Origin of the sequence: Rubripirellula lacrimiformis (genome assembly GCF_007741535.1) — a bacterium.
Lineage (GTDB): Bacteria > Planctomycetota > Planctomycetia > Pirellulales > Pirellulaceae > Rubripirellula > Rubripirellula lacrimiformis.
Window position 1 is genome coordinate 4,210,013 of record NZ_CP036525.1, and the last position, 57,671, is coordinate 4,267,683.

A 57,671-nucleotide genomic window follows, 5' to 3' on the forward strand; every position below is an offset into this window, starting at 1 on the left:
CGCCACCGAGCGCCTGTGCAAGACGCCGGCAAATTGCCAAGCCTAACCCGGTACCGCCAAACGATCGGGTGGACGTATTGTCGGCCTGCTGGAAAGGTTGAAACAACAGCTGTTGGTCCTGTGGCTTGATGCCGATACCCGTATCAATCACATGAAAGACCATTCTGCCGGTGCGACGCTGGCGGCCCGGGACGCGTTTGTCGACGGTCGCCGAATCGACACCTTGAACGCGACCATGTTTCGAAGCATCGTCTGCGTAACGGCAAACGACTTTTACTTTTCCCTGGTCCGTGAATTTGATTGCGTTGCCGACTAGGTTCAGCAGGATCTGGCGTAGTCGCACCGCGTCGGTTTCGATCCATTCGGGAATCGGACCATCAAACTCGATTTGCAGAGCAATCTTTTTCTCGAACGCTCGAACGTCCATCAACGAGCGAACTTCGGCGAGAATTCCGTCGGGGCGAACACGATCCTTTTCAATTTCCATCTTCCCGGCATCGATCTTCGACAAGTCCAGGATGTCGTTGATGATATTCAACAGAAAGTCACCATTGCGTCGGATCGTTTCGACAACCTGCAAGTTGTCGGGATCACGAATGTGGTCTTTCAGAATGTCAGCGTGCCCCATGATCGCCGCCATCGGTGTGCGGATTTCGTGCGACATGTTCGCCAAAAATTCACCGCGCGATCGGTTGGCCGTCTCGGCGATATGCTTCGCTCGTTCTAACGATTGTTCGAACGCTTTCCGCTCGTCGACATCGATCACGTAGCCGGTATAGCCAAGGAACGTTCCGTCGTCCGCGAAACGGGCGCGTCCTACGTCGACGGCCCAGCGATAGTCGCCATCGGCCAGTCGCAGGCGGAATTCGGATGCAAACGGCTGGCGTGCGGTAGCGGCCGCTAGAAACTCTTCCGCGGCACGCTGTTGATCGTCAGGGTGAGTGGCGTTGGTCCAACCAAGTCCCATCCCGTCGGCTTCGGTCTGTCCAGTCGTCACATACCAGCTTTTCGACAGGAACGTGCATCGATGGTTTTCGTCGGTGACCCAGAGCATCGCTGGCGACGCATCCGCGATCTCGCGAAAGTACTTCTCGCTTTGACGCAGCATTTCGACGGACAGTTGCCGCTGAGTGTTATCGTAAAAGTGACAAACGACGCCGTATCGATCACCTGGTAACACGATCCGTTCGAGTGACCAATCATAGGCTTCGGTCACGTCTTTATCGGCACGTTGATGGACGAAGGTTGGGGACGTATACGCTTCGCCTGTTTCCATGGTGTGGTGAAATTGCCGGGTCACTTCGTCCGCGACTTCGGCGGACCAAATCACTCGCAATGATTCATTCAACGATCGGCCGATCAGCGGTTCGACGTTACAGAACGCTTCACGCGCGCCCTTGCTGGCGTATCGCATCCGCATCTCGCTGTCGACGACATACAAGCCTTGAGGGCTATCGTCGATCAATCGTCGGAACGTTTCGCTGGACTGTCGCAAACTTTGTTGAACTCTGTCCTTCTCTTGCAGCAGATCACGAACCTCGAATTGCCGCGAACGATCGCGCAGCTTCGCCAACACCGTACTGACGAAGATGGAGATTCGAAGCGGTCGGTTGATCAGCGTGACATGCCCAAGTGACAAAATTCGCTGCAGCGTGCTGGATCCGACCTCACCAGCCTGCAGCAGCACCAGCACCGGCAATTCGGACCATTTCGGTTGATGGACTAGCACTTGCTTCAGTCCAGCGATGGCGACCTCGCCCAAGTGTTCCTGTGCGATCAGTGCAATCCCAGCACCCTCGGTGATGGCGTCAGTGAACGCTGCGATCGAATCGCAACAGCAAACCGCGATGCCATTCTGTACCAGCACTTGATGGCACAGGCGGGCGTCTTGCGGCGTTGGAGTCAGCGCCACCACTCGCTGGTTCAGTGCGTCCAGCCCGGCAACGGTTGCGCCATCGCTATGATCCTGTGTCGGTAGCTTCGCCATCAATGCTGTTCCCTATCCTTGGCAATCAACGATCCCTGTTCGCCGACGAAATCCGGCACTCCGGTCAAGATGCCCCGGAACTTCGTTAGTGGCGGTCCGATTTCGACGCCCTTGTTGCTTAGTTTGAATTCGCGAATGGATCGTTCGTGCCGGCCAGTGCGTTTCTTGATCACCGAGATCGCCTGTCTGATTTCACCGGCGGCTTCGAAATATCGGAACAGAACCACCGAATCCGCCAAATAGCTGGCATCGATCGGTGTGCCCATCGATTGTCCCAGCATGCCGTGCTGGGCAACGACGACCAATGTCAAGATGCTCTCTTTGCTCAGGAACTGCAACAATTCGTGCAACTGGATGATCAAGTGCTTTTCGTGCGGCATCGAATTCAGATAGCCGTTCAGACTGTCGATCGCGACGATACTGACAGATCGGCCCTGCGGATCCGGACGCACCGAACTGCGGACCAGACATGCCAGTTCACTGGGAGTGATCTCGCCAGGTGTCAGATTGATGATTTCGATCAGCCCGTCATCGACGTGGCGTCGCAGATCGTATCCGAGACCAGCGGCGCGAGCGAACAACGACTGCTCGCTCTCTTCGAATTGAAATAGGATCGCGCGTTCACCTCGCTGTGCCGCCGTGATCGCGAACTGCAGCGCCATCGACGACTTACCGACCCCGGCTGGTCCCAGCAACAACGCGCTTGTCCCGGCATTGAGTCCGCCACCAAGCAGTTCGTCGAATTCGCGGTTGCCGCTGTCGATCAAATGCGTCGCGGTTTCGGTGGAATCTTGCGTGGCAACCGAGCGTGGGTAGATGTTCAAGCCACCGCGCACGATCTTCATGTCGTGAGCACCGCCGATGAATCCGCTGCCCCGATGCTTTAGGATCCGCAGCCGTCGTCGCTCGCCGCCATAGTCCGACAAAAGATGTTCCAACCGGATCACACCGTGTGCGATGCTTTGCAGGTGTTGATCGTCTTCGCCGGAATAGTCATCCAACAACAGCACCGTGCAACCACGACCAACGAAGAACTGTTTCAGCGCCAAGATTTGTCGCCGGTAGCGGAGTGAACCTTGTGCAAGCAATCGCATCTCGGAGAGCGAGTCGAAGACCACTCGTTTGGGTCGCAGCTGGTTGACCCGTTCCAACACGCCGTCGACCGTTGTCCCCAGTTCGATCTCGGACGGTTCGAACATCGTGTACTGCAGCCGGGGGTCTTCGATCGCCTTGGTATCGACCAATTCGTAGATCTCGATTCCATCCAGCGTCCAGCCGTGTGATTCAGCGACGCCCTGCAATTCCTGCTTGGTTTCCGACAACGTGACATACAGCCCCTTTTCGCCGTTGCGAGCTCCTTCGAGCAGGAACTGCAGCGCAAGGGTGGTCTTTCCTGTGCCCGGCATTCCCTCGACCAGGTAGAGCCGATCAGAGGTCAGTCCACCGTACAGTATGTCGTCGAGGTCGGGATTGCCTGTGCTGATCTTCGGTGGCATGGCTGATGTCATATTCTTCAAGTCTCTTTCAGTGGTTCCATTCGCCCGCGTTCGGATCGCCCGCGTTCGGAAAGTTGTCGAATCAATCAACGCACTATCGCCATCGATCCAGCACGAATGGGTCTGTTGTTTCCGCCCGACCATCGTGACCTTCCGCCGCGTCTTCGACACCAAGCCGCCACGGACCGACGTTCGCGGATGCGGCAGATCGGTCCCCCGCTCTCCGTTGACAGATCCAGGCGTTGGCAGGAAATCGACCACCTTGGTCTCTTTCGAACAACATCTTGATCCATTCTATCACGTCACTTTTTATCCCGCTGACACCCATCATACGCTGCCCGTCGCCACGGATTGCAGCAACGTTCCCAGTCGACGGTGGATGGCTGTCGGAGGTCGGTACGCACCGTGAGTTTGAAGCGGTTCCGCGTGGTGGTCAACGGCACAACGTTTGCTTCCTGACACCGTCTGCATTAACCGGCGATAGGCGAGCGGATTTCCACTCGTTCGACCGGCTTCACTGCAAAGAAAAACAGGAGTCCACAAATGGCCACAAGGCAAGAACTGCAAGGCGACTGGAACACGGTCGTCGGCAACGTCAAAGAAAAGTACGGTGAGATCACTGATGCGGAACTGCTTCAGGTGGAGGGGAATGCCGATCAGCTGATCGGATTGATCCAGAGAAAGTCTGGTCAGGCGCGAGAACAAATCGAAGCTTACGTGGACTCACTATTCCGCGGCGGCGAAACGACGATCGATCGAGTCAACGACCTCGCTCGGGACTACGCACAGTCAACTGGTCGTGCGATCAACGATGGGTACCAACAGGTCGCACAGAGGGCTCGTCAAACTTACGACCAAACTTCCATTGCGGTCGCCGATCGCCCGCTGGGTTCGGTCATGGCTGCACTAGGCGTAGGGCTGATCACTGGAATCGCGATCGGCCTATCCATTGGATCTCCGCGTCGCCGTCAACCAACCTGGCACGATCGCTGGCGGATGTAGCATCGAGCCACTTTCCAACGATCGTTCCAGATCGATCATTCTTCACCAACACCAGAAAGATTAGACGCATGACCATCAAAACAAAACAAGCCAATCCAAGTTCACCAAACTATCGTCACGTGGAACGCCGTGAACACACGGTGGAAGCCACAGAAGTTGCTGCGGAGAAGCTGCAAGCCTACGGCAGCCACTTTGTTGCGGAGCCTGCTCGCGACCTCGGCAGCCAACTTCGCGACTACGCGCGGCGCAAACCGGATGTAGCCGTGATGTGGTGTTTCGGGCTTGGGATCATCGTTGGCTGGAAGCTCCGCGGATAGATCGTCATCGGCGGTTAGGCAGCCGATCATCGTTCAGTGCGCAAGTCAAAGATGGAATAATAAGTTCTTCTTTGCGTATTCATCGACACGGCACTTCCTTCGTGTTCGCGTCCTAACCGTGTGATCGCGGCCAATGATCAAAACGTCGAAACGCACGGCATGTTCACGCGGCGGTCACGACCGCCGAGATGGTGTGTGTGTACCAGAATGGTTAGGGCTGTCGATCAGCGCCGCGGCGGTTGCGAAACTGAACGGCAATGTCGATGCACAACGCAATCACGATCAGGACAACGCAGACTTGGACATGAATGAACGGCCAGTAATCGATGGGTTTTGCCAAAGGGTCGATCAAGCCGTCGTAATCACGAAACAAGAATACAATGTACGCTAGCAGTGCACCGACAACCAAGCGAAGGAATTTGGACAGCACTATTTTTCCTAGCCGCGGTGTTGCGGGAACGGGAGAGACCTATGTCTCGTCTCAGAACGGCTTTCGTTCCTGCGTGAAATCGGCCGTCGGTGCCACGTCGTGCGAACACTTTGGTACGAATGCCATGGAACGAATACCATAGAACGAGGCCCCCCAATAATTGAAACCATACGAACGGCCTTCGCTAGAATATTGGGAGATCGAATTCAGTGCAAACTATCGACCTTGCTGAGTGTCTGAATTGCAACGATGAAACTTCCCGTCTTGCTGAAACAAATTCGTGCGTGCCGAGAATGTGACCCGCATCTTCCGGCTGGGCCAAGGCCGGTGGTTCAGGCTGCGAGCGGGGCAAAAATTCTGATCATCGGCCAGGCGCCGGGGCGTCGAGTCCATCAATCGGGAATCCCGTGGGACGATCCAAGCGGCGATCGGCTCAGAGATTGGATGGGGATCGACCGCGATGAGTTTTACGACCCCCAAATGGTGGCGATCATGCCGATGGGCTTTTGCTATCCAGGCCGGGGCCGATCGGGCGATTTGCCTCCCCGAAAGGAATGTGCCCGCTGTGGCACGAACCGTTATTGGAACGACTGACGTCGATCAAGCTGACGTTGCTGATTGGCAACTATGCCCAAGCACACTATTGGACTGATCGACGCACGGGCAACATGACCGATAGCGTCGCAAACTGGCGCTCTGTAGCTCCTGCCATGTTCCCACTGCCACATCCAAGTCCTCGAAACAACGGTTGGCTCAAACGGAATCCATGGTTCGAACACGACGTGCTTCCGGTACTTCGTCAGGCCACCGGTGAACTGGTGAAAGTCCATCGTGACGGAGCTTGATCCCAGTGGTTTTGCAATGGAAATGCATATCGAGGGGCCAGCGGCGTCATGAATTTCAGTTGGTCGATACGCGGCATCAAATCTAGCAGACGGACTTGAATTGCAGCTTTGTTGCCGATTTCGAGATCCACGATCCCCAATCACCCGACCAAGTCGTCATCGTTGGGGACGTGACGACCGATCGCTAGGTTGGCACACGGTGTGCGGTGCAGATGTTGAACTCAATCGTTTTCACCCGCAACGGATTTTCAACATGCCCTATGTGCAACCGCTCGATATCGATGACGCCCCCAAGAAGTCGCAGCCCATTCTGACGGCGATCCAGGAAAAGTTTGGTCGCTCGATGAATATCTTCAGCACGGCGGCCCACCAACCAGATCTGCTTGGTGGGATGACGCAAATCAATGACGGCATTCGAAACGACTTGCCTGACAAGTTTCGAGAGCTCGCGTATATGAAAGCCTCCCACATCAACGCTTGTGAGTATTGCTCGCACTACCACGAACAGGCCGCCAAGCAAGCTGGCATCAGCGATCAACAGATCGCGCAGATCGGTACCTTCGAATCAAGTGACGCGTTTGATGACGAGGAGAAGGCGGTCCTGTCTTACGCGGAACAGTTGACGAAGACAGCCAACATCGATGCCGCAACGGTTCATCAGTTGAAGGAGTTTTTGGACGACAAACAACTGGTCAGTCTGGCCGGTGCTGTCGCACTCGCAAACTTTACCAACCGCTTCAACCACGGACTGGACATTCAACTGCCATGATCGATCATTCATTTGACCTGATTGTGATCGGCACCGGACCAGCAGCGGGAACGGTCGCGAAGAAGACGGCGGAGTCCGGTAAGTCGGTTGCGGTCGTGGAATCGCGAGGCTTCGGTGGAACCTGCGCCCTGCGTGGGTGCAATCCCAAAAAGGTTTTCACCAATGCGGGCAAGTTGGTGGACCAAGCGATTCGTGCCAACGGCAGTTTGGCAACGTTTCACCATCCACAGATCGATTGGGGAAACTTACTGGCGTTCAAGCAGCAGTTCACTCGTCCGGTCACGCAGAAGAGCGAAGCGTCATTTCAAAAGCGTGGGATCCGCACCTTTCACGGTATCGCTCGCTTCTCGGGCCCCGACACGATTCGCGTGGATGGTGTCGAGTTACGAGGCGAACGGATCTTTATCGCAACCGGTTCCATGCCGTCGCCTCTACAGATCCAGGGGAGCGATCTGGTAACCAGAAGCGATGCGTTCTTGGAGATGGAAACGATGCCTTCGCAGGTGACCTTCATCGGTGGCGGCTACATTTCGATGGAGTTTGCCCATGTCGTGGCCCGTTTCGGCAGCCGTGTCGTCATCGTCGATTCGAACGAGCGGCCGCTGATGCGATTTGATGCCGATCTGGTGGGCCAGCTAGTCGATCGGTCGCGTCAAATCGGTATCGAGTTCACGATGCAGTCGAAGGTGACCGGCGTCACACGCACGAAAGACGGATTATCTGTTTCCATCGATGGTAGTGGCGATGATCAGACCGTCGAGTCGCAGCTTGTCGTTCACGGGGCCGGACGCGTCCCCAACATCGTTGATTTGGACCTAGCTGCTGGAAGTGTAGACTTTGGCGAGCAAGGAATCGAAGTCGACGAAACGATGCGCAGCGTTTCCAATCCCCGCGTATTCGCTGGAGGTGACTGTGTCCACAGTGGGATGCCGCGATTGACACCTGTCGCCAATGAAGAGGCACGAATCGTCGTCAAGAATCTGTTCTCGGAAACGCCCGACACGGCCCCCGACTACGGTGCGGTGCCCGCGGTCGTCTTCACCACACCCTGCTTGGCAGCAGTCGGATTGACACAGGCCCAGGCATTGGAGCAGTATCCGAATGTAGACGTTCGGTACGAGGATACTTCCACGTGGGGATCGGTCCGCAAGACGAGACTGGATTGCGCAGGCTATAAGGTGCTGGTCGACAAACAGACCGATCGGATCTTGGGGGCTCATCTGCTTGGCCCTGCCGCGGAGGAAACGATCAACCTGTTCGCTTTGGCGATGAAGTTCGGTTTAACAGCAACCGATCTGAAATCCACCTTGTTTGCGTTCCCGACGTTTGCATCGGATGTACGACGAATGGTCTAAGCCAAACACGAAGGCGGGTGACCGTCTTGATCGTGAACGAATACGAAATGGTCAACTAATTTAGGAGTGATGGGCTGGGCAGCGTATCGACGATCGCTCGATCGGTGAGGATCGTCGCCAGATTCATCCTAGGGTGCGGTTGGAGATGTCCCAGCCGAATCGAGGTCACGAAAAACGTTCTCTAGCAGCGATCGCATCTCGGTTCGGCGTGCGTTGTCTTCGCCCGAGGTGAACGGGTATTGTTCCAGTGGATCCTCGGCCATGTGGATCAGCCGTCCATTGTTGTAGAGTTTCCAATCTTGATTGCGGACCCATTTAAGGCCCGAACTTTCACCATCAGGTTCGACGCCACCCGGTTTCGGCAAAACCGCCTCCTCGCAGTACGTGAACGTTCGCGGTGACGTTCCGGTGCCACGCAGTCGATCTGCAAAACTAACACCATCTAGCTTCAGACCATCGGGGATGGGCTGCCCAGCTAGGTCCATGAACGTTGGCAGAAAGTCGCTGAAGTCCACCAAGTCGTCCACGACCTGGCCTGGACGGATCGTGCCGGGCCAATTGGCGATCATCGGAACGTTGGTTCCCGCATCGGTCAGCTGCTTCTTTCCACCCGGTACGTCCAGACCATTGCGACGCGACACCACAGGCACTCTGCTCAATTCCTGTCCATCGGCACGGATGATGATTTCTGGTGGCGTTCCATTGTCTGCTAGAAATATCACCAGTGTCTTGTCACGCAATTTCAATGCGTTCAGCGCGGCGATCAAGCGGCCGACGTTCCGATCTGTTTCAGCGACCATCTCGTCGTAGTTGTCGTAGCGATCGAAGGGGCCATGGGGGACAGGTGGCGTTAAGTCATCCGTCACTTCGTGGGCAACTGCCATCGAGTAGTAGGCCAAGAATGGCCGATCTCGATTGTCCTTCATGAAATCGATCACGCTGCGGACATAGAGATCGGGGCCGTAGAAACCCAACGTGTCGGCACGCACCTGGCCATTCTGATGGATCATTGGTTCGTAATATCGGGGACCTTCGTGCCAACCGAAGAGATCCCAATGGTCGAATCCCATCCGCCGCGGATGGAAAGGATCTTCGCCCAACAAGCACAGTTGCCACTTGCCGGCGATCGCCGTTCGATAACCGGCCGTCTTCAGTAGATTCGAAAACGTGTACGGTTCGGCCTGTTTCGGATAGTCTCCCCAACTCACTGGACCGTGACGAAACGGGTACTTCCCCGACATCAACGTGATCCGTGATGGATGACAAACCGGCATGCTGAACGCCTGATTGAACTTCATGCCTGTCCGGGCCAGTTCGTTCAGGTGAGGCGTTCGGTAAGACTGACCTCCGTAACATTCCAGCACCTCCTGTCCAATGTCGTCAGCAAAGATGAACAGAATGTTCGGTTGCCTTGGATCGCTCGCGCTGCTGACGCCGCCGCAACCCAAAGCGAACAATAGGATTGTTTTCAATGCAGTTTTCATGCGGCCCATTCTAGCCGAAAGCAAAGCCACCAGGCATTCGAATGTGATTTAGACGTAAGCGGCCGGGAATGCATTGCAGTAGGCCGGACCAAGGAGCGCAGCGACGCCGCTCCGGCAATCCCACACAACAGACAGCACAAAATCATGCCGGAGCGGCGCTTCGCTTGGTCCGGCCTACACGGTCGGCCTTCGTGAGCCGTGATCGCGTAAGCGGCCGGGATTCTATTGCAGTAGGCCGGACCCAGGAGCGCAGCGACGCCGCTCCGGCAATCCCACACAACAGACAGCACAAAAGAATGCCGGAGCGGCGCTTCGCTTGGTCCGGCCTACACGGTCGGCCTTCGTGAGCCGTGATCGCGTAAGCGGCCGGGATTCTATTGCAGTAGGCCGGACCCAGGAGCGCAGCGACGCCGCTCCGGCAATCCCACACAACGGACAGCACAAAATCATGCCGGAGCGGCGCTTCGCTTGGTCCGGCCTACACGGTCGGCCTACACGGTCGGCCTTCGTGAGCCGCGATCGCGTGAGCGGCCGGGAATGCATTGCAGTAGGCCGGACCAAGGAGCGCAGCGACGCCGCTCCGGCAATCCCACACAACAGACAGCACAAAAGAATGCCGGAGCGGCGCTTCGCTTGGTCCGGCCTACACGGTCGGCCTTCGTGAGCCGCGATCGCGTGAGCGGCCGGGATTCTATTTCAGTAGGCCGGACCAAGGAGCGCAGCGACGCTGCTCCGGCAATCCCACACAAAAGACAGCACAAAATCATGCCGGAGCGGCGCTTCGCTTGGTCCGGCCTACGCTATTGGACTGATGCGGGACTTGCGATTGGATTGCTGATGGTCGATCATTCTGTTCGGCTCTTCTTTCCCTTTTGACGCCGACCGTCACTCAATCCCCAATCCATCGACAACTCCTTATGCACCGAAATCATCCTGTGATCAGCCAACGAGTCCGCCGATCGTTTGCCCCGATGTTATTGAGTATCGCGATGCCGTTTGTTGCTGGTCTATCGGCAGCAAGGGCCCAGGACGACGTGCCGACACAGCTTTGGGATGCCGACGCACCGCTGCTATCAGCCAATCAAATTCCGCTCCTTATCAGTGTAGATTTCCAGGTCATCAAACGGTGGGACAAGGCAGCGGATGGATATACCTTTTTGCATGGGGTCAGCTTGGCGTGGCATGACGACAAACTTTACGCATCGTTCGGACACAACCAAGGTTCGGAGAACACAGTGTCCGAGGAGGCTCATTACCGGGTTAGCGAAGATGACGGACAGACGTGGGGACCGCTACAGAAAATCGACACAGGAGACGAAGAAGATCTTGCAGTCAGCCATGGCGTATTCCTGTCCAACCAAGGAACACTGTGGGCGTTTCAGGGATCGTACTACGGGAAGATGAAGGACGTTCACACTCGCGCCTATCGACTGGATCCGAAGACCAACCAGTGGCAAAAGCTTGGTGTAATCTTAGAGGGTGGTTTCTGGCCCATGAACCAACCTGTCCGGATGGACGATGGGAACTGGATCATGTCAGGCTTCGCCGCCGGTCCCTATTCGAGTGACGGTGTCTTTCCCGCTGCGATCGCCATCAGCCACGGTGACGATTTCACAAAATGGGACCTGAACCACATTCCGGTCGCCGAATCGGTCAAACGGATGTGGGGCGAATCGGCGATCTTTGTGGATGGGAAGAACGTTCACAACATCGCCAGATTCGGTGGCAGTGCCGTCGCACTGTTGTCGGTCAGCAACGACTTCGGCCGCACATGGACTCCATCAACGCCCAGCAATCTTCCGATGACAACGTCGAAACCGGCCGCCGGGGTCCTGAGCAACTCTCAGCGATACCTGGTATGCACGAACGCAAAGGACAACGGAGGCAAGCGAAACCCACTGACGATTGCCGTGTCCAAGCCCGGTGAAGATCAGTTCAGCAGGATCTATGTTATCCGCCGATCGCTCTCTTCACGGCGGATCGGGGAATCAGGTAAAAACGTCAGCCTGTCCTACCCCTGCGCTATCGAACACGAAGGGAAACTCTATGTCGGCTACTCCAACAACGGGGGTCGAGGCGGCAACCTGAACAGCGCCGAGTTGGCTGTGATCCCGATCGAGTCACTTTCGGTTCCAAGTTTCCCTGCGAAGTGATGCCCCGCAGGTGATGCCCCGCGTGGGCCATCCAACAACCAACTTCAATGCGCCCTCTTCGCCTCGATTTCCACGAACCGCTGACGATTTGGCTGGAAAATCGAAACAGCGACAAGCCTAGCGATTCGGCAAATCGACACGCACGGCGACTTCGTTAGGCCAAGATGGATTCGACGACCTCGCCGTGGACGTCGGTCAACCGGAAGCGGCGTCCTTGGTATTTGAAGTTCAGTCGTTCGTGATCGAGGCCCATTTGGTGCAGGATCGTGGCGTTGAAATCGTGAACATGAACTCCATCTTCGACAATGTTGTAGCCAAACTCATCCGTCGTTCCGTGGCTGATGCCGGGTTTGATACCGCCGCCCGCGATCCACGTGGTGAAACATCGTGGATGGTGGTCGCGACCGTAATTGTCGTTGGTTAGCACTCCCTGTGTGTAGGAGGTACGCCCGAATTCGCCGCCCCAAATCACCAGGGTGTCGTCCAGTAGGCCAAGTTGCTTTAGGTCTTTGACCAACGCCGCCGACGCTTGGTCAGTCTCCTTCGCTTGGCCTTTGATTTGTTTGGGCAGGTTCGAGTGTTGATCCCAGCCCTGGTGGTACAACTGAATGAACCGGACATCGCGTTGAGCCAAGCGTCGCGCCAGCAGGCAGTTTGCGGCATAGGTGCCCGGCGTCTTCGCATCCTGACCGTACAACTCGAACGTCGATTCCGGTTCGTCCGAAAAATCCGCGGCGTCGGGAACGGACGTTTGCATCCGATACGCCATCTCGTACTGCGAAATTCGCGATTCAATTTCCGGATCGAATTCCTTCGAAAACTGATGCTGATTCAGGCTGTTGATCGCGTCCAACTGAGCACGCCGGCGGCCCGCCGAAATGCCGTCGGGATTGGACAGATACAAGACCGGGTCGCTACCGCCGCGGAATTGGACTCCTTGATACTTGGAATCCAAGAATCCGTTGCCCCACAGTCGGGCGTAGAGTGGCTGACCGCCCTGACCAGCCGAAACCAGCACGATGAACGCGGGCAGGTCGTCGTTTTCGCTGCCTAACCCGTACGACAACCATGAACCGAGGGATGGTCTGCCAGCGATCTGCGACCCGGTTTGGAACATCGTGATCGCTGGGTCATGGTTGATCGCGTCGGTGTGCATCGACTTGATAAAACAGACGTCATCGACGATATCGCGATGGTAGGGCAACAAATCGCTAAGCCAAGCGCCAGATTCGCCATGTTGAGAAAACTTGAACGCCGATCCGGCAAGCGGAAGCGACGACTGGTTGACCGACATCCCCGTTAGACGCTGCTGACCGCGAACCTGGTCTGGGATCTGTTCGCCGTTCATCTTGTTCAACAACGGTTTGTGGTCAAACAAATCTTGTTGGGCGGGACCACCGGATTGGAACAGGTAGATGATCCGTTTTGCTTTCGGGGCAAAATGGGTACGCGGTGCCGCGGACGAAGGCACGGTGTCAGCGGAGGTGGCCGAGTCGTTTGCCAGCAGGCTAGCCAGCGCTGCGGCGCCAACACCGGTCGAACCGTTCTGAAGAAAGGTTCGGCGGTTGATTGCGAAATGGTTCATGGTTTGGCTCTTTGTTTCAGATCAAGTCGATCGGTTGGTGCGGGATGGTGTTGACGTTGGTCAGGATCAACGTTTCCAGATCGTGGCATCCAGGTTCAGGATCGCTTGACACACGGTGGTGAAGGCGGCAATTTCAATCGAATGAACCGCATCCCCAGTTTCCGTTTCACCAAGGGACAACAGCTTTGCTGCAGCCTCGGGATGTTGGGAATAGTAGGCGGTTTCCCCGGCCAGCAAGTCGTTCAGGGTTTTGTATTCGATCGCGTCTGGCTTGCGACCGGTCAAACTGACAAAGGCGGTTTCGATTCGATTTTCGGCTGGCTCGTTGACCAGTTCCTGAGCGAGCACACGAGCCGCTTCGACGAACTGGATGTCGTTGAGCAACACAAGTGCTTGCAGCGGTGTATTGGTTCGCGAACGCTTGACGCTGCAAGCCTCTCGCGTCGTGGTGTCAAAGGCCATCATGTTTGGTAGCGGCGCGGTACGCTTCCATACCGAGTACAGCGACCTGCGGTACAGCGATTTCCCAACCGACTGTTGGTACGGTGGCGACATGCCATTGGATTCCGTCCACAAGTCTTCGCCCGGTTGGTACGGCGACACCGGTGGACCACCGAACGTCGGGTTTAGCAGTCCCGAGGCGGCAAGAGCGAGGTCGCGAATCTGTTCCGCGGCTAAACGATGGGCCGGCCCACGCGTCAGCCATTGGTTGGTTGGATCGCTTTCTAGTTGTTTGGCGTTGGCGGCCGAGTCTTGCCGATAGGTAGCCGACAACGCGATCATTCTGCATAGCCGTTTGACGTCCCATCCGTTGTCGATGAAATCGCGTGATAGCCAATCCAATAACCCTGGGTGCGTGGGCAGATCGCCTTGCGATCCGAAGTTTTCGGGCGTTCGAACCAGAGGCGAACTGAAGAAGTTTCCCCAAAATCGATTGACCGCGACGCGTGCGGTCAATGGATGCTGTGGATCGGTGACCCAACGAGCCAGTCCAAGCCGGTTGTTGGGAGCACCCTCGGGCAGCCCCACAGGTAAACCCGAAAGTGTGGCACGACGGACTAGTGTTTCGTCGTTCTTGGGCGCATCGTATTCGCCCCGCGCCAACTGGTGAGCCGGACGTGGCGTTTCCGTTTCTCGCATCACAGGGATCTCGTTGATCACTTCTTCGGCCATCACGAACGACTTACGAGCCGCCGTCAACGCCGCCTGCGATGATCGAACTTCAGCGTCGACCGCAGATGCGTAGTAGTCAAAACTTGGTTTATCCCCCGTCAAGGATGTCGGTCCGTGCGACAGAATTTTCAACTCGATCGGTGTCAATGCGCGGTAGTAGACGCGGACATCGTCGATCAGTCCGCCCGCCAACCCGCGAGCACGGAAGCGTTGGCCGATCACGAACTCACCGCCATGATCCACTTTGACGTTGCAGCTCTTTTTCAGTTCGTCACGGATCGTTTCTGTTTCAAGCAGATCACCGTTCAGATACAGCTTCAGACCGGCCGCCCGCGATGAACCGTCGTAGGTCGCGGTGACTTGCTGCCAGCGATCCACCGGAATCGGCTCGGTCGTGCGAACGCTGATCGCATTGCCAGGCCAGACCCTAGCCATTCGGGATTCTAGAAAGCCGTCTTGGATCGTCAGGTCCCAACCGTTGTAGCCGCAGTCGGTTCCGCGGGTGTGGTGAGCAATGATGCTGCGCAGCGGCGACCGCTTGGTTTCTCGCATGCTGACCACCACTGACATCGGCAGCCATCGGTCAAACGGTTCAACCCCATGAGTCGTGACACCACTTTCGCCGTCCAGCGAGATTGCACGCCGCGTGGGTGGAAGTTCCGAATCGCGTTGATCGCTGGCCAGTGCTGCGTCTAGAGGTTCGATCGTGGATTCTTGGACTTCGACAAGCTTTGGCATCTGAGTCCAAGAGCGATCCGATTGAGACGGATGATAGATGTCCTTGATCGAACTATCGAAGTCTTGGTCGAAGGCCAGCGCAAGATGCAGGTCCGGAATCTCCGGCGACTGTTTAGCGTTAGGCATCCATGCAGAGTAGCGAGTTCGTGCCGCTGCTAAGCTGTTCTGGTAGGCCTGCAGTGCGGCGACTAGGTTTTGTTTTGCGGCATCCAGTGTCGATTGCTGTTCCGCGGTGGGCAACAAGATCGACGGGCATGGAACCTTTTCTGTGCGATCGTAAACTCCACTTTCGTCGATCGAATTGAAATAGGCTGACAGCGAGTAGTAGTCTCGCATCGGGATCGGATCGTATTTGTGATCGTGACAACGACAGCATTCCATCGTCAGTCCAAGCACAGCCGTTCCAAAGGTGTGCACTCGGTCCGCAACACTTTCCAAACGCCACTCTTCAAAGACCGCGCCGCCTTCGTTGTTCAGACGATGGATGCGGTTGAACGCGGTGGCGACGATCTGCTGTTGAGTTGGATCGTCCAGCAGGTCACCGGCAATCTGCCAGGTCAAAAACTGGTCGTACGAAAGGTTTTGGTTGAACGCGTCGACCACCCAATCGCGATAGGGCCATTGGGTGTTGAGCTTGTCGGACTGGTAGCCGTAGGAATCCGCATAGCGAGCCGCATCGAGCCAAGCGACGGCCATGTGTTGACCAAAGGCGGGTGAATCGAGTAACCGATCGACCGTCTGGCCGTAGGCTTCTTCACCCTGGCTTTGGACTGCCGATTCAAAGTCCGCGATCGCACCGACGGTTGGCGGCAGCCCCGTCAAATCCAGCGTGATTCGGCGAAGCCAACGCACGGGATCCGCTTCGTCGCTATGTGTCAGCCCCATTTCAGATGACTTTGCCAGAACAAAATTGTCCAACGTTTGACGGGGCCAGTTCGATTCACCGACCGCAGGCACATCGACAACCAACGGCAGTGTGCCGAACGACCAAATGCCATCGTAGACGGCGCCCTGTTCAATCCACCTTTCCAATTTCAGCTTCTCTGCCTCGGTCAGCGACAGCTTGGATTTCGGCGGCGGCATCACTTGGTCCGGATCTTCGTGGTTGATCCGTTCAACCAACTCTCCCGCTTCGATGATGTCGATCGCGTCTTCGCGGATGTCCAACCGAAGCCCGGCTTCCTGGTTGTCTTCGTCGGGCCCGTGACAGAAGTAGCACTTGTCCGACAGGATTGGTCGAATGTCGCGGTTGAAATCCAATTGGCCGGTGGTGGCGTCGGCGGCGGCTGCATGGTCGACCAGCATGCAGGCAACGATGAATGCACAGACTGCGATCTTCTGCTGCGAAAGGTTCATAAAACGAAATGGGCTGGTGGTTCAGTTGGGGTTGGGGCCAAGAAAGACGGGCATCCCGCCACCCTGGCCTGCGACCATTGTGCGTGCGCCGGCGACCGATGTCTTGCACAGCAAAACCTTTTTCGTGTAAATTACGTGCATGGAAAATACCGGCCTGCGAACAGAGTTCTTCCGCCGACTGGGGCCCAGCGATCAGACTTTCGCATTGTTCGACTACTTGCCGGGCCTGTCGTTCTTTGTCAAGGACCGTGACGGACGGTTCATCGCACTCAATCGCCGCGGCTGTGAATACTGTGGTGTGCCGAACGAAGAAGCTGCGATTGGGAAGACCGACCACGACTTCTTTCCCAAATCCAGGGCCGATGAGTACCGTGCCGACGATTTCGCGGTGATGGAATCCGGCGACGCGATCATCGATCGAGTGGAAAGTGCCCCGGAAGACGCCGGTTCGCCGCGGCTGGTCATGACCAGCAAGGTACCGCTTCGCGACAAGCGGGGAACCGTCATCGGGGTCGCCGGTTTTTCGCGTCAGATCGAGCGGATTCAGACTCCCTCGGGCAGCGTCGACGCCTTTGCCAACGTGATGTCCCACCTGCACGAGAATTACGCGGATCGATTGTCGTCGGAAGATCTAGCCGAAATGGCGGGCTTGTCGGTCAGCCATTTTGAACGTCGTTTCCGTCGCGCGTTCGGATCATCACCGCGCCAATACCTTGTGCGGGTGCGAGTCGAACATGCCGCCAGGATGCTTCAGGAGACGACCAAAACGGTTTCGGAAATCGCGCACGCATGCGGCTTTTACGACCACGCACATTTCAGTCGCAGTTTCCGAAAGATCATGCAGCAGTCGCCTAGTGAATACCGGTCGCGTTAGCAGAGAGCGATCATCGCATCAACCGTCAAGCAGTTCACGCGTCTTGTTCAACAATCCGTGGACGGTAAACGGCTTTTGCAAGAATGGATACTTCCGTCGAAGCGATGCGTCGCTGTATCCGCTGACACAAAGTACTTTCACGTTGGGAAATCGTTTACAGATCTTATCGGCCAGTTCCAGGCCACCCATATGCGGCATGACGATATCGGAAACTAGGATCGCAAAGTCTCCGTTATGCTCTTCGGCCAACTCCATCGCTTCGACGCCCGAACTGGCTTCCACAACTTCGTATCCATGCAGCCGGAAGGCTGAACTAGCCGCAAGGCGTACCGCCGGATCGTCTTCGACCAACAACACGCGTTCGGTTCCGCCGGACGGTTTCTGAACGGTTTCTCGGCGCGTCGCTTTGGGGACTTGTTCCGAAACGGGCAACAGGATCCGGAATTCTGCACCTTTCCGCGGTGCGCTTTCCACTAGGATCGCGCCGCCGGCTTCGCGGATGACGCCGTAGACAACCGACAGGCCCAGTCCGGAACCCTGGCCAACCGGTTTGGTCGAAAAGAATGGCTCGAACACCATCGGGCGAACATCGTCTGCGATGCCACATCCGGTATCCGTCACTCGCAGTTCGACATAATCGCCAACGACCAGATCGTCGAAAACCAGCACGCCTTCGTCGACCGTTGTGACGTCCGTTTCAAGATGCAGCGATCCACCATGCGGCATGGCATCGCGAGCGTTCACGGCAAGATTGACAATCACTTGGTCCAAGTGACTGGGGACCGCAAGCACGTTGGGCAACTTCGCATGCAGATTGGTGGTCAGCCGAATGTCTTCGCCGATCAGTCGCTTCAACAGACGTTCGGAACTCTCGACAACGGAATTCAGATTCAGCGGAACCTGAAGGTTGACCGAGTTGCGTCCAAACATCAACAACTGGTTGGTCAGGCCCTGGGCGCGTAACACGGCGTCCTGGATCGCCTTCAGCGATTCAACATTTTCAGGATCGCTTTGACCGCGGATCAACAGGATTTCGGCATAGGTATTGATCACGGTCAACAGGTTGTTGAAGTCGTGCGCGACACCACCAGCGAGTCGTCCGATGGCTTCCATCTTCTGCGTGTGACGAAGTTTGTCCTCCATCGATTTGCGAAAATTGATATTCGAAAGCACACCACGCAGCAGCGTGATCTGATCGCATTCGACCACGGCCTCGACGATCGCTTCGATCCAGATGTATTCGCCGTTTTGGTGCATCATCCGAAAATCGATGCGTTGGACGTCGTGTTTGGACAGCTTGATGCGTTCGGAAACGGCATCCACGTCATTGGGATGGATGCGTGCCGCCCAGAACCCCGGTTGTAGCCAGTCCGGATTGGGGAAGCCCAGCAGTTCGACGCAGGACCCACTCAGAAATTGAAAATGAAGCGTCGTTGGGTCCGCTTCCCAAGTGACCATTTTGGCGTGTTCCAAAACCAATCGGCTGGTGTCTTCGGCACGACGTCGTTGACTTTCATACTCAAGCCGCTCGGTCGTATCGCGAATCGCTGCCAGATACGACTTCACCCCGCGGTAGTCGATCGCATTGATCCGGATTTCCACGCTGAACGTCGTACCATCTTTTCGTCGATGGCGGCCACTGACCAAACGAGGCGTTTTGCCAACCAGCGAATCGAAGCCATCTGCGAACGGTGCCGGCAATTCATCCACAACGTCGTGAAAGTGCAGCTGCATCAGCTCGCTGGCCGTATACCCCAGGCTACGGCAGGCTTCACGGTTCACATCCAGGATGCCCCCATTATGGTCCAGCGAAATCAGCGCGTCGGCGGTGCTGTCGAAGATCGCTCGAAAGTAGTTCTCATTTTCCTTAATCTGTTCGGCCAGAACTTTTTGACCGATCGCAGACGCAACCAGCTGTCCGACGGTTTGAACGAAGTCCAATTGAGAATCGTTCAGCCGGGTCAGACGTCTGGAGACAAACGACATGACCCCCAGCAGACGATCGTCAACAATCAACGGGACTCCCACAAACATGCGGAATCCCGATTCCCACAGGCAGCTCGCTTCGGGAATCGACTTCAGTTGATCGCTGGGGGCGTAAAGCAATCGCTGGGTCGATGCACAGAGACCGAACATCTGTTGGCCAAGCTTCAAATGTTGCATCTGGTCCAACGCCACGTTGGAAAAACCTTCGGCCACCAGCAACGACAATTGATCGTCGCTGAATTCGAAACTTGCAAATCCATCACAGCCGAGATGGTTGGCGATGTCTCGAAACAGAGAAACCCATTCTTCCTGAGGCCGGCTGACCAGAGTTGTGCCGGCCGACAACGCCAACAGTTTCAGGCCGTCGATCTGCCACGCTTGAGCTTTTTGACCTTCGACGCGGTTGGTCACGTCGCGGCAGACCCCCACCAGTTTGGCTGGGTTCCCATCGCCATCGGCCAGCACTTGCCCGCGGCTCTCGATGACGCGGATCTGGCCCGATGAGTGAAGGACACGTTCGATGTTTTCGAACACGCCGCAGGTTTGGATCGCATGATGGATCGACAACTGAACTCGCTCGCGATCCTCGGGGACCACGCGTTCAACAAACGATTCTAGCGTCGCTTCGAAATCGTTCGGATCGAGTCCGTAGATGCGGTAGAGTCCGTCAGACCAACGCACGTGGTTCGACCGAATGTCCCACTCGAAACACCCCAGTGCCGTCAGTTCTTCGGCCTGAGCCAAGAAGATCGAATTCGATACATCATTGGTGATGGATGAATCGCTGGACTCTTTCCCATCAACCATCAATTGCTCTTGCTTGTCGTGAATCGTGCTGCTGAATCATTCACCGACAGCGAGACAGAGTGCCTGACGAAACACCGCATCGTCAACGGATCTGGGTGTCCCACAGGCCTGTGATCGAATGAACCGGTGGATTGTATAGCGTATGGATGTCCAGCACGATGCTGACGCGGCGCCGTCATTGCACATTCCACTCGATTCAATCACACCGGCGAATCCGAATCGCCCCTCGCTTGGTGATCGATCGCAGTCATCATGCAGCGATAAAGGTGCGGTTCCTAGTGTCCGAGCCGATGCCGAGCGTGGGGATGTATCTGCGACGAAGAGTCTGAGGATACGGCAAGCCGCGTCCGGTTTTGGATGGGATGGGGAGTTGGTGGTGGTGGGGGAAATTGTGGCGAATCTCACGACGGGTTGGGGGGATCTGGTAGCGGGGGGATTCTGAACGCGCAACAAAAAACCCCGTGATCTGGCGTTTGAATGCCAGGACCACGGGGTTTCGTGAATCAGTGCCCCCACTAGGACTCGAACCTAGGACCCAGTGATTAAGAGTCACTTGCTCTACCAACTGAGCTATAGGGGCTGGTCGCAACCGACGCTTGCCGTTGGTTGCGAGAGGGGATTTTAGCAACTTCCGCGATCGCGGCAACGTGGGTTACGGACTTTATTCTTCAGCTCGCAAAGTGAAGGATCCCAGATGGATTCCGGAGGGTTCGTCGTAGCCGAATGAGCCGCTGGGGGCGAAGTATTTTTCGAACTGCTTGAACGGCGGAAGTTGGTTCTTTCGCAGCAATTCCGCCATTTTCGCGGCGAAGGGATTGTTCTGTCCCTGCTTTTCCAAAAAACGTCCAGCGTCGGGGGACTGGGCAAGTTCATAGAACTGACGCACGTATTCCGAGCTGCGTAGGAACGAAACCATGAACGGTTTTTCTCCATCCAATTTTCCGCCCAGCTCGCTGGACACCAGTTCGTATTGGGGGACGGTGACCAAACGCGGCAACGAATCCGCACCGGCCATCATGGCTCGCTCTAGAAACTGTTTCGAATCGCTAAACAACAGCCATTTCCCGTAAACGGCAAAACAGGGTTCGGGTTTCCGCAGCGTATCGGGCATCTTTCCTCGCCCATCGGTCTTGATCAGATAGATGACGTTCCCGGCGGCGGTCGCAACTTCGAATCGGTCATTTGCACGCTCACGAATCTTTGCGATGACCGCTTTCGCCTTGACGGAGTCTTTGATCCCAAAGGCGTGCAACTGAACTTGGCTGTTCAGTTTGATCGGCGGTTGGACCCAACGACAGGAAACGTATCGGCCGCTCAGCTGTTCCAAGACGTCTTCGTAAACATCGACGCCTAGCCGCTTCTGCATCGGCTCTTGGACCAAACGCTTCATGGGCTCCGGACCCTGCCACATTTCCAACACTTTGCCCATGTTGTCGAAGGCGGTTGGAAAGTCCCATTGAACCGTCGTGTAGCTGGTCACATCGGAAGGCACCCAATTGGGCGGCGCCGAATCGACCACTTCTGGTCGCAGAACACCGAAGAACCCATCGCGGGGAGCGTCGATTAAAACATGTGCGTGGCTGATCTCTTCGAAAAACTCGCCACCACGGAACGAACTGCCGCCGAAACCGCGGATCTTCCCCAGTCCCAAGTCTTCGATGATCGGCCATACGAAAGCGGCTGCACCGCCACGTTTGACGATTCGTTCAACGATGTGATAAGGATCGAAAAAGAAGGTCATTTGCGGTCGAGTGTCCTCGGCCCCAATCGATCGCGACATCACAGAAGTAAAGTCTGCGCGGTCGGCCAAAGTCGGTTCTTCGCTCTTCCCGGTCCATTGATCAAGGGCCTTTGCAGCCGTGTCATGCCCGATCCCAAGCACAAGGGTTCCGTCGCGAAAGAAGTACTCGATCTCTGGACGTCCTGGACGCGGAGGCAACATTTTGACCAACGTGGTTTGATCGATCTTGCTGACACGGCGAACGTAGCCAGTCGTCTGCGCCAAATCTTCGATTTTCTGAATCACGGATTCCAGTTTATCCAGATTCGAGCCAGCTTCGACGACGAACAAACCGCCAAACGAGTTCTGTTCTCGGCGTTTGCGTGCGATCCGCCGACGAATCGCGTCAGGCGACTCGTCATCCTGTTCGGCCTGATCGGCCACTGCATCGGACTGATCATCCGAAAGGTTCCCAGGCATCGCGGCAACGGAAACCTGGCCCGTTGGGATCGCCAGCAACTCGTCCAGCGTCAGTCCAATCGGCTCGCCTATCCTAACGAACAAATCAGCGAAAACCTGATAGATCTCGCTGGCAAAAGGGCGAAGCGCCGGATCGGTGATCATCCGACCGACCGCCGATTCCGACATCGCAGATCGGAAATCGTCGGCGTTGTCGATCCGGACATAGGCCAACGTGTCCTGGGGCAGCAATCGGGGCGCACCGGGAACCGTCGATTCCTTCTCTTTCGAAACGCTCGACGTCCCTTTGCCTCGCGAAGAATCTTGGGCATTCAGCTGCCCGGGGAATGGCCCCCAAGCGGTGATGGATCCCACCACAGTGGCGATCAGCAGGAACGATGCGTTGGCACGGCGAAAATGGATCAACGGTGTCTCCGATTCCAAGAGGGCAAAAGGCGTGATGAGGCGATGATGGTCGGTCTAGCCAACAGAATACCAGCCGGCTGGTCGGAGGGCTGCGACGGCTTCTATTCGATACAAACGTTGCAACCTTGGCACCATGCACGCAATTTTCGCCGAACCAGACATGTAAAAGCGGCGACGCGATCCATCGGGGCCCGGATTCTGCGGCCAACGCCACCCGCCGATCTGCTCGACATTGCCCGCCAAGCCCCGCTCGCTGGCCAATCACCTGGAAATGGGATGGTACAGGCCGCAAAGTCGACGCATTTTCGACGCGGATCGCTGGGAAGCCAGAAACAGGCGAAACGATTCGTCAAAGCGGCGGTTAAAATATCGTAGGCACCCACGACGTCCCGGATGCCCCGATTCAATGCTCCCGTCGCAATGCCCCCGTCTGCTGTTCCAAGTGAGCTTGCACTTTAAAGGGGGCGACGCCCGGTTGGGTCTATCCAGGACGACTGCTGCCGCCACGAATTTCTGCTACTCGCAACTGCGTTTGGAGCCCACTTTGAAAACCAAATTTCGCCACTTCGTTGTCGCCGCAACCGTGATCGCGTTCGCTGCGAACGCCCCAGATGCGGCTGCCCAGACGACCAACGCGACCGGAGCCGGTGCGGCTGCGACAGGCAGCTTGGGAACTCTTGACGCAGACACCGCGTTTTCGAACGTCGAACGAGGTGCCGCCGTTGGATCCACCGGAGACACCGGCGCAGGTTTCAGCGGCCTGAGTGTTGCCCCGCCCGGAGGCGGTGGTGCAACCGGTGGCGGTGCAGGTGGCTTTGGCGAAGGCCTAGGCGGATTCGGCGGGCTGGGCGGATTCGGAGGACTCTTTGGCGGTGCCGGTGGCAACGCACAAAATACCAAACCCGTCATTCGTACACGCCTGCGATCGGCGGTGGAATTCACTCCTAGACCTAGCGGGCACGTCCAGCGAACGGCCAACCACCGATTGCGTTCGGTTCCACTTCGTGGCGGAGTGAACGGGGTCAGCGCCGAAGTGATCGATGGCACCGCCATCGTGACCGGCACGGTGCGAAGCGAGCGTGACCGCAGAATGAGCGAGCTGTTGATGCGACTAGAACCAGGCGTTCGCAACGTCGAGAATCGCGTGACCATCGCCCCGTGACACTCGTCCTGTAACACGCGTCCTGCAAGAATCACCCGGCCCATGGCCAAATCACTCTTCCGTTACCGAAAGATGTGGCTAGGCCTGGCCAGTTGCCTCCGCCGGCGACTAGAAGTCGCTGAGGTTGTTGGCCTGGACTGGCAAGATTCGATAAAGCCCGTCGGTGAAGATCTGCTGGGCCCAGTTGTTGAATCGCGTGATCGGCTTATCGGGCACGATGATCACGTCGCCATCACGTAGCCAAATCTCATCGGCAGGTGTGGGCCGTTTGCCGTAGATCGCACCTTGCAGGTCCAGCACGGTCGAGATCAATCGCCAATCTTCGGCACGACGGAAGATCACGACCTGGCGCATGTTGCCGGCTGGCAGATGTCCACCCGCCGACGCGATCGCGCTGAGCACGGTCGTGGGAGCTTCCAATTGAACGCGTCCCGGCTGTCCAACTTGCCCCAGCACGTGAACAAAGTGCGGTGCTTGTTGCACCAAGATTGGTTCGGTGTCGATTCCAACGACGATCTCGCCGTACCGCAGATTGATCTCTCGCTTCAACTGGTTCAACGAGAAACCTTGGACGCAGATCTCGCCAATCCCTGGCAACCGAATCTTGCCATCGGGCATGACGGTCACCGTGATGGATTGTTGGTTGAATCCGCTTTGTCCACCGACCGCGTTGCGAATATCTTCGGCCAATGTGTTTGTCTTGACGGGGGTAACATCGATCGCCGGTTGCTTCACATACCGCGAGTATTCCTCGTCCAGAATTTCGCGAAGCTGAGTGACGGTTAAGCCAGCCGCGTGAACCTGCCCCAACATCCGAACGGTGATGGTTCCATCGGGTTGGACCAACAGACCATTTTCGAGCGTGCCGCGTGTCAGGTCGTCGTCGGTGCCGGATTCAATCAGCACTTCGTCGCCCGGGGTCAGCCGATAGGCTCCCACCTTCTGACGACGAGTGATCAGATACAGCACTTGAATTTGATCGCCGGGCCGTAGCCGATATTCGCCTAGATGGGCTAGCCGTGCTGGGCCTGCGTAGCCACCGGGACCGTAGGCACCGAATGGCATCGGGCGAATGTCTTTCCATCTGGCTTCGGCACCACAATTGTCTTTGCAATCGACTCCGATCATGCACTTTGGGCATCCGCCTGCACATGGATATCCCCCCGGCTCGACATTGCATCCGCAATCTTGGCTTGGTGCGGTTTCGTTCGGCAATGCACCGGCAATCGGTGATACTGCGACCGAGTCATTCGCCAGCGTCTGTGCCGACGCATTCGGGTTTGAATCGAAAGACGCTAACACGATCAGCGCGATCGCGCACATGCCAGACTTCCGAAAGACGGAGGTTGCCAGTGGTGCGAGGCGATGGAGAAGTGTTGTCAAATGCATCGAGACTTACCGAATCAGAATGGAATCGACCGACAGGAGCCGGACAGGGTGATCAGCGATCGTTGGTGGCCAACGACGTGACTACCAAGGCTTCTTAAACTTTCCAAAGAACCTGCGTACGACTCCGGGTTGTTTCGGTTCTTCGCCATCGACGATCACCTGGCCGCTGGCACCATCACCCTCGGTGATCCGTGTGCTGGCCAACGATGCTGGCACACCTTCCATTGTCGGTTTACGGATAGCATTGGACGGTGCTGCTGCGACCGACGCTGGCGAGGGGTTGCCTTCGACAATCGCGCCGCCCGACATCACCGACTTGGATACCGACGCGAATTCGCTTGGCGACAGTTCCACAATCTCGGGTGTAAAGACTTGCGGTTGCTTGGCGGGTTCGGATTGCTGCAGTTTCGCAACCAATTGGGACGCACCCGTGGTGTCGCCGGTGCGCTGCATGACCGCGACCAAGGCGTGAGCGGTTTGTGGAGTGAACTCCATCGACAAAGAGTGCTGCAATGCCCAGCAGGCTTCGTCGTGCAGTCCCACGTCCGCTAGGTGCATGCCCAACCGAGAAGCCAAGCTTGCGTTGTTGGGTTGTCCCTGCAAAGCAGCACGCCGCATGCAGATTGCCGTTTCGCTCGGCAAAGTACTGGCGTCAGCCCGGCCCAAGTAAACCGCGGCCAACAAATCGAGTGCTTGCGCGGCTTCGATGCGTTCACCCGCAATGGTGGCTAGCTGAACTCGAGCGAAATCCAGGTATCGATCTGTCGCTTCGTTCGCCGTCACGGTGGACGCCGACGCGGGATCGATCAGTTTGGTTTGGTGGCTGCGTGCCATCCGGGCAATCGCGGCCGCGTCAACGGCACCGTAGACACCGGCGAAGTCGCGAGACTCCGTGATGGCGTGCTTTGCCATTTCGATGCGAGTGCGAGCGTTTGGCCCAGCAGACGGTTGATTAGGATCGGCGACGTTTGCCAGATCGATCGATTCGCCGATGTGACGAATGGCATCCCACGCGGTGTTTTCAGCCGACATCCACGCCTTGGAATCGTATTCCTGAGTCGCTTGGGCAAGCAACCGACGAGCAATTTCGAGGGACGCACCGGCGGTCGATGAACGCAGGTACCGCGGCGATGCGGCCACACTTGGCGCAGTGTTGATGGCCGGGCGGCGTGGTTGGGATACCGCATTTGGCTCGGTGCTGTACTGCGAGGTTGCAGCCGGTGGAGTGGCAGCCGGTGGGGCTGATGTTCCAGCGACGGTTGGCATCCGCGTCGGGCGGACGGACGGGCGATCTGCCATTGCTGACGACGCTCCCATCGCCGCAATCAACATTGCCGAAAGACATCGGCGGCTTGTGCTGACTTTGCAGTTCGGTTTTGGGGACGCAATCTTCATGAGGACGTATCCGAATGGGTTAGCGGCGGCACGAAAACGGTGTGCCCACATCCCTTACAGATCGGACGAGTCGTCCAGAGATCACTGCTAAACTTAACCGCGAACATCGTTGCATCCCAGCGCTGCCGATCGATCCCTCAGAATCGTCACAGATTGATGCTAGAGGCCGGTCCAAATGCATTTTCAAATCGAATCTGGTCAGGCGGTTCACGGTCGCCGGTGCCGGTTAGGAAGCCTGGGCAGATCGGCCGGGTGCAAGTGGCGTCGGTTCAGACGCGTCGAAGCGATCTGTTGGCGTTGAAGAATACAGCCAGTCGGAAACTGGCCGGGAGAAGTTCACACGGCAACATTCCAAGGCACCGGTCGGGAAACGACTTTCACGACGATTCCGCGACAGCGTTCTGCTTGTGAAACAAACCTGAGTGGGAAACAGCGGATTCGAACGCATCGAATAGAGAGGCGTGATCGCGACTCTAGAGAGCGTCCAGCTTGCAACAGCCTTGCAGAGGCGAGAACATCATGCCGGTTGCCTCGAAAACCGGATTTGGCATCCCCCAGGATCTTCTGGTCCTAGAAGACTAAGATTGCGTCAGTCATCGCTAGCCGGGGGCGCGCGCCGAACAGCAGGGATCTGCGGCCGATCCGCGGCTAATCTGCGGCTAATCAACGAGCGATCAACAGGTGTCGTTTCTTTCTTCCCCCGCTCTCTAACTCTCTCCCCCCCGCAACCGCTGCGCGGCGGGGGCGAGATGACTTGAATCGCGACACTGATTGATTGCTCGCGGCTAAGTTGGACGTTCTGTTTAGGCGGGCGATGGCCGGCCATAGAAGAAGCCCTGGGCCAGATCGAAGCCTAGTTCGCGGCACACATCCGCTTCATCCGGTGTTTCGATTCCCTCGGCGAGCGCCTGGATGTCCAGATCACGCACCATTTTGACCAACGTAGCAAGCATGCCGCGACGTTGGTCATTGGCGCGATCGATGCCGCGAACCAACGAGATGTCGAACTTGACAAAGTGGGGACGTGCTTCGATCAGTTCAGCCAATCGGGCCTGCCCGGATCCAAAGTCGTCATAGGCCAGTCGAATGTTCAGGTCGTTCATCGCCGAACTGAGCGACTGCATCAATGCCGGGTTGGTCACAGCAGATTCGTGGATTTCCAGCACCAAGTCGGTGTTTCCCGTCATGTCGCGGACCTTGACCAGCGAGTCAATCAGTCCTTTTCCGTCTTCCATTTCGCGTGGATGCGTGTTGACGAACAGGGTGGGACGATCGGGCAGATCGCGTCCGACGCGGATCCCTTCCCAGCGAAGCAAACGGCTCAGTTCGACTTCCAGGTTCAATTGCTCGGCCGCTTGAAACATCGCTCCGACCGATTCGAGTCCAAAGACGCTGCCGCGACCAAGAATCTCGAATCCAATCGACTGGCTCGTTTTGATGTCGATGATCGATTGAAAGTGGGGACGGACCAAACGTTCGCTCATCAAGCGATCAAACTGCACCAGTGCCAGCGCCTGGTCGCACACGTTTTCGGCATAGGTGCCGTTGGTCATCCCGGTGGGAGATTGTCGCCGAACTCGAAAGGGAGCTTCGGCAAAGTGGATCAGGTCTTCTTCGCTGATACGGAACGTCTGATCCTCTTCGATCCGTTTCCCGTTGATATAGGTGCCATTGGTGCTACCCATATCTTTCAGCATCAGCGCCCCATTTTCGACCCAGAGCGCAGCGTGCTGACCGCTGACCGTTCGATAATGCAGTTTCAACGACACGCCGGATTTGCGGCCCACAATGTGCGGGCTTCCATCGACGGGGATATGCAACACAGCTTCACCCGGTTTCGTTGGTCCGGACAGGAACCAAACGTCTTCCGCGACAATGGAACTACGGCGCAATCGTTCGATCGTGGAGTGGTCAACCGAGGGCATGAAACAGGGTCCAAGTGACAATCTGAGGGGGGCGTTACGGGCGTGGGGCAACTCCCAATGGTCCTTGGCGGCATTGTCACCGATCGAACCTACTGGATTTCTGGACCACGTCCATCAAAACCTAGCTCAACATTCGCTGCATAGGTTTGTTCACTGAAAAAGTTCAGACTTATTGCTTCGCCGGAGACCGGAAATGCCGGTAAATGCCACATTCCCTCTACAACGCACCCCCCGCCCATACTGAACATTGGGATCATGCGGAAAACTGGATAGAGACGACGTGATGGGCACTGTTTGCGTTGTAGGGTTTATCGAATCGGGAACCGTGCTTGCGTACAACCTGCGCCAACGGCCCCATCACCTTTCCCTACAATCGCGACAACCGTCATGTCCACTCTTGCGACAGAAACACAATCCTTCGAACCAAGCCTGTTAGGCGGCTTACTATCGAACGATACATTCTGGCCCAGTCAGCCGCAGAACACAGACGAAACCGGGCTCAGCGAGTCGTTCATCGAAGCCTTGGTGCTGAAGACGGTGCTGATTGGTGGGACAGTAAGCGGCAGAGTCATATCCGAACGCACCGGGCTATCGTTTCGAGTGATCGAACCGCTGTTGGATATGCTGCGAACCCGCAAATTGGTATCGCATGTGCGGCCGGCGGCATTCAATGATTACTACTATTCATTGACCGAAGCTGGACAACAACGCACGCACAAGCACATGGAACAGTGCAGCTACGTCGGACCGGCTCCGGTTCCGTTGGCGGACTATGTCGTCAGCGTCGAGGCACAGGCCGCTGGCATCGAACCGATTGATCGCGATCAACTGCGCGAAGCTCTTTCCGCGATTTCGTACCAAGATTCCCTGCTGGACGAGCTTGGCCCCGCGGTCAACAGCAACACCGGGATGTTCCTGTTTGGTCCGCCCGGAAACGGAAAGACCACCATCGCCAGGTGCCTGACGCAAGTACTAGGACAAGAGATCTGGATTCCTCATGCTGTCCTTGATGACGGGAATCTGATCAAGCTGCAAGATGATGCCTTTCACCGGCCGGCACCGGTGCCCGAATCCGGCGGAAACATTCTAAAGAATCAAGAATGGGACCGTCGTTGGCTCCGCATCGGGCGTCCAACGGTCGTCGTCGGCGGTGAACTGATCATGGACAACCTGGAAGTTCGCCACGACCCTCGTTCGAACGTCTGCGAAGCTCCCCTCCAGATGAAAAGCAATTGTGGATCGTTATTGATCGACGACTTCGGAAGACAACGCATTGCACCCGAGGAGCTACTGAACCGGTGGATTGTTCCATTGGAAAACAAGTGCGACTACTTGACGCTACCGACGGGAAAGAAGATCCAAATCCCGTTCGAACAATTGATCATTTTCTCTACCAACCTTGATCCGGAATCGTTGGTCGACGAAGCGTTCTTGCGGCGTGTGCCGTACAAGATCTTTGTCGATGATCCAACGGCAGACGAATTCAAGCAGTTGATGACGGAAACGTCGCAAAAGCTTGGTTTTCCCGACACGCCCCAAGCAGCCTCGCACTTGCTGCGGTTCTATGAAGACAACAAGCGGGCCAAACGCAGATGCCATCCCCGCGACCTGCTGACCCAGGTAGCGAACTTCTGCAAATATCGAAAACTGCCGATGGCAATTCGGCCCGAGTACCTAGATCAAGCCTGTCGCAGCTACTTCAGCAACCTGTAAAACATCATGTCCACGATCTACAAAAATCTGATCATCGCTGGCTACGAGCCTGTTCCGGGCTACGTGCTGGAAGAGGTGATCGGCCGTGGTGGCTTTGGCGAGGTCTGGCGAACCAGTGCGCCGGGGGGACTGAAAAAGGCGATCAAGTTTGTCTTTGGTCACCAAGATCAGTCACGCGCCACTCGCGAACTGCGATCGTTGGAACGAGTCAAGGGAGTCCATCACCCATTCCTGTTGACGCTAGAACGATTCGAGATCATTGACGATCAATTGCTGATCATCACAGAGCTTGCGGACTGTTCCCTGGAAGATGTGTACAAGCGACATCGCGACAACGGTTCGTGTGGGATCCCACGTGACCTGCTGTTGTCGCACCTGCACGATACCGCCGACGGGCTGGACTATTTGCACCAGTCCTATCAGCTGCAGCATCTGGATATCAAACCGGGCAACTTGCTGATCATCGGGGGACACGTCAAGGTCGCCGACTTTGGACTGCTGAAGGACCTACGAGATATTGATTGCAGCGTTGTCGGCGGTCTAACACCGGTTTACGCACCACCGGAATTGTTCGACGGAAAGCCCAGTCTGCACAGCGACCAATACAGTTTGGCAGTGATGTTCCAAGAACTGCTGACCGGCACGCGGCCGTTCAGCGGACGGACGATTGCCCAATTGGCGACTCAGCATGTCCACAGTGCACCGAACCTAGAAACGCTGCCGCCAAGCGATCGTCCAGTTATCGCCAAAGCGCTTGAAAAGAATCCGAACCGACGCTTTCCAAGCTGCAAAGCGTTTGTCGAAGCGCTGCGACACCAAGGCGTTCGAGCTCGATTGTCATCGCGACACAACGTCGATCCCGCCGGGAACGTAGACGCCGATTCAAAAAGCGACGACGCGCCGCTTCCAGTCGAAGACTTGCCCCAGATCAAGACCGGCCCCGGGGCGGAGTCAGCTACCACGCTCCATCACGCCTTGGTGATCGGGTTGGGCGGTACGGGTGCCGCATGTGTGCGTGAACTTCGGCACCGCATCGCGGACCTTCACGTGGCAAGCCCACTGCATCTGCATAGCGCGGTGATCGACACCGATTTGGCCACCATCGATGCTGTCCGATTCATCGAAGCATCCGACCGAGTGCCCCGATGCACCCCGATCTACACGCCGCTGAAAACGGCACATGAATACCGAAGCACGCGAACCGACCGGCTGAAATCGATCTCGCGGCGTTGGATCTACAACGTCCCACGCAGTGGTTCCACCGAAGGCATGCGGCCATTGGGGCGGCTTGCGCTCGTGGATCACGGCGAATTGGTCACGAAACAGCTTTCACAATCGATCGAAGCGTTGGTCGCTGACGCGGGCGATACCAAACCGCGAATCTATGTCGTTGGTTCGCTTGCCGGCGGCACCGGCAGCGGTATGTACATCGACGTCGTCCATCTACTTCGCAATCTGCTGGACCAAGCCGGAAAGGAAGAACTGAAGATCCTTTCGCTGCTTTCGTCCGTCCCGATGGCCGTGGACGTTTCGAATCCACTCGCACTGCACGACACCCAAGCGGCACTGAACGAAATCGAATTCTTCATGCAGGTCGGCAATGGGTACCCAGGCGACAGCGGCGCCGGATTCTCTAGCGTTCCCGCAGCAAGAACGCCGCTGCGAGATCTGTATGTCGTGGCTTCGTCGCCGACGGATCAGTATTCGTCGCTGCCGATCGAAACGATCACCGAATACCTGTGGACCGATGCAACGGGCTGCGGCGACTTGTTGGCTACCGCACGAAAGTCGCAACAAGCAGAGAATCAATCGGTTCGTCTTCCATCGCTGCGTTCGGTCGGTGTGGTTCCGCTGGGCGATCGCCATCGTCTTGAAACGCGCGTCCTGTCGCCCGCGATCGTACGTGAACTGTTGACACGTTGGCTGGGCATTCCGTCCAAGTCTCGTCAGGCAGCACCGGCGCTGGCCGATCGATTGCAACGACGCATCAATTTGTCCTTGGAACACACGATCGAAACGATCGAAGAACATCTCGATCCAAACTCACTCCCGTCACTGAACCTGCGGTCGCTCGATCGTTACATCGCGGATTTGGTCCGAACCGGCGAATGCGACTGGTTGTCTGCCGGATGGCAAAACAATCTGTACCGCGAAATTTCGGTTTGCTTGAACGATCGACGCGCAAACATTTCCACTGTTTTCGAGGCCTTGGACCTGCTGGTCAAACGTTCCACCGAGTGGCAAAACGAAGCCCTGCGTTCCACGCCGACCCACACCGGATCGTCGGAATCGGGCATCGGTCAAAAGTCGTTCATCGATACGGTTGTGATGCGATTGGCAGCAAGGCAATTCGAACAGCTGACGATCCATTTGAAGTTCTTGGAAGAACGCGTGGAACGATTCGCGGCGATTCTTGCGGTCGCGATCGTCGAAACGAAGAGCGAAAATGGGGATAAGAACCCTTGGGACACATTGCCCGATGCGGTTCGTGCAACTTTTGATGATGTCGTCACCCGTCTGCACACCGCGACGGTTGGCGAAAGGCTGGTGCGGCCACTGAACGACCTAGGGGCCAATGTGCATTCGCGTTCGCTGATTTCCGGGTTGACCAAGATGGCGATTCCATTGGTCATTCGCGTGATCGAGAAACACAGCAGCGATGTGGCGATCGCACGCGAACAGGGGGGCAGCGAAGAAGATCTATCGACGGCCAGCATTGCCGATGCTTCCCCCGCTTCGATGATGAACGCCACGGAACACACGTTCGATTTGGATGTCGTTCAGCAGGCGCGGATGCCTTCGGGACCTGTATCGGTGGACGAGGCGATCCAGGCCGTCAAACCGGCGCTGCTGGCGATGGGCGGACGTCAACGCCTGATCCTGATTGTGGGCAGCGAAGTCGAACGCAGTCAGCTGGAGCCGGAACTACGCGCGATCCACAGCGGTGCATTGACCGTGGCTGTGCTTCCCAACGCGGAACCCAAATTGATCCACGAGGCACAGGGAATTTCGATGCAGAATATCCTGTCTCGGTTGACGGTTTTGAATGGCGCCAACGAACAAGTGACCGCTCGCCTGGCAAGCCGCGTCGATGTTGACTTTTAGCGAAAGCGGATCGACGTCGTCTGAAGAACGTGCTGCGATGTAGGGCTTAACGATTGGTCGGACAATTGCCTTTCGTTTGGCAAGCGGAATCTTACAGATCCGCCAACGTCTTGCCCGCGGCCGCTTCTCGTTCGGCCAACTTCAGGTCGGCCAACGCACGCCAGGCCGGATGATCGCGGGTCGGTCGAACCTTGTGTGCCAACCGCAAAATTTCCGTCAGCTCAATCTTTTCAGCGGGCCGAGACAGGGTTAACGATTCTTCTTCGCCTGCGCCTGCAGTGACTCGACGCAACAACCCGGCATCGATCAGTTTGCTGGTCATCTCGCTGACCACGCGGCTGCTTAATCCGATTCGATCGGCAAGTTGTTGGTTGTCGACGGTCGTTCCGGCAGTGAATGCAGCCCCCACTTCGCTCATGATTGGCAACATCCAATCCGGATCGCCGTTGGGCAATGCGTCTTCGTTCCAGCTGAATTCATTGCGTTGACCATCCGGAACGGTCTGCAACGCGTATGTCAGCGTCAGCCCGAACAATACGATCAGCCAAGTGATATAGATCCAAAACAAAAACAGAGGAATCAAACCAATCGATCCATAGATCGCCGAATAGGGAACTGCTTTGGCGACGTAGATCTGGAACCCGAACTTGGCGAATTCCCAGAACAAGGAACCGACCAGCGAACCGACCAGGGCGGCGCGGACTGATACGTGGGTGTTGGGCATTAGCGCGTACAGCAGGAACAGCAGCACCCAACTGGCAGCGATCGACAGCAAGTGGATGAGCACCAGACGCGACGTCGACCCGGCTCCTATCTCGACAAACCAATCGACCACTTGCCCGGACATGTACAGACTCATCGCCAACAACCCACTGCCCAAGGTGATGATGGACCAATGGATCGCCAAACGGATGTGAATGGGACGCTGCGATGGCGCGTCGTAGATGCGGTTGAATAGATGCTCGGTCGAATCCGCTAACGCAACCGCAGCGTAGACAAACAACAACAGTCCGAAGACACCGATCGATTTGAAGTCGATCGAGGCCACTTTCGCGGTGACACCGGAAAGAGTGCGTCGAATACTGGCCCTAGCCTGACGAACAGATTCTTCTTTGACCGTCTGCTTTGCCTTGGCTTCGTCTTCGGAAACCGAGATCGCTTCGTCCAGATCCACGACGGCATCGAAATCGAACTCACCATCCTGGTCCGGCGGCGAGTCCGATTCAAAGGGAGCCGTCATCTGTAGATCCTCCCCCGGCACCATGTCCTCGGTCGCCAAGATGCTGGGCGAATAATCGGCGGGGATCTCGGGCACACCAAAGAACGAATACAGTTGATCTTCGACCTGACTTTGGACCTCGGTTAGCCCGCCGACGACTCGAAACATCACCAATCCCAATACCACCACCGGGATCAACGAAAAGATTGTGCGATACGTCAGTTCGGCGGCCATCCCGTCGGCCCGATGACGACGCAGTTGTCGCCAACAATACGCGGTCAGTTCCCAGCTCTGCCGAATCACATTCTGGCGGCGACTGAGTTGTTCTGGTGGACAACGTACGGAATCAACGAGGTATTCGAGAAACGGCGTCATCGATTTCGTGATTCCACAGGCCCAGCGGCAACACCGACGCACACGGTGTGGGTGCGCGGTGGTCAAAACCTAAGCTTAACCGAACACCCCAACGGCGGCCCAGACCAAGCCCAAGTTCGGACAGCCGGACGGAAAAGATGTGCGATGTCCCGGGGAAATCGGCGCTGCGTCATGCAGAAAGCATGAACCGCACTTCGTATGCAAACGACAAGTCTTGTCTTGTCCCGCATCCGCAGCTCCCCTCCCCCCCAATTCGTCGCGGCAACCCGAAGGCTGCCATGGGATGGGGCGGCGGATTTTAGTTCCTCGTTCGGGTTAGGCGGCGCGGCGGATCTCGCCACCACTTTGATCATCAGCCGAATCGCGGTCGGAATCGACCGATGGGGCTTCGTCTTCCGATGCGGTGATCGCATTGGCTCGGTTCGCTGCGGCGTGATCGGCCATCGACAGGATCGCAGGAACTTCCGCATCTTCGTGGACGTGATCGGCGTGATCATCGACTGCGACCACGGGTGCCGGGCGACGAAGGAATTGGTCGATTTCGTCGGATTTCAAGACGCAGACCACCCCATCCCGGTTGTGGTAGATCTTCAATTCGTCTTGTTCGATGAACCAAATTGCGTTGTGAGACTGGGTGCGAAAGCGACGCCCACAGAAGAACTCTTCACGAATCAGGAACGATTCTTCGATGATTTCCGCGCTGATGCAGTCAGCTTCGTCCGCTCCATCGCCGCTGCCCTGTTCGCCGCTGCCCTGTTCGCCGATCCAACGCAGGAAACACTCGCGGACGGTCGACAATCGCTGAGAATTGGTCATGCGGCTTTCATCAACACAGGTTGCGTAAGTTGCGTACAACGGCCAAATGACTTTCGTCATCGGCCAACGCGGACACCGCCCACCCATCTTGGGGCTTCCGGCAGATGCGTTCTTGGGCGGCACCGACTCGAAGTGTCGCCCGTTAGGCGATAAGTTGTGCTGGATGCACTTCCACGCCCCTCTCCGTTTTCGGCATCCTGCGACCGCTGCCATCGGTGCATTTGGACCGGCCGTTACGTTGCTCCCAAACTACGCAGACTGACACCCGAATCGCTTTCCGGTTCCGGTCGGGGGATGGGGTAGTCTTCAAACATCGATCCCGACGCAAGTTTCCTGCTGCTCCTTTTTTCCATTCATTGAAGTTTCGAGGTGATCCACGATGCGAGTCCTGCTGACCGAATCGCAATTGACCGATGGGGTCGAGCGATTGGCTGCTGAAATCGACGCTCACTACGGTGATCGGCCGCTGACGGTGATCGCGATCATGACGGGATCGCTGGTTCTGTTTGCCGACCTGATTCGGCGGCTTTCGATGCCACAGCGGGTGGGAGTGATTCGGGCGTCTAGCTATCGCGGCGGAATCAAGTCGGGTGAACTGACGGTGGATTCCCAAATGATGATCGATGTGACCGGACGCGATGTGTTGTTGGTCGACGACATCTTCGATACCGGAAAGACGCTGGACCGGATCAGCGGCATGATGACGGACTTCGGCGCTGCATCGGTGAAGACGGGCGTTCTGTTGCATAAGAACACCGACCACGTGGTGGATTTGCGTCCCGATTTTGTAGCCTTTGAAATTCCAGACGAGTTTGTCGTCGGCTACGGGCTGGACTATTTGGACATGTATCGCAATCTGCCCTACTTGGCTGTTCTGTCGCCAGACGAAATCGCACAAACCGCCGCGGACGCCGCATCGTGAATCGTTCGGTCCGCGTACTGTTGATTGGACGCCATTTCTGGCCCCACGGATCCTTCGATTCGGCGGGTTACATGGTGGAACTTGCGACCGGGCTACACCGCCATGGGGTGCAAGTTCAGGTGTGCACGCCGCGATACGCTGCCACATGGCCAGAAACGTTTTCACTGCGAGAAGTTTCCGTTCATCGCCCAGCCGCGGCCCCCAAAAGTGACTGGTCAATCGGCCGATACACGCGTCAGTTGACCCAATGGCTGCGTCAGAACGCGGCGTCGTTCGACGTGATGTACGTCGACTCGATACGCGAAGAAGCTGTTGCTGCGATCGAGGCTGCCCGATCGACAGGATGCCCGACGGTACTGCGATACGCCGGTTGGGGCAAACAATCCGATGCAACCTATTGGAACACCACCCGTTCCGGACGTCGTTGTGGTTCGATTGGCAAAATGGCGGATGCCGTGATCGCCAAAAGTGCGCCCTGCAGCCGTGCACTGCTGGCCGATCGCTATTCGGCCGATCGCATCGTTCGGATCGGCCCCGGATTCACCGCCGGCGCGCAGCGGACCGCGGCGGTTCGCAAGGAAGCCAGGAGTTCGCTTGCGGCCGCAAACAGCGACCTATACGCAGACCCCGACGCGCCGATCGCGATCTGTACCGCGGCAATGACGCGTGACACAGGACTGACCGACCTGGTACGTGCAACGCGTCACCTGGTCGATCGCTACCCGAACCTGCGAGTCTGGTTTATTGGGGACGGGCCCTATCGCGATTGGATCTACGATCAACTACGAGGCGACGGAATCCGAGCCTCCATTGCGATGCCAGGTTCATTTTGCGAATACGACGACCTGTACGCTGCCGCCGATCTGTATCTGCAAACCGACGATTCGGGGTTGGACCACTTCCTGCCCAAAGCCGTATCGGCCGAGCTACCGATCGTCGCTGTTCGCAGCGAAGCGGTCTCGTCGCTGCTGGCACCACCGATTTCTGCGGCCACACAATCGGAAAAACCTCAGGACTGGGTGCGTTGGATTGACGATCCGGTTCCAACTGCGTTTCTGGCCGCGATATCGAAAGTGTTGGACGATCTGCCCGAACACCAGCATCAAGCTAGTCTGCTGCGGCGACATTGGCTTCGCGCCAACCCGATGACAGGAACGATCGACGCGTATACCAGTCTGTTCCAGCGTGTCATCGAAAAGAAGTCCAACGCCAAATTGAAACACCGCGACAGCCTCGGCGACTCGGCCGAATCAGCATCATGACGCAGCGAATTGTACAAATCATTCCGACAATGGATCGTGGCGGGGCCGAGAAACAGCTGTGTTTGTTGGCAGCCGGATTGCCGCGCGATCAATTCGACGTGCATGTCGTCTTGCTAACCCGCGACGGTCCACGCAGCGAACAACTACGGCACGCCGGCATTCCCGTCACCGTGATCGGAAAACGTTTCAAAGCGGATCCGTCGGCATTGTTTCGTTTGCGCAAACATCTGACTCAGTTGAACCCCGATATCGTTCACACCTGGCTGTTCGCCGCCAATAGCTTCGGACGGGCGGCTGCGAAGTGGGCAGGCGTGCGACGGATCATCGCAAGCGAACGCTGCGTCGATCCATGGAAAACGAGTTCACACTTTTGGATCGATCGACAGCTGGCGAAATGCACGGACGCGATCACGACCAATAGCGTGGGAGTCCGTGACTTCTATGCCAATCACGGAATCGATCCGAACCTGTTTCGGATCATCCCCAACGGAATCCCACCACGATCGAAATCCAAAATCAGCCGACAAGAAGCGTTTGCGAGATTGAAGGTCGACCCCGAACGCAAGCTGATTCTAGCGGTCGGCCGGTTGTGGCCGCAGAAACGGTATCGTGATTTGATTTGGGCCGCCGAGATGACCGCCACGGTCCGCGAGGATACCACGTTGGTGATCATCGGCGAGGGGCCCCAATCAGGCGAACTGTTGCGCCATCGCGACGCCGTGACAGCGCCGTCGCGAGTACGGTTTGCGGGGCAACGCAACGACGTCGCCGATCTGTTGCCCCACGCGGATGTCTTCTGGATCGGAAGCGAATACGAAGGCCAAAGCAACTCGGTCATCGAAGCGATGCAGGCGGGCGTGCCAGTCGTCGCCAGTGACATCCCCGGCAACCGAGACCTGATCGTTGACCAGGAGTGCGGTTTCTTGGTGGAGATGGGGGACACGGCCGATTTCGCCAGGCGAACGCTGACGTTGCTTGCCAACCCTGAACTAGCCGACCGGTTAGGCCAAGCAGCCAAGCAACGTATCGACACAAAGTTCACCGTCGCCAACATGATCGCCGCCCACCAATCGCTGTACCAGGAATGATCGCGATTGGATCCGGCCGCGCGGTGACGGTCTTAGCAGATCAACCGTTTGGCTTGTTCGGCAATTTGTAGCAAGGCCGTTTTGGTGAACGGTCCGCGGCCAAGCACACGGATCCCAGCCACCAGCGCCAGCAGAGCTCGGGCAGTCGGTTTCGCATCCACCGACGCGGGGATATCACCGCGGTCCTGCCCACGCCTGATCGCCTTCTCGAAGAACGTGGTCAATTCTTTCAACGCGTCGGTGACGACTTTTTGGATTTCCGCGTCGCGGTGCGAGTAGTCCAGTGAAGTGTTGACCAACAAGCATCCCTTTTTGCTCGGGTCGTTCAGAGAATCGCTGACGACGTGGTCAATCAACGCCGCGATACATTCACAGGGATCGTCGATGGCGTCCATGCGGCGGAGCAAAGTCTTCTGTCGCTGTTGGTCGTACCGCAGCAGCGACCGAAGAAACAGGTCGTCCTTGCCACCAAACGCGTTGTACAGACTGCTTCGCTTGATCCCCGTGGCAAGCAGAATGTCCGAGATCGAGGTGGCGTCGTACCCTTTCTGCCAAAACACCAACATCGCCTTCTCGACCACATCCGACTCTTCAAATGATTTTTCCCAAGGCATCGCATGCGACTCGTGTTCGGTTTGATCTTGAGTTCGATGCTTGATTCTAACCGTCGTGGACCTTTCGGTCCAAACTGTACTTTCAAGCCCTAAAAACGCGGGCCGATTCAATCGTTTGCACGACAATCGTTGTCGGACGCGTCGTGCATCCTGATGGAATCAACGGTCGGACATCTCGGCGGTGACTGCCAAGGTTGGAATCGCTGCGGTAAGCCGCATGAAGGTTTGCCCGCAGGCGCCCCTTTTCATCGATCTACAATCCAACCGAAAAGGGTAGTCGGCGTTCGATCTACCGTCGCGGGTTTCGGTTGGAACAGATTTGCCATGGATTTCGGGATGATGCGTAAGAAAATGTTGTACGTCGCAAGTGTCGCCGTCCTGGTGACGGTGGGAGTATTCGTGTTTGGGCGCTCCACTCGTGCAGGGTACGAATCGGCCGAGTACAAGGTGATTGAATCCGACGGCAAGTTCGAAGTTCGCGAGTATCCGGATCTGATGCTGGTCGCAACGACGACCGAGATCGATGCCGAGGGACGCGACGGCAGTTTCATGAAGCTGTTTGGCTACATCAGCGGTGCCAACGAATCGGAACAGAAGATTTCGATGACCACCCCCGTCTTCATGGAAAACGACAAGGCCGATTCAGAAGCTCAAATGGGGTTCGTGATGCCCAAGGACGTCGCCGCCGGCGGTGTCCCAGTTCCCACCGGAGCGGATGTGGACGTCCGAAAACGTTCCGGCGGTCGCTTTGCCGTGCTACGCTTCTCTGGACGAATCAACGCCAAGTTGGCGAAAGAGTCGGAGGCGAAATTGAGGCAGTGGATGAAGTCGAAAGGCCTGGTCGCAGCTGACGATCCCGGAAACAGCGGTGTTGAGGCCGCTTCCTACGACCCACCCTTCACTCCTGGACCACTGCGTCGAAACGAGGTGCTGATTCGTCTACAGACGCCCGCGCCAGCTGCTGCCGAAGCACAGCCCAGTGATAACGCACCGGCGAAGTAGACGCCATAACCCGTTGGCCGGAGGCGACCGGCATGATGCTTTCGCCTCTCCGAGGCTGTCGTCAGCTGGGCGGTCTCTTTCGCCGGGTTCCCTTGTCTCCGTACGCCCCGACGCTCAGGCCCGATTCCGCCTGAAGGCGGGACTACCAACGGTGACAATGCAGCGCGTGTCGCTATCGGCGATGCGTCTCTGGGATGTGCCCGGACGCTCACCACCGTGCGAAAGGGCTCGGATCCGATCTCTGGAATAGCCCCGCGTATGCTTCTGTCTAAAAATCTTTCACAAACAATACATTGACACCTCGCAAGGTGACGATATATTGAATGGAAATGCTACGGAGAATCCTATGGCGACAAAATCGATCAAGACGAAGTCGACCAAGCCGGTGGCGGATGCGTCTGGCAAGCCACCTGGTTCGGTCGACGACTTTGTAGATGCGGCAGAATGCCTGAAAACTTTGGCACACCCCGTGCGACTTCGGATTGTGCAGCTGTTGTTGCATGGCCGTTTTACGGTGGGTGAATTGGCGGCAGACTGCGGGATCCCGGACAACGTGGGTTCGGAACATTTGCGGTTGTTGCAGCGTTGTGGTTTTTTGACCAGCCAACGTGACGGGCGGCGGGTTTATTACAGCGTCGCGGAACCCCATTTGCAGCAGTTGATGGCCTGCATCGAAGGACGTTTCTTGCCCTGATGGGCGAAGGAACGTGGAAATGAGACGGTCTTTCGAGCGTCTCTTTTTTAGAAACATACATATCGTCGCCTCGCGAGGTGACGTCGCGGAGATGTTTAAGATTGTGCTGGGAACTATTGGAAAGGAACGATGGAAATGCAAACGATTGATGTCAAGACGCTGGCGAAACAGCAAGCGAGTAGCGAACGGAATCTGATCGACGTTCGGATGCCGACGGAGTACCGCGAGGTGCATGCCGAGGGCGCCGAAAACTACCCACTGGATTCATTGGACCCCCAGTCGATCGCAAAAGCGAAAAGCGGGCCGATCTATGTGATTTGCAAAAGTGGCAACCGTTCCAGCAAAGCGGTTCAGAAGTTCCTGGACGCCGGGGTCGACAACGTCGTCAACGTGGATGGCGGCACGACTGCGTGGGTGTCTGCTGGGTTGCCAGTCGTGCGAGGCAAAAAATCGGTTTCGCTGGAGCGCCAAGTTCGCATCGCGGCCGGTTCCCTCACCTTGGTTGGTGCGGTGCTTGGGTACTTCGTGCATCCGGCCTTCATCGGTCTATCGGCATTCATCGGTGCGGGCCTGATGTTTGCGGGGATCACCGATACCTGCGGGATGGGCATGATGCTATCGAAGATGCCCTGGAATCGTTGCACGGACGGCGGATCATGTTCGCTTTAGCGATCCTCTTCGGCGGCATCGTCGGCTTTGCACTGGGATTGACCGGTGGCGGCGGCGGTGTGTTTGCGGTGCCTTTGCTGGTTTACGGACTAGCGGTCGCTCCGCGAGAAGCCGTCGGGATTTCTTTGGCTTCGGTCGGCGGCACCGCGCTGTTTGGTGCGGTACCTCGATTGATTCGCGGTGAGGTTGAGCTTCGAACGGGCTTGCTGTTCGCGGTCGCAGGAATGTTCGGTGCTCCGATCGGCTCGTACCTGTCGACGCTGATCCCCGAGAACGTCTTGCTGATGATGTTTGCAGTGTTGATGTTGGTTGTCGCACAGCGGATGTGGGTAAAGACAAAGAACCCGAGTCTTCCCAGTGGGGTTTGCAATACCGAGAACGCTACCAGTCGTGACCTTAGTGCTTGTCAACGCGATCAGGACGGCAAGCTTCGGTTGACGTCGAAATGCGTGCGGTTGTTGATCCTGGTTGGGCTGGTGACGGGCGTGCTTTCGGGCATGTTCGGCGTCGGCGGAGGTTTCGTCATCGTGCCAGCCTTGGTGCTCTTTAGCGGGATGGCGATTCATCGTGCAGTGGCGACATCGCTGTTCGTGATTGTGTTGGTCAGTATCAGCGGCGTCGCTTCGCACCTGGCTAATGGAAACGAGTTGTCGTTGCCGGTGGCTCTGCAATTTTTGGCGGGAGGCTTTGCAGGCATGTATGTGGGTGGCGTCGTGGCAAAGCGTCTGAAGGGACCCACGCTTCAGAAAATATTTTCCGTTGCCGTCGTGTTGGTGGCAGCTTTCGTGATTTTTAAATCCATTGCTCTCTAAGTCTCATTGGCAATTCACCGGGGAACCAAGTCATGTTGCTAAAGTATTTCTACGATCCAAAACTTGCTCACGCTTCGTACCTTGTTGGTTGCCAGCGCACCGGCGCAGCGGTGGTTGTTGACCCGGGTCGCGACATCGACCAATACATCAGCGCGGCGGGCAACGAAGGTGTGGAGATCACCGCCGTTGCCGAGACTCATATCCATGCGGACTACGTCTCCGGTGCACGCGAGTTAGCCGATCGCGTCGGTGCCAAACTGTATGTGTCGGACGAAGGCCCGGCGGAGTGGAAGTACCAGTTTTTGGATGCCTACGAACACCAACTGGTGCACGATGGCGATCACTTCATGATCGGTAACATCCAGTTCGATGTGCTTCACACCCCCGGGCACACGCCCGAAAGCATTTCCTTTGTGTTGACCGATCGGGGCGGTGGTGCGGACAAGCCAATGGGCATCTTCACCGGCGACTTTGTGTTTGTCGGATCGATCGGACGCCCTGACTTGTTGGAGGAAGCCGCCGGGATAGCAGGCACTGCCGAACCCGGTGCTCGCGACCTGTTCAAATCAGCCGAGCGTTTCAAGACACTGCCCGATTATTTGCAAGTCTGGCCGGCCCACGGCGCAGGCAGCGCATGCGGCAAGGGATTGGGAGCGATTCCGTCCTCCACCGTTGGCTATGAAAAACGGTTCAACCCGGCGTTGCAGTTTCATGACCAGGAAGAGTTCGTACGATACATCCTGGCCGATCAACCCGAGGCACCCAAGTATTTCGCGGTGATGAAGCGAGTCAACAAGGAAGGGCCAAAGATCCTAGGACCAGATCATCATCACACCATGCTGGACATCGCCAAACTGCCGGACGCGCTTGCATCCGGTACGGTGGTCGACCTGACCGAGTCTGCTGAATTCGGAAAGGGGCATGTGGCCGGCACGATCAACATTCCACTCGGCATGCTGGCCGGATGGGCGGGTTGGTTGGTTGACTACGATCGTCCGACCTACCTGATCTGCGACGCTGATCAGTTGGAAGAAGCTGCCCGCATCCTGCACAAGATCGGTGTCGAAGAAATCGTCGGCGGTTTCCCCGCCCGCGAGGTGAGATCGGCTGGGCTTGAGACGGAAACCTACACGACCGGTACCCCGGCCGAACTCTCCGCCGCCATCGAATCGGGCGAAGTCCAACTGCTGGATGTTCGGTCCAACGACGAGTGGAACGAGAGCCACATCGAACAAGCCCAGCATCGCTTCTTAGGACGACTGCCGAACAATTTGGAAGATCTTCCGAAAGACAAGAAGCTAGTGGTTCATTGTCGCAGCGGAGCCCGTTCGGCGATTGCCGCCAGTGTGTTGCAGGCTGCTGGCGTCAAGCAGGTCATCAACCTGACGGGCGGGTACATGGCTTGGAAATCGGCTGGCTTGCCGAGCGTCAAGTCGGAACCCGCCACCATCGGTCGCAGCTAACCGAGCGATCGCGGAACAGCCGCCATCGCGGTTGTTCCCAACTTGTCCACCCAACTCTCCCCCGCGAAAAAAACGAGAGAACGAAGCAGATCGATGATTGTGAACACCCCAACCATGCTAGTCCGAACACTTTGCAGCTTGATTGCGATGGCGGCAACCACGGTCGTGGCGGCAGACTTCGCCGCCCTTCCCAAGACTGCGACTTTGGAAACCGATTCGCCGCAGATCATCGCACTGGGCAAGAAGCTATTCTTTGATCCGAGGCTTTCGGCTACGGGCACGGTGTCTTGCAACAGTTGCCACAACCTGATGGAAGGCGGGGACGATGGTCGCGCCACGTCGATGGGTGTCGACGGGTTGACGGGAGGGCGAAATTCACCAACCGTTTGGAATGCAGTCTTCCAATCGTCTCAGTTTTGGGACGGTCGTGCAAAGGATCTAGCGGAACAGGCCAAGGGACCGTTCGTCGCAGATGTCGAAATGGGGATGGGCGTCCACGATCAAGTCGTCGGGCGGATTCAGCAAATTCCGGACTATGTCCGAGAGTTCGACAACGTCTTCGGCCAAGGCAACGCAGTCACGATCGACAACGCGGTGACGGCAATCGCGGCATTCGAACGAACTTTGATCACCCCCAACGCACCGCTGGACCACTATTTGGCAGGCGACAAGAACGCCCTGACCGATGCTCAGGTTCGCGGCATGGACTTGTTCCAGTCCACCGGATGTACCGAGTGCCATTTTGGGCCAGCGTTGAACGGATGGGACCCCGGCGATGACGAAGCGGTCTTCGTTGAATTTCCGCGGAATTTGGATTCGTCCTTCGTCAGGAAATATGATCTCGACAGCGACCGCGGCAGGGCGGAGGCGACGCAGCAAGAATCAGACGCCCACCAATTCAAAACGCCGGTTCTGCGAAACATTACGCTGACCGCTCCGTACATGCACAACGGCAATGTCGCGTCGCTTGCCGAGGCATGTCGGGTGATGGCAAGCACGCAGCTAGATACAGATCTGTCCGAGGACGAAATTTCCGACCTCGTAGCGTTCATGGAATCCTTGGTGGGCGAGTTCCCACCAATCACCTTGCCGCGACTGCCATCTCGCAGCGGCACATCCGTCGTCGTTGAATTCAAATAGCAGTGCGAGGCCACCAACAATCGCGTGGTCAAGCAAATCAACATTTTTTCACTTCACCCCATAAGGGAAACCGATGAACAAGCCGATCACGAAGCAAAACCTGCAGACCGCTCTATCGATGGAACTCACAGCGATGCATCAGTATCAACTGCATGCATGCGTCCTGGACGATTGGGGCATGGATCTTCTAGCCGCCAAGATGCGTGAGGAGATGATGGAGGAAATGGGCCACTCGGAAGCATTCCTGGTGCGGTTGCTGTTTCTAAAGGGCGAACCGCGCGTCGAACATGCCAAGCTTCCCAAACGGGCCACGTCGCTGAAGGAGATGTTCGAACTGGACCTTGCCGACGAAACAGAAGCAATCGAGTTTTATTCCAAGGCCTCGGTCGAAGCGGCGCAGGAAGGCGACATCGGCGGCCGGTTGCTTTTCGAGCGAATCGCGTTGGACGAGGAAGGACACATGAGTTGGCTGGAATTGCAGCTTGATTTGCTAAAGCGGATGGGCGAACCGGCCTATATCGCCAAACACATGCCGGCACCCACGACACATTCCTCCGCCGAGTAGTCGCTGCGAACCCTTTCATCCAAATTCTGCGTCCCCATAGGTGCCCACATGAATCGCTTTCCTCTTTTAATCGTCATCGGTTGCTGCTGTACATTGCTGTCGGCGGCGGCTTGGTCACAAGACAACCAGAGCCGTGGACAGGGACACGGACAGGGACACGGCCCCGGTTTTGGGGCTGGACGCGGACAAGGATTGGGGCCGGGGCGTGGAATGGGACGTGGCGCAGGACGTGCAGCGGGCCAGGGCCGACAAGGCCAGGCACAGCATGAAGCGGCGCCAGCGACGGAAAATCATGGACACCATGGGCACGATGATCGACACGACGAAGATCGCAGCGTCTTTCAGTACCTATTGCAGAACCACCAACAGATCCGACGCACGGTCAAGGAATTGCCCAACGGCGTCGAAACGTTGACAGAGTCCGACGTTCCCGAGATCGCCAGCAAGATCAAAGAGCACGTCGAGTGGATGGAGTATCGTATCGAGAACACGAATCCGATCCGCATGCGAGATCCACTGTTCGCAGAGATATTCAAGCATACCGATAAGATCAAGATGATTCACGAGGACACCGAAAAAGGCGTCCGGGTTACCGAAACGTCCGACGATGCGTACGTCGCCAAATTGATCCAGGCCCACGCGAAGGCAGTCTCGGGTTTTGTGGAGCATGGCTTCGCCGAAGCGATGAAGAATCATGCTGTTCCATCGCAGCAACCTGCAACGGCGGTCGGAACCTCACATCCCGCGATCGCGGGCCACGGTGCGGTTGTCCAATTGCCAGTCGCCGCGATGCAACCACGCACCGGCACCAAGCTGCTTGTTGACATCACGCGGGGTAGCGACCCCGGTGAATTGAACAACGCACTTGAAAAGGTTGCGAAGTATCTGAACATCTACGCCGGTGGCGGCGCAGAGCCCGCATCCGCCCAGATCGCGTTGGTCTTCCACGGCGACGCAACGCTGGCCGTCCTGAATTCAGATGCCTACGCGGAAAAGTTCAGCACGGACGAAAACCCCAATTTGGATCTGCTGCGGCAGCTGCACGAAGCCGACGTCGAAATGTATGTCTGTGGGCAAACGTTGATCTCCAAAGGATCATCCCCGAAGGACGTTGCGGTATTTGTGCAGACTGCGGTCTCGGCACTTACCGCGGTCGTCAACCTACAAGCCGACGGATACGCCTACCTTCCGCTTGGGAAATGAACAAGATGACCGCCCACCCTTTCGATGTCACCTCACCACCATGCGCAACCTATTTGACGAACCAAGCTGGGGTTGGACCAGCGATCCTGTTCAGGTCAACCATCCCTCGGGGATGTACGAATGGGGATGCGTTCTTTCACGACAGGAATCGAGAGAATGAAACGTACAGTGATCCGATCACCCCTTCCCCTTGCGTGCGTCCTGACGACCATCGCATTGATGGGATGCGGACAAAAAGACATCTCCGTCAGCGAGCCGAACACGCAAGATACCGCCGACACGACGGCGGTGGTCGCAGGTGAACTGCCTAGCGAAGAAGACCAGCAATCCATGTTGGCGGCGAAGGACGCGTTGTTCCAAAAGCTATCAGGCCGACTGATGCAAGCGATGGGCCAACAAGGGCCCGCGGCGGCAATTCAGGTTTGTCAGAAGGAAGCTTCTCAAATGGCGGCGGAAGTTGGCCAGGCGACGGGCATGCGTATCGGACGGACAGGCGTTCGACTGCGAAACCCCCAAAACCAGCCGCCGGCTTGGGCCAAGCCGCTGACGGAACAACGCATCGATACGGCGACTTTCGTTAAACTTGACAACGGTGACTCGGCCGCTTTGCTGCCGATCAAATTGCAAAGCCAATGTTTGATGTGCCACGGTCCCGAAGACCAGATTGCCCCCATCATCTCCGATCAACTTGCCAAGCTGTACCCCGCCGACAAAGCCACGGGGTTTCGCGAAGGCGAGCTACGTGGATGGTTCTGGGTTCAAATGCCATCCAGCTGATCCAGGTCGCAAACGTTTGATTTCATCCATCACGATCGATTGACCTTTTTCCTCACAGTCCTGAAACCAATTCAACATGAAGAACAACTTGATTCCAATCGCCACGCTCACACTGGTGTGTATGACGGCCGTTCCTGTATCGGCCCAGTTTGGGCGTCTTTTTGGCGGTCCTAAAATTGAGACCGTTGAAACCGACGAGCTGAACAAGATGTTGTCACAACAGCATCAGGCGGTTTTGAAAGCGAAAGACTCGGGCACGGAAGCCCCCGAGGCAAACTTCGTACTGGTGGATGTAAGGTCCAACAAGGAAGTGAAGGTTTCTGTCATTCCCGGCGCGATCACCAAACAGCAGTATGAAGAGGATCCGGCGAAGTATCGGGGAAAGCTAGTCATTGCATATTGCACCGTCGGTGGACGCAGTGGCAACTATGCACGCGAACTGGCAGGCAAAGATGTCAAGGTAAAGAACTACGAGGGGAGCATCCTGAAGTGGGTCGGCGCCGGCTTGCCACTGATCACCTTAGACGGCCAGCCGACCAAGCGGGTCCACACCTACAGCGACCGCTACAAGATTCCTGCCCAATACGAACAGATCGCCGACTGATCCAGACATTCACGACCAGAACGACCACCTGCGTACGACACACATTCACCACCGAGGTACCCAAGCGATGAATCAAAGCGAACCACAAATGACGGAAACACCGATAGATGCAGACAGTCCCCCCAACGATGTCGACCTGAAACAACGTGTCAACGAATCGTTGTTGAAACTTGGATACGTGCAAGCGAAGTTTGTCAGCGAAACGGCGGGCAAGGTGACCATCGAGTGTACCGATACGGATCGAAATGATCAGTGCGTGATGCAGGTCGCGGTCCGTCTATTGCCCGGGGTGACTTCGGTGGCGTTTGTTGCCAGCGAAGGAGCCCGCTGATGCGACACGCCGCCAAACTGCTGAATCTCGCAATCTTAGTCGCGGTTGTCGGTGGCGTCGTTTACTGGCTACGGTTCAAACCCGTCCCCGTGATAGAACACCAGGTTCAGATCGGCACTGTGTTTGACGAAGTGATGGGCACCGGAACGTTGGAAGCCCGCGTTTCCGCCACCATCAGCCCCAAGATCTCGGGGCGCATCGAAGCCCTGTTCGCAGATCAAGGAGACACCGTGTCGGCCGGGGATCAGTTGGTGCGACTTGACAGTAGCGAACTGGAGCAACAGGTTGCCATCGCCGCAGCGAACGTCGAAACAGCCAACGCCGCCATCGTTCGGCTGAAAGCTGACAAAGATCGCGCCAACGTCGTGCTGACGCAGGCGGAAAAGAACTACAACCGCGTTGAACAGCTTGCCAAGCGAGACGCAACCAGCCAAGGCGACATCGACCAGGCCGCCGAAGCACTTGGGATCGCTGTTGCCGACGTGTCTCGTGCCGAAGCCGGTATCAACGAGGGACAAAAAGGGTTGTTGTCGGCGGAGAAAAACCTGCAGTATCAACAAGCCCGGCTCAGCGACACGGTGATCGTCGCACCCTTTGATGGAATGCTGGTGAAGCGACGTCGCGAACCCGGTGATGTCGTCGTGCCGGGCAGTGCGATTTTGACGTTGATTTCGACCGACGAACTATGGATCAGCGCATGGGTCGATGAAACCGAGATGTCAAAACTGGACACCGGTCAGCAGGCCCGAGTCGTGTTTCGCTCGGAACCGAATCGATCTTTTCCGGCGCAAGTTGTGCGACTGGGACGCGAAGCCGACCGAGAGACGCGGGAATTTGTGGTCGATGTCCGTGTGATCGAGTTGCCCAAGAACTGGGCCGTGGGTCAACGCGCCGAAGCCTTTGTTCGTGTCGCGGATCCACAAGATGTTCCCCTGGTTCCGAAACCATTTTTGGTCCGACGTGATGGTCAAGATGGCGTCTTTGTCAACGATGGCGGGGCTGCGATCTGGCAACCATTGACGCTTGGCACTGAACATGCCGATTCGATTGGGATCCCCACGGGTTTGGCGGCGGGCACCGTCATTGTGAAACCAGTATCGGACGGCGGATCGCTTGAATCCGGCCGCAGGGTCGTGGTTCCATGAACTTGGCATTCAAAGACATCAAACACAATTGGGGACGATTCGTTCTGACAGCCGTCGGCATTGGAATGCTGTTGATGGTCGTGATGGGCATGGGCGGGATCTACCGCGGCATCATCGAGGACGCGACATTGTTGGTCGACCGTGTGGATGCCGACATCTGGGTTGTCCAGCGTGACACCCGTGGCCCGTTTGCCGAACTGTCCCGCGTACCGCCGACGCTTGTGCACCGCGTTGCTGCGGTCCCCGGTGTCCAATCATCGCGAGGATTTGTTTACCACACGATCCAACGGGAACGTTGGGGGCACCCCATGCGGATCGCGGTTCTAGGGCTCGATTGGCCGACCGATCAAGGAGGGTGGCTGCCACTTGTCGAGGGCCGCTCACTTCGGCGGGCTCACTATGAAATGATCGCCGACCGTTCGTTGGGCATGAAGGTTGGTGAAACGATTCCGTTGGGAAGGGACCATTTCACGGTCGTTGGTGTGACCGATAGCATGATCAGTGCCAGCGGTGACGGGTTGGCCTTCTTTTCAATTTCCGACGCGCAATCGATTCAATTTGACAGCCCCGGTGAAGCGATTCGTCTGGAGCGATCGGCCAGAGAATCACGCGGTGAAGCCTTCGAAGCAATTGTTCGCCAACCGTCGCTTTTGGACAACGCATCCAACCCCACCGCACAACTTCCCGCGATTGCTCGGTCGCAGGTCAGTGCGGTCATGGTAAAAGTGTCCAAGGGTCACCTTGCCGAGGATGTGATGTCGATCATCGATGGTTGGGGCGATGTTTCGGCTTTCACCAGTGATGGTCAAAAACAGTTGCTGCTTCGCGGGACCGTGGAGAAGGCTCGCCGACAGATCGGCATGTTTCGCATTCTGTTGACGGCTATCGCAGCGATCATCATGGCCCTGATCTTGTATACGCTGACGCTCGACAAGATTCACTCGATCGCACTGCTGAAACTGATCGGAGCGTCGAACTTTGTGATTCTTGGCTTGATCCTGCAACAAGCCCTCGTCCTTGGATTGGTGGGTTACGCGATCGCCTATCTGCTTGGTAGCCAATTGTTCCCTCACTTCCCCCGCCGCGTGATTTTGGCGGATATCGATCTGATTCAGTTGGCACTTGTGGTTGTCGCGATTTCGATTGGATCCAGCCTGATGGGGATTTGGAAAGCCTTGAAGGTTTCCCCCAACGAGGCTCTCACATGAGCAAACCGGATCAAGAGCAAGCCGCCATCGTGGCAACCGATTTGACCAAACGATACGGAAGCGAAAACACCGAGGTGGTCGCAATGCGAGAAGCTTCGATGACCGTTCAATCCGGGGAGGTTGTCGCCTTGCTTGGCCCTAGCGGCAGCGGAAAGTCGACCTTTCTAACCGCGATTGGGCTGATCAACCCGCCGACATCCGGCACCATCGTAATCCGCGGCACTCTCGTCCTGGATGGCGAGACCGCGGGCGTCAATCTGCGTTCCTTTCGTCGACAGCACATCGGATACGTATTCCAGAAGTCGAATTTGATTCCGTTTCTATCGGCAATCGAAAACGTTCAGATTGCGATGCAGCTTAACGGCGAATCCAAGCGTGCGTCGCGTAAGCGTGCGTTGGAGTTGATGGACTATTTGGGGGTCGCAGATCGTGCGGACAACTTTCCATCCATGTTGTCCGGAGGCCAACAACAGCGAGTCGCGGTCGCTCGGGCGCTTGCGAATCACCCAAGCGTGATCCTAGCCGACGAACCCACCGCTGCGTTGGACGGTCAGCGCGGCCGCCAAGTGATGGAACTGTTTGCGAAGGTCGCCCATGAACAAGGATCTGCCGTGATCGTCGTCACGCATGATCACCGATCTCTTGATGTCTTTGACACGACCTACGAAATGGAAGACGGCGTCATCACCCGGTCCCAACACTCGGTCACGCAATTGGATGGATGAAGCAGCGGTTTGCGATCGGCAAGGACCTAGACTCCGTCACGCAAGCCAATCCACGCTCGATCAGTGCGGTTCGGTCCGAAATCGGGTGGTGCTTGGCGGGCTGCCAAGCGATGCCGTTGTTCGTCCTGTAGTTGTTCGGATGCGTCTGGCACGGCGCGATCGAGTTCACGATCCAAATGTCGGGGACCATCATGGTACTGGGACCGGCAACCGACAATGGACACGCGGGATCGCGACCGATCGCCGCATCGACAGACGGTCCATCGCACGAGCGATCTGTTCAAATAAATCAGTTCGCCGTCGCTTGCCGCGATTCCACGTGCGATGCGGAAACGTCGCGAACCCGGTTTGCGTCAGTCTGTCCGACGACGCCTTGACCGGATTCCGGAAGATCGGTGACGGTGCAATCGGTAACGCTACAGTTGGTGCAGTCTGCGATTTCGATGCCGTTTCGGGAACCCGAAATGACGCATTCGCTAACTCGCGTGTGTTTGCACGCTTCTAACGTGATGGCTGCGTTGCCGCCCAGCAGATTGTGGCAGACCAAACCGGTAACGCTACAATTCGAAGATTGTTCCAAAACGACCTGGCCTGTACCGGATGCTTCGCGCGGATTCATGATGCTGTTGGCGATCACGATCCTTTCACACTTCTGGACCAAAACGTCCGTTGGCTCGGTCGTGAAATAGGTGTTGCCGACCAGGGTGACATCAGATGCTTGGATCAGGTGCACATGGGTGTGCGTATCGCTAAGCACATTTCCCGTGACCGTAATCATGTTGGGCTGGTATTCGTCGCGACCGGCGATGCGAATGTTCGCACCACCCGGCGCTTGCTTTTGTGCATGGTAGTGCGCGGAATGCTGAATCGTGTTTCCGGTGATCGCCATCTCTGCGATGGATCCACTCTTGCGACAATCCACAAAGATGTTTCCTGATTCGGTGGGGGTGGTGTCGTCGGGCATGTTGGCTTCGATGTCGCATCCGGTGATGTGGACATTGCGTACATTGCCGCCGCGAACCACGATTCCTCCGCCCCTGTTGTAACTGATGTGCGAGTTGGCGACGTTGAACTGGTGCAGGTTGACCTCGTTTAGGAACAGACCGATACCAGAGTTCTCGTACAGGTGCACGTTCGAGATCGCGACATTGCGATTCCGCTTGCTCAGCACGATCCCGTGGCGGGCCTTGCGTACGTGAACGCGGCTGATCGTCGCTTGCATGGTCTGGACCAATTCGATGCCGTCTGCTTCGGGATGCGCCCCAACGATTCCAATGCCATCGATCAACGGCATGCGTTCTAGCCACGTGTGCGGTTGGATCTGTTTCGGGTCCGCGGAACCGACCAGGCTGCCCGTGATACGAATCGCAGGCCCGGCCGCGTTCATATGGATCGTCACTGGCCCATCACCACGAAGTGACAAGGCACCGAACTTGGTCAAATCGATTTCCAGAGTACCACCAAACTCGTAATGCCCTGCGGGAATCACAAAGTTGCCTTGGGAACTTTCCAATTGCTGCGCCAACTTCAAATGGTCAACGGCTGTGGATGACACCGTGGGCAAGGCGGAATCCTGGGCGACGGAATTCTGGGCGGACACCGTTGTGACGGAGCAGGCGATCAACATGGATGCCGCAAACGCGGGGACAAGGCAAGGGTTCATCGATCAAAATACCAAGGGAGGGATCGGAGGGTTGGTGACAGACGGGATCAGGCGGGAAAGCAGAATCGGCCGCTTCGGATCAGTTGGTCCAATCGCGGAAATCGTCGGCATCGACGTTGCGGCCGCTGACAACCACGACGATATCGCCATCGCCATCGGTCGCGACTTGATTCGACAACAGCGCCGCGGTGGTCACCGCACCCGAAGGCTCGGTGCGTAGCCCATGATGCTGCTGAATCCACTTCATCGCATCTTTGGTTTGATCGTCCGAAACGGTGATAGCCGAGGACACTTTGGACTGCATGATGGGCCAGTTGTGGGTTCCCACATCGTAGGAAAGCAAACCGTCACAGATGCTTTCGGGCTTCTCCACGCGGATTCGACGTCCGGCTGCAAGCGAACGGGCAAAGTCGTCGGCGCCACTTGGTTCGACGGCCACGATCTGGGCCGCCGGAAACCCGTCCGCGATCGCGAGTGCATGCCCGGCCATCAAACCACCGCCACTGACGGCACAGACAAACTGAGACAGCCCCCGGCCTTGGCGTTTTAGCTCGTCTACGATTTCCAGGCCGCCCACTCCATTGCCCGCGATCACATTCTTGTCATCGTACGGCGACGCTTGCACGGCGCGTTCGGCTTCCGCAATCTCGCGAGTCAATTGGTCTCGCAGCCCGGTCACGTGATCAGTGGACTTGTCATAGGTGCGAATTTCGGCGCCAAACGAACGAGTGCGTTCAAACTTGATCTCGGGTGCGTCATCCGGCATCACGATGATGACTCGCTTGCCATACGCATGTCCGGCAAACGACAAACCGGATGCGAAGTTCCCAGACGAATGCGCTGCGACCGGACGATCGCCAATAGATTCTGCGTTTCTGGCCATCCAGTTAAGCGCACCGAGCACCTTGAACGACCCAACCGGTGTCCAACCGTAATCCTTGATCCAAACGCGTCGCCCCGCCGCTAGCCCCAGGGCGGATTCCAGTGCATAGGAACGGACCATCGGCACCGGCGAAAGGAATTGGCGAATCACGCCTTCGGCTGCCCGGACGTCGGCAATCGTGGTGATGTCGTGGGTCTGTGTCATGCGAAGAAGACCTTCTCGGCGGTGCCTCTTAGCATCCACTGTTTGTCGGAATCGGAAAGAAAGCCGATCCGATCACGCACAAGCGCAATCGATGCTTGGTAAGTATGCGGAGCGTCGACTTGGTAGGGACAGTCGCTCGCCCACATCAAACGCTCTGGGCCAAAGCTGTCATAGACCTTGCGGATCATGGGCTTCAGGTCGTCGTACGGCGGTGTTTTCATTCCCAGCGCGTAAAAAGCCGACGTCTTTACGTGTGTATTGGGATGTCGTGCCAGCTGACACAGATTCGCCAACGGTACCGATTCGATCGTTCCCGAAACACCAACGCGAGCAAAGTGGTCAATCACGACGGTGGTTTCCGGGTAACGTTCGCAGAGTGCATCCACGCTGGAGATGTCCTGCGGGTTGATCAGCGGACAAATCGCTAGCCCGCGCACAGCCGCCGTCTGCCAAAGCTTCGCCATTCCTGGATCGTCGACCCATCGATCCGTCTTTCCGTCGGTCGGAATGCGGAATCCTCGGACGCCCTGTTTCTGAAGTTCGTCGATGCGATCGACCAAGTGCTTGTCGCGAAAGTCGATCAATGCGACTCCCGAAAAAGCCCCCGGATGCGTCCGCATCGCATGCAGCATGTAACGATGATCAAACTCATAGAAACTCATCTGAATCAGAACGATGCGTCGCACCCCGACTGGTTTGCATTGATCCAAAAGTTGGTCGGGCGTGAAGCTGGCCGGTTGCATGTCCGCGACCTTGAATCGCGGACTGATGGGATACTTCGCAACGTCCGGTGTCCAGACGTGAACGTGAGCATCAATCCACCCCGGATCGGTGTCGGATTGGGCGCCCACATCCGCGGCCAAGCCAGTGGTTGCGACGGCGGCGGCGGCGGCACCGGTAACAAGAAAGTCCCGTCGTGACGGACGGGCGGATGAAAAAGTCATGGGGCGTCAAATCCTGAATCAAAGGAGTCAATCACGATGTTAGGCAAGCAAAAACCGACGGTAGATTTCAGCAGCTTGGACAACCTGGCTGCATTCAATGTACTCCACCGCTGCGTGCGCCTGGTCGATGCTTCCGGGGCCCAGGATCATGCTGGGAATCCCCAACGCGCCGAACTTGCTGGCGTCACTGCAGAACGGAACACCAGCGGGGGTTGCATCCAAGTTCATGTCTTCCAGAACCGACACGATGTTGCGGACAGCCTTCGACGACGCGTTCGTTTCCAGCGGCCGGTCGCTTAACATCGGCGGCTCCATCGTCACTTGCATGGAAGTCTGGTTGACGGCGACCTTGTCGACTAGATCCTGGTAATGCTGCAGGACGGTTTCGCGAGTTTCGCCAGGCAACAGCCGGCGGTCAATTTCGATCTCGCATCGATCGGGAACGAAATTGATTTGCACGCCACCACGGACGACGCCGATATTGCAAGTCGCGGGGCCCAGCAGCGGATGCGTTGACTTTGCCAAACGGCGTGTGTCCGATTCGATGGCGGTGATCACGTGCGCCATGTGCTCGATCGCGTTGACGCCCAGGTGTGGCTTAGCCGAATGCGACGAACGGCCGGTCGTGACGATTTTCCATCGCACCAAGCCTTTACTCGCGATCACTGCCCGCAGGTCCGTGGGTTCGGCAATGATTGCCGCGTCCGCCGTCCACGGATGGGTCGGTGAACTTTCCGTCGTCAGGATCGCGGCATCCACCGGCCCGGGTTCTAGCGAGTCGCACAGCGCGACGACGCCACGATACGAAAATTCCTCGTCGATGGTGGCGGTGAAAAGCACATCGCAGGGTGGTGTGGTCCCGGCCGACACCATGGTTGAAACGGCATTCATCATGGCCGCCATCCCGCCTTTGGTATCACAGGATCCACGTCCGTACATTCGCCCCTGACGAATCTCGGGTGTCCACGGCGGGATCGTCATCCCTACGACTGAAACCGTGTCCATGTGAGCTTCCAGCACGATTCGGCGACTCGAATCCAGACCGGGGACCCGTGCGATCACATTGGGGCGATCCGGATAAACCTGTTGACGCCAAGTTTCGATCCCACGCTGCGTGAAATAGCGATCGACGTAATCCGCCATCTCGGCCTCGGGGACACCGCCGTCATAGTTCGGATTGACGCTGTTGATCCGGACCAAATCAGCCAACAGGCTGACCGGGTCATCGGGACTGGGCGATTTCACGGTCATGGATTCTCCTGCCACTTGATCTCTTGTATAGGTCCAACCAAAAACAGATACGCCACAATGCCAAGCATCACGACCCCAGCGGCGCAGTAGAACGCTGTCTGGTAAGAACCGGTTTGTTCCACCGACCAACCTGCGACCAACGGCGAAAGAACACCGCCCATATTCCCCACGCAGTTTTGAATGCCGGTCCAACTTCCTGCCGCGGGACCAGCCATCGTCTGCGTCATCGCCCAGACGTTCGCGGTGAACATCCCCAATGCGGCGCAGGAAGCCGCCAACAGCGCGATGCACATGGATGCGGATACCACTTTGGTCGCGGCCACCAACAACACCGCGGCAATCCCCAATCCGCACAGCGCGATCGATTTCCTTGCCAATGTGGGGGATCGTCCTGATCGAATCAAGCGATCGGCAGCCCATCCCCAGAACACCGACGACATG

General features: G+C 57.0%; 48 protein-coding genes and 1 tRNA gene (2 of these 49 running past the window's edge). 29 read left to right on the forward strand and 20 right to left on the reverse strand.

Features of this window, described 5'->3' with window-relative positions:
• Together K227x_RS14615 and K227x_RS14620 are read right to left on the reverse strand one after the other, a co-directional pair.
• On the reverse strand, nt 1–1,987 hold the 5' portion of the coding sequence (locus K227x_RS14615; protein WP_145170541.1) for an ATP-binding protein. It extends 542 nt beyond the left edge of the window; the window shows 1,987 of its 2,529 coding nt (coding positions 1–1,987); its start codon is at nt 1,985–1,987; the stop codon falls past the left edge of the window.
• Nucleotides 1,987–3,483, reverse strand: coding sequence for an ATPase domain-containing protein (locus tag K227x_RS14620; protein WP_246146815.1), 1,497 nt, complete (start codon nt 3,481–3,483; stop codon nt 1,987–1,989). The genes K227x_RS14615 and K227x_RS14620 overlap by 1 nt, the downstream gene beginning before the upstream one ends.
• Nucleotides 3,484–4,026: 543 nt before the next feature.
• On the opposite strand from K227x_RS14620, the gene K227x_RS14625 reads away from it, so the two are divergent.
• Nucleotides 4,027–4,485 carry a CsbD family protein gene (locus tag K227x_RS14625; protein WP_145170544.1) on the forward strand — a complete coding sequence of 153 codons (459 nt, stop codon included), beginning with the start codon at nt 4,027–4,029 and terminating at the stop codon, nt 4,483–4,485.
• Between the two features lie 68 nt (nt 4,486–4,553).
• A complete protein-coding gene (locus tag K227x_RS14630; RefSeq protein WP_145170546.1) occupies nt 4,554–4,802 on the forward strand; it encodes a hypothetical protein in 249 nt (82 codons plus the stop codon).
• 211 nt (nt 4,803–5,013) lie between these two features.
• Here K227x_RS14630 and K227x_RS14635 read toward each other — a convergent pair whose 3' ends face one another.
• Nucleotides 5,014–5,232, reverse strand: a complete 219-nt coding sequence (locus K227x_RS14635; protein WP_145170548.1) for a hypothetical protein — start codon at nt 5,230–5,232, stop codon at nt 5,014–5,016.
• A gap of 249 nt (nt 5,233–5,481) precedes the next feature.
• On the opposite strand from K227x_RS14635, the gene K227x_RS31690 reads away from it, so the two are divergent.
• From K227x_RS31690 to K227x_RS14650, 4 genes are all read left to right on the forward strand, one after another.
• Nucleotides 5,482–5,826 carry a uracil-DNA glycosylase family protein gene (locus K227x_RS31690; protein ID WP_218934017.1) on the forward strand — a complete coding sequence of 115 codons (345 nt, stop codon included), beginning with the start codon at nt 5,482–5,484 and terminating at the stop codon, nt 5,824–5,826.
• Complete coding sequence (locus K227x_RS31695) at nt 5,787–6,077, forward strand: uracil-DNA glycosylase family protein (RefSeq protein ID WP_449314267.1); 291 nt, start codon at nt 5,787–5,789, stop codon at nt 6,075–6,077. The genes K227x_RS31690 and K227x_RS31695 overlap by 40 nt, the downstream gene beginning before the upstream one ends.
• A gap of 253 nt (nt 6,078–6,330) precedes the next feature.
• On the forward strand, nt 6,331–6,846 hold the full coding sequence (locus K227x_RS14645; RefSeq protein WP_145170550.1) for a carboxymuconolactone decarboxylase family protein: 516 nt from the start codon (nt 6,331–6,333) through the stop codon (nt 6,844–6,846).
• Nucleotides 6,843–8,201, forward strand: a complete 1,359-nt coding sequence (locus K227x_RS14650) for a dihydrolipoyl dehydrogenase family protein (RefSeq protein ID WP_145170552.1) — start codon at nt 6,843–6,845, stop codon at nt 8,199–8,201. Before K227x_RS14645 ends, K227x_RS14650 begins: the two co-directional genes overlap by 4 nt.
• A 128-nt stretch (nt 8,202–8,329) precedes the next feature.
• On the opposite strand, the gene K227x_RS14655 is transcribed toward K227x_RS14650, so the two are convergent.
• Nucleotides 8,330–9,685 carry a sulfatase-like hydrolase/transferase gene (locus K227x_RS14655; protein WP_145170554.1) on the reverse strand — a complete coding sequence of 452 codons (1,356 nt, stop codon included), beginning with the start codon at nt 9,683–9,685 and terminating at the stop codon, nt 8,330–8,332.
• A gap of 971 nt (nt 9,686–10,656) precedes the next feature.
• Between K227x_RS14655 and K227x_RS14660 the strand changes: the two genes are divergently transcribed.
• Nucleotides 10,657–11,838 carry an exo-alpha-sialidase gene (locus K227x_RS14660; RefSeq protein WP_246146816.1) on the forward strand — a complete coding sequence of 394 codons (1,182 nt, stop codon included), beginning with the start codon at nt 10,657–10,659 and terminating at the stop codon, nt 11,836–11,838.
• A gap of 154 nt (nt 11,839–11,992) precedes the next feature.
• Here K227x_RS14660 and K227x_RS14665 read toward each other — a convergent pair whose 3' ends face one another.
• A complete protein-coding gene (locus K227x_RS14665) occupies nt 11,993–13,423 on the reverse strand; it encodes a DUF1501 domain-containing protein (RefSeq protein WP_145170558.1) in 1,431 nt (476 codons plus the stop codon).
• Between the two features lie 66 nt (nt 13,424–13,489).
• Nucleotides 13,490–16,690 carry a DUF1553 domain-containing protein gene (locus tag K227x_RS14670; protein WP_246146817.1) on the reverse strand — a complete coding sequence of 1,067 codons (3,201 nt, stop codon included), beginning with the start codon at nt 16,688–16,690 and terminating at the stop codon, nt 13,490–13,492.
• A gap of 139 nt (nt 16,691–16,829) precedes the next feature.
• On the opposite strand from K227x_RS14670, the gene K227x_RS14675 reads away from it, so the two are divergent.
• Nucleotides 16,830–17,564, forward strand: a complete 735-nt coding sequence (locus K227x_RS14675; RefSeq protein ID WP_145170560.1) for an AraC family transcriptional regulator — start codon at nt 16,830–16,832, stop codon at nt 17,562–17,564.
• An 18-nt stretch (nt 17,565–17,582) separates the two neighbouring features.
• Here K227x_RS14675 and K227x_RS14680 read toward each other — a convergent pair whose 3' ends face one another.
• The 3 genes from K227x_RS14680 to K227x_RS14690 all read right to left on the reverse strand — a co-directional run bounded on the left by K227x_RS14680 (nt 17,583) and on the right by K227x_RS14690 (nt 22,962).
• Nucleotides 17,583–20,357, reverse strand: a complete 2,775-nt coding sequence (locus K227x_RS14680; protein WP_145170562.1) for a PAS domain S-box protein — start codon at nt 20,355–20,357, stop codon at nt 17,583–17,585.
• 507 nt (nt 20,358–20,864) lie between these two features.
• Nucleotides 20,865–20,937 (reverse strand) — tRNA-Lys (locus K227x_RS14685).
• An 81-nt stretch (nt 20,938–21,018) separates the two neighbouring features.
• A complete protein-coding gene (locus K227x_RS14690) occupies nt 21,019–22,962 on the reverse strand; it encodes a DUF3352 domain-containing protein (RefSeq protein ID WP_145170564.1) in 1,944 nt (647 codons plus the stop codon).
• A gap of 544 nt (nt 22,963–23,506) precedes the next feature.
• On the opposite strand from K227x_RS14690, the gene K227x_RS30580 reads away from it, so the two are divergent.
• On the forward strand, nt 23,507–24,124 hold the full coding sequence (locus tag K227x_RS30580) for a BON domain-containing protein (protein ID WP_218934019.1): 618 nt from the start codon (nt 23,507–23,509) through the stop codon (nt 24,122–24,124).
• 108 nt (nt 24,125–24,232) lie between these two features.
• Here the strand turns inward: K227x_RS30580 and K227x_RS14700 are convergent, their stop codons facing one another.
• From K227x_RS14700 to K227x_RS14710, 3 genes are all read right to left on the reverse strand, one after another.
• Nucleotides 24,233–25,447 (reverse strand): polysaccharide biosynthesis/export family protein, encoded by a 1,215-nt coding sequence (locus tag K227x_RS14700; protein WP_145170566.1) that lies wholly within the window; start codon nt 25,445–25,447, stop codon nt 24,233–24,235.
• A gap of 147 nt (nt 25,448–25,594) precedes the next feature.
• On the reverse strand, nt 25,595–26,908 hold the full coding sequence (locus K227x_RS14705; protein ID WP_145170568.1) for a hypothetical protein: 1,314 nt from the start codon (nt 26,906–26,908) through the stop codon (nt 25,595–25,597).
• A gap of 803 nt (nt 26,909–27,711) precedes the next feature.
• Nucleotides 27,712–28,833 carry an EAL domain-containing protein gene (locus K227x_RS14710; RefSeq protein ID WP_145170570.1) on the reverse strand — a complete coding sequence of 374 codons (1,122 nt, stop codon included), beginning with the start codon at nt 28,831–28,833 and terminating at the stop codon, nt 27,712–27,714.
• 387 nt (nt 28,834–29,220) lie between these two features.
• On the opposite strand from K227x_RS14710, the gene K227x_RS14715 reads away from it, so the two are divergent.
• The gene (locus K227x_RS14715; protein ID WP_145170572.1) at nt 29,221–30,546 is read left to right on the forward strand and encodes an ATP-binding protein; all 1,326 of its coding nucleotides are present in this window, start codon (nt 29,221–29,223) and stop codon (nt 30,544–30,546) included.
• Nucleotides 30,547–30,552: 6 nt separating this feature from the next.
• Nucleotides 30,553–33,651: a protein kinase domain-containing protein gene (locus tag K227x_RS14720; protein ID WP_145170574.1), complete on the forward strand. Its 3,099-nt coding sequence runs from the start codon at nt 30,553–30,555 to the stop codon at nt 33,649–33,651.
• A 91-nt stretch (nt 33,652–33,742) separates the two neighbouring features.
• Here the strand turns inward: K227x_RS14720 and K227x_RS14725 are convergent, their stop codons facing one another.
• A complete protein-coding gene (locus K227x_RS14725) occupies nt 33,743–35,245 on the reverse strand; it encodes a YhjD/YihY/BrkB family envelope integrity protein (protein ID WP_145170576.1) in 1,503 nt (500 codons plus the stop codon).
• Between the two features lie 315 nt (nt 35,246–35,560).
• Complete coding sequence (locus K227x_RS14730) at nt 35,561–36,061, reverse strand: hypothetical protein (RefSeq protein WP_145170578.1); 501 nt, start codon at nt 36,059–36,061, stop codon at nt 35,561–35,563.
• A 379-nt stretch (nt 36,062–36,440) separates the two neighbouring features.
• On the opposite strand from K227x_RS14730, the gene hpt reads away from it, so the two are divergent.
• Genes hpt through K227x_RS14745 form a run of 3 tightly spaced genes read left to right on the forward strand, consistent with a single transcriptional unit; the run spans nt 36,441 to nt 39,333 of the window.
• A complete protein-coding gene (gene hpt / locus K227x_RS14735) occupies nt 36,441–36,983 on the forward strand; it encodes a hypoxanthine phosphoribosyltransferase (RefSeq protein WP_145170580.1) in 543 nt (180 codons plus the stop codon).
• A complete protein-coding gene (locus K227x_RS14740; protein ID WP_145170582.1) occupies nt 36,980–38,245 on the forward strand; it encodes a glycosyltransferase family 4 protein in 1,266 nt (421 codons plus the stop codon). Before hpt ends, K227x_RS14740 begins: the two co-directional genes overlap by 4 nt.
• Nucleotides 38,242–39,333 carry a glycosyltransferase family 4 protein gene (locus tag K227x_RS14745; protein WP_145170584.1) on the forward strand — a complete coding sequence of 364 codons (1,092 nt, stop codon included), beginning with the start codon at nt 38,242–38,244 and terminating at the stop codon, nt 39,331–39,333. The genes K227x_RS14740 and K227x_RS14745 overlap by 4 nt, the downstream gene beginning before the upstream one ends.
• Before the next feature lie 32 nt (nt 39,334–39,365).
• Here the strand turns inward: K227x_RS14745 and K227x_RS14750 are convergent, their stop codons facing one another.
• Complete coding sequence (locus K227x_RS14750; RefSeq protein ID WP_145170586.1) at nt 39,366–39,947, reverse strand: TetR/AcrR family transcriptional regulator; 582 nt, start codon at nt 39,945–39,947, stop codon at nt 39,366–39,368.
• A 336-nt stretch (nt 39,948–40,283) separates the two neighbouring features.
• On the opposite strand from K227x_RS14750, the gene K227x_RS14755 reads away from it, so the two are divergent.
• The 15 genes from K227x_RS14755 (at nt 40,284) to K227x_RS31425 (ending at nt 52,416) form a co-directional block, all read left to right on the forward strand.
• The gene (locus K227x_RS14755; protein WP_145170588.1) at nt 40,284–40,949 is read left to right on the forward strand and encodes an SOUL family heme-binding protein; all 666 of its coding nucleotides are present in this window, start codon (nt 40,284–40,286) and stop codon (nt 40,947–40,949) included.
• A 346-nt stretch (nt 40,950–41,295) separates the two neighbouring features.
• Nucleotides 41,296–41,643 carry an ArsR/SmtB family transcription factor gene (locus K227x_RS14760; protein WP_145170590.1) on the forward strand — a complete coding sequence of 116 codons (348 nt, stop codon included), beginning with the start codon at nt 41,296–41,298 and terminating at the stop codon, nt 41,641–41,643.
• 135 nt (nt 41,644–41,778) lie between these two features.
• The gene (locus K227x_RS14765) at nt 41,779–42,312 is read left to right on the forward strand and encodes a rhodanese-like domain-containing protein (protein ID WP_145170591.1); all 534 of its coding nucleotides are present in this window, start codon (nt 41,779–41,781) and stop codon (nt 42,310–42,312) included.
• Complete coding sequence (locus tag K227x_RS14770) at nt 42,300–43,124, forward strand: sulfite exporter TauE/SafE family protein (protein WP_145170593.1); 825 nt, start codon at nt 42,300–42,302, stop codon at nt 43,122–43,124. The genes K227x_RS14765 and K227x_RS14770 overlap by 13 nt, the downstream gene beginning before the upstream one ends.
• A gap of 32 nt (nt 43,125–43,156) precedes the next feature.
• Entirely contained in the window at nt 43,157–44,587 is a 1,431-nt protein-coding gene (locus tag K227x_RS14775; protein WP_145170595.1) for an MBL fold metallo-hydrolase, read from the forward strand.
• 93 nt (nt 44,588–44,680) lie between these two features.
• The gene (locus tag K227x_RS14780) at nt 44,681–45,727 is read left to right on the forward strand and encodes a cytochrome-c peroxidase (protein ID WP_218934020.1); all 1,047 of its coding nucleotides are present in this window, start codon (nt 44,681–44,683) and stop codon (nt 45,725–45,727) included.
• Between the two features lie 73 nt (nt 45,728–45,800).
• On the forward strand, nt 45,801–46,292 hold the full coding sequence (locus K227x_RS14785) for a bacterioferritin (protein ID WP_145170596.1): 492 nt from the start codon (nt 45,801–45,803) through the stop codon (nt 46,290–46,292).
• A 48-nt stretch (nt 46,293–46,340) separates the two neighbouring features.
• A complete protein-coding gene (locus K227x_RS14790; RefSeq protein ID WP_145170598.1) occupies nt 46,341–47,495 on the forward strand; it encodes a DsrE family protein in 1,155 nt (384 codons plus the stop codon).
• A gap of 156 nt (nt 47,496–47,651) precedes the next feature.
• Entirely contained in the window at nt 47,652–48,272 is a 621-nt protein-coding gene (locus K227x_RS14795; RefSeq protein WP_246146818.1) for a c-type heme family protein, read from the forward strand.
• A 76-nt stretch (nt 48,273–48,348) separates the two neighbouring features.
• Complete coding sequence (locus K227x_RS14800) at nt 48,349–48,876, forward strand: rhodanese-like domain-containing protein (protein ID WP_145170599.1); 528 nt, start codon at nt 48,349–48,351, stop codon at nt 48,874–48,876.
• A 67-nt stretch (nt 48,877–48,943) separates the two neighbouring features.
• Nucleotides 48,944–49,207 (forward strand): hypothetical protein, encoded by a 264-nt coding sequence (locus K227x_RS14805; RefSeq protein ID WP_145170601.1) that lies wholly within the window; start codon nt 48,944–48,946, stop codon nt 49,205–49,207.
• On the forward strand, nt 49,207–50,352 hold the full coding sequence (locus K227x_RS14810; protein WP_145170604.1) for an efflux RND transporter periplasmic adaptor subunit: 1,146 nt from the start codon (nt 49,207–49,209) through the stop codon (nt 50,350–50,352). The genes K227x_RS14805 and K227x_RS14810 overlap by 1 nt, the downstream gene beginning before the upstream one ends.
• Nucleotides 50,349–51,560: an ABC transporter permease gene (locus K227x_RS14815; RefSeq protein ID WP_145170606.1), complete on the forward strand. Its 1,212-nt coding sequence runs from the start codon at nt 50,349–50,351 to the stop codon at nt 51,558–51,560. Before K227x_RS14810 ends, K227x_RS14815 begins: the two co-directional genes overlap by 4 nt.
• Nucleotides 51,557–52,285, forward strand: a complete 729-nt coding sequence (locus tag K227x_RS14820; protein ID WP_145170608.1) for an ABC transporter ATP-binding protein — start codon at nt 51,557–51,559, stop codon at nt 52,283–52,285. Before K227x_RS14815 ends, K227x_RS14820 begins: the two co-directional genes overlap by 4 nt.
• Nucleotides 52,282–52,416 carry a hypothetical protein gene (locus tag K227x_RS31425; protein ID WP_261343449.1) on the forward strand — a complete coding sequence of 45 codons (135 nt, stop codon included), beginning with the start codon at nt 52,282–52,284 and terminating at the stop codon, nt 52,414–52,416. Before K227x_RS14820 ends, K227x_RS31425 begins: the two co-directional genes overlap by 4 nt.
• Nucleotides 52,417–52,574: 158 nt before the next feature.
• Here the strand turns inward: K227x_RS31425 and K227x_RS14825 are convergent, their stop codons facing one another.
• From K227x_RS14825 to K227x_RS14845, 5 genes are all read right to left on the reverse strand, one after another.
• Nucleotides 52,575–53,948, reverse strand: a complete 1,374-nt coding sequence (locus tag K227x_RS14825) for a right-handed parallel beta-helix repeat-containing protein (RefSeq protein WP_145170610.1) — start codon at nt 53,946–53,948, stop codon at nt 52,575–52,577.
• Nucleotides 53,949–54,027: 79 nt separating this feature from the next.
• Nucleotides 54,028–55,035, reverse strand: coding sequence for a threonine ammonia-lyase (locus tag K227x_RS14830; RefSeq protein ID WP_145170612.1), 1,008 nt, complete (start codon nt 55,033–55,035; stop codon nt 54,028–54,030).
• Nucleotides 55,032–55,979, reverse strand: a complete 948-nt coding sequence (locus tag K227x_RS14835; RefSeq protein ID WP_145170614.1) for an amidohydrolase family protein — start codon at nt 55,977–55,979, stop codon at nt 55,032–55,034. Before K227x_RS14835 ends, K227x_RS14830 begins: the two co-directional genes overlap by 4 nt.
• A gap of 39 nt (nt 55,980–56,018) precedes the next feature.
• Nucleotides 56,019–57,230 (reverse strand): M20 family metallopeptidase, encoded by a 1,212-nt coding sequence (locus tag K227x_RS14840; protein ID WP_145170616.1) that lies wholly within the window; start codon nt 57,228–57,230, stop codon nt 56,019–56,021.
• On the reverse strand, nt 57,227–57,671 hold the final stretch of the coding sequence (locus K227x_RS14845) for an MFS transporter (protein WP_246146819.1). 809 nt of this gene lie beyond the right edge of the window; the window shows 445 of its 1,254 coding nt (coding positions 810–1,254); its start codon lies off the right edge, out of view; the stop codon is at nt 57,227–57,229. The genes K227x_RS14840 and K227x_RS14845 overlap by 4 nt, the downstream gene beginning before the upstream one ends.

Bases quoted from the DNA above. Each gene is read 5' to 3' on its own strand.
- K227x_RS14620 (WP_246146815.1), bottom strand. From the start codon at position 3,483: ATGCCACCGAAGATCAGCACAGGCAATCCCGACCTCGACGACATACTG.
- K227x_RS14625 (WP_145170544.1), top strand. From the start codon at position 4,027: ATGGCCACAAGGCAAGAACTGCAAGGCGACTGGAACACGGTCGTCGGC.
- K227x_RS14630 (WP_145170546.1), top strand. From the start codon at position 4,554: ATGACCATCAAAACAAAACAAGCCAATCCAAGTTCACCAAACTATCGT.
- K227x_RS31690 (WP_218934017.1), top strand. From the start codon at position 5,482: ATGAAACTTCCCGTCTTGCTGAAACAAATTCGTGCGTGCCGAGAATGT.
- K227x_RS31695 (WP_449314267.1), top strand. From the start codon at position 5,787: ATGTGCCCGCTGTGGCACGAACCGTTATTGGAACGACTGACGTCGATC.
- K227x_RS14645 (WP_145170550.1), top strand. From the start codon at position 6,331: ATGCCCTATGTGCAACCGCTCGATATCGATGACGCCCCCAAGAAGTCG.
- K227x_RS14650 (WP_145170552.1), top strand. From the start codon at position 6,843: ATGATCGATCATTCATTTGACCTGATTGTGATCGGCACCGGACCAGCA.
- K227x_RS14655 (WP_145170554.1), bottom strand. From the start codon at position 9,685: ATGAAAACTGCATTGAAAACAATCCTATTGTTCGCTTTGGGTTGCGGC.
- K227x_RS14660 (WP_246146816.1), top strand. From the start codon at position 10,657: ATGTTATTGAGTATCGCGATGCCGTTTGTTGCTGGTCTATCGGCAGCA.
- K227x_RS14665 (WP_145170558.1), bottom strand. From the start codon at position 13,423: ATGAACCATTTCGCAATCAACCGCCGAACCTTTCTTCAGAACGGTTCG.
- K227x_RS14670 (WP_246146817.1), bottom strand. From the start codon at position 16,690: ATGAACCTTTCGCAGCAGAAGATCGCAGTCTGTGCATTCATCGTTGCC.
- K227x_RS14675 (WP_145170560.1), top strand. From the start codon at position 16,830: ATGGAAAATACCGGCCTGCGAACAGAGTTCTTCCGCCGACTGGGGCCC.
- K227x_RS14680 (WP_145170562.1), bottom strand. From the start codon at position 20,357: ATGGTTGATGGGAAAGAGTCCAGCGATTCATCCATCACCAATGATGTA.
- K227x_RS14700 (WP_145170566.1), bottom strand. From the start codon at position 25,447: ATGTGCGCGATCGCGCTGATCGTGTTAGCGTCTTTCGATTCAAACCCG.
- K227x_RS14705 (WP_145170568.1), bottom strand. From the start codon at position 26,908: ATGAAGATTGCGTCCCCAAAACCGAACTGCAAAGTCAGCACAAGCCGC.
- K227x_RS14710 (WP_145170570.1), bottom strand. From the start codon at position 28,833: ATGCCCTCGGTTGACCACTCCACGATCGAACGATTGCGCCGTAGTTCC.
- K227x_RS14715 (WP_145170572.1), top strand. From the start codon at position 29,221: ATGTCCACTCTTGCGACAGAAACACAATCCTTCGAACCAAGCCTGTTA.
- K227x_RS14720 (WP_145170574.1), top strand. From the start codon at position 30,553: ATGTCCACGATCTACAAAAATCTGATCATCGCTGGCTACGAGCCTGTT.
- K227x_RS14725 (WP_145170576.1), bottom strand. From the start codon at position 35,245: ATGACGCCGTTTCTCGAATACCTCGTTGATTCCGTACGTTGTCCACCA.
- K227x_RS14730 (WP_145170578.1), bottom strand. From the start codon at position 36,061: ATGACCAATTCTCAGCGATTGTCGACCGTCCGCGAGTGTTTCCTGCGT.
- hpt (WP_145170580.1), top strand. From the start codon at position 36,441: ATGCGAGTCCTGCTGACCGAATCGCAATTGACCGATGGGGTCGAGCGA.
- K227x_RS14745 (WP_145170584.1), top strand. From the start codon at position 38,242: ATGACGCAGCGAATTGTACAAATCATTCCGACAATGGATCGTGGCGGG.
- K227x_RS14750 (WP_145170586.1), bottom strand. From the start codon at position 39,947: ATGCCTTGGGAAAAATCATTTGAAGAGTCGGATGTGGTCGAGAAGGCG.
- K227x_RS14755 (WP_145170588.1), top strand. From the start codon at position 40,284: ATGATGCGTAAGAAAATGTTGTACGTCGCAAGTGTCGCCGTCCTGGTG.
- K227x_RS14760 (WP_145170590.1), top strand. From the start codon at position 41,296: ATGGCGACAAAATCGATCAAGACGAAGTCGACCAAGCCGGTGGCGGAT.
- K227x_RS14765 (WP_145170591.1), top strand. From the start codon at position 41,779: ATGCAAACGATTGATGTCAAGACGCTGGCGAAACAGCAAGCGAGTAGC.
- K227x_RS14770 (WP_145170593.1), top strand. From the start codon at position 42,300: ATGTTCGCTTTAGCGATCCTCTTCGGCGGCATCGTCGGCTTTGCACTG.
- K227x_RS14775 (WP_145170595.1), top strand. From the start codon at position 43,157: ATGTTGCTAAAGTATTTCTACGATCCAAAACTTGCTCACGCTTCGTAC.
- K227x_RS14780 (WP_218934020.1), top strand. From the start codon at position 44,681: ATGATTGTGAACACCCCAACCATGCTAGTCCGAACACTTTGCAGCTTG.
- K227x_RS14785 (WP_145170596.1), top strand. From the start codon at position 45,801: ATGAACAAGCCGATCACGAAGCAAAACCTGCAGACCGCTCTATCGATG.
- K227x_RS14790 (WP_145170598.1), top strand. From the start codon at position 46,341: ATGAATCGCTTTCCTCTTTTAATCGTCATCGGTTGCTGCTGTACATTG.
- K227x_RS14795 (WP_246146818.1), top strand. From the start codon at position 47,652: ATGAAACGTACAGTGATCCGATCACCCCTTCCCCTTGCGTGCGTCCTG.
- K227x_RS14800 (WP_145170599.1), top strand. From the start codon at position 48,349: ATGAAGAACAACTTGATTCCAATCGCCACGCTCACACTGGTGTGTATG.
- K227x_RS14805 (WP_145170601.1), top strand. From the start codon at position 48,944: ATGAATCAAAGCGAACCACAAATGACGGAAACACCGATAGATGCAGAC.
- K227x_RS14810 (WP_145170604.1), top strand. From the start codon at position 49,207: ATGCGACACGCCGCCAAACTGCTGAATCTCGCAATCTTAGTCGCGGTT.
- K227x_RS14815 (WP_145170606.1), top strand. From the start codon at position 50,349: ATGAACTTGGCATTCAAAGACATCAAACACAATTGGGGACGATTCGTT.
- K227x_RS14820 (WP_145170608.1), top strand. From the start codon at position 51,557: ATGAGCAAACCGGATCAAGAGCAAGCCGCCATCGTGGCAACCGATTTG.
- K227x_RS31425 (WP_261343449.1), top strand. From the start codon at position 52,282: ATGAAGCAGCGGTTTGCGATCGGCAAGGACCTAGACTCCGTCACGCAA.
- K227x_RS14825 (WP_145170610.1), bottom strand. From the start codon at position 53,948: ATGAACCCTTGCCTTGTCCCCGCGTTTGCGGCATCCATGTTGATCGCC.
- K227x_RS14830 (WP_145170612.1), bottom strand. From the start codon at position 55,035: ATGACACAGACCCACGACATCACCACGATTGCCGACGTCCGGGCAGCC.
- K227x_RS14835 (WP_145170614.1), bottom strand. From the start codon at position 55,979: ATGACTTTTTCATCCGCCCGTCCGTCACGACGGGACTTTCTTGTTACC.
- K227x_RS14840 (WP_145170616.1), bottom strand. From the start codon at position 57,230: ATGACCGTGAAATCGCCCAGTCCCGATGACCCGGTCAGCCTGTTGGCT.